59 protein-coding genes and 1 tRNA gene (2 of these 60 running past the window's edge) are annotated in these 54576 nt (G+C 65.8%); 27 read left to right on the forward strand and 33 right to left on the reverse strand.

Annotation, left to right across the window (positions count from 1 at the left end; genetic code table 11):
• Positions 1-2554: the 5' portion of a TonB-dependent receptor plug domain-containing protein gene (locus ACJQWM_RS03310; protein WP_332701945.1), read on the reverse strand. Its footprint begins 59 nt before the window's first position; the window shows 2554 of its 2613 coding nt (coding positions 1-2554); the start codon lies at positions 2552-2554; its stop codon lies off the left edge, out of view.
• Between the two features lie 496 nt (positions 2555-3050).
• Here ACJQWM_RS03310 and ACJQWM_RS03315 point away from each other — a divergent pair, with 496 nt between their 5' ends.
• Positions 3051-4148, forward strand: a complete 1098-nt coding sequence (locus ACJQWM_RS03315) for an oxidoreductase (protein ID WP_332701943.1) — start codon at positions 3051-3053, stop codon at positions 4146-4148.
• Positions 4149-4361: 213 nt separating this feature from the next.
• On the opposite strand, the gene ACJQWM_RS03320 is transcribed toward ACJQWM_RS03315, so the two are convergent.
• The 3 genes from ACJQWM_RS03320 to ACJQWM_RS03330 all read right to left on the reverse strand — a co-directional run bounded on the left by ACJQWM_RS03320 (position 4362) and on the right by ACJQWM_RS03330 (position 9780).
• Positions 4362-4655: a nuclear transport factor 2 family protein gene (locus tag ACJQWM_RS03320; protein WP_332701941.1), complete on the reverse strand. Its 294-nt coding sequence runs from the start codon at positions 4653-4655 to the stop codon at positions 4362-4364.
• Between the two features lie 62 nt (positions 4656-4717).
• On the reverse strand, positions 4718-5353 hold the full coding sequence (locus tag ACJQWM_RS03325) for a glutathione S-transferase family protein (RefSeq protein ID WP_332701939.1): 636 nt from the start codon (positions 5351-5353) through the stop codon (positions 4718-4720).
• Positions 5354-6021: 668 nt separating this feature from the next.
• The gene (locus ACJQWM_RS03330; protein WP_332701937.1) at positions 6022-9780 is read right to left on the reverse strand and encodes an amino acid adenylation domain-containing protein; all 3759 of its coding nucleotides are present in this window, start codon (positions 9778-9780) and stop codon (positions 6022-6024) included.
• 429 nt (positions 9781-10209) lie between these two features.
• On the opposite strand from ACJQWM_RS03330, the gene ACJQWM_RS03335 reads away from it, so the two are divergent.
• The 5 genes from ACJQWM_RS03335 (at position 10210) to trmY (ending at position 13052) form a co-directional block, all read left to right on the forward strand.
• Positions 10210-10341 carry a hypothetical protein gene (locus ACJQWM_RS03335; protein WP_332701935.1) on the forward strand — a complete coding sequence of 44 codons (132 nt, stop codon included), beginning with the start codon at positions 10210-10212 and terminating at the stop codon, positions 10339-10341.
• A gap of 422 nt (positions 10342-10763) precedes the next feature.
• Positions 10764-11456 carry a guanitoxin biosynthesis heme-dependent pre-guanitoxin N-hydroxylase GntA gene (gntA, locus tag ACJQWM_RS03340; RefSeq protein ID WP_332702103.1) on the forward strand — a complete coding sequence of 231 codons (693 nt, stop codon included), beginning with the start codon at positions 10764-10766 and terminating at the stop codon, positions 11454-11456.
• Positions 11453-12067, forward strand: a complete 615-nt coding sequence (locus ACJQWM_RS03345) for a DUF1989 domain-containing protein (RefSeq protein WP_332701933.1) — start codon at positions 11453-11455, stop codon at positions 12065-12067. The genes gntA and ACJQWM_RS03345 overlap by 4 nt, the downstream gene beginning before the upstream one ends.
• A 170-nt stretch (positions 12068-12237) precedes the next feature.
• Positions 12238-12381 (forward strand): hypothetical protein, encoded by a 144-nt coding sequence (locus tag ACJQWM_RS03350; RefSeq protein WP_332701931.1) that lies wholly within the window; start codon positions 12238-12240, stop codon positions 12379-12381.
• A 77-nt stretch (positions 12382-12458) separates the two neighbouring features.
• The gene (gene trmY, locus ACJQWM_RS03355; RefSeq protein ID WP_332701929.1) at positions 12459-13052 is read left to right on the forward strand and encodes a tRNA (pseudouridine(54)-N(1))-methyltransferase TrmY; all 594 of its coding nucleotides are present in this window, start codon (positions 12459-12461) and stop codon (positions 13050-13052) included.
• A gap of 40 nt (positions 13053-13092) precedes the next feature.
• Here trmY and ACJQWM_RS03360 read toward each other — a convergent pair whose 3' ends face one another.
• Together ACJQWM_RS03360 and ACJQWM_RS03365 are read right to left on the reverse strand one after the other, a co-directional pair.
• Positions 13093-13383, reverse strand: a complete 291-nt coding sequence (locus tag ACJQWM_RS03360; protein ID WP_332701927.1) for a HigA family addiction module antitoxin — start codon at positions 13381-13383, stop codon at positions 13093-13095.
• A gap of 16 nt (positions 13384-13399) precedes the next feature.
• The gene (locus ACJQWM_RS03365; RefSeq protein ID WP_332701925.1) at positions 13400-13681 is read right to left on the reverse strand and encodes a type II toxin-antitoxin system RelE/ParE family toxin; all 282 of its coding nucleotides are present in this window, start codon (positions 13679-13681) and stop codon (positions 13400-13402) included.
• A 146-nt stretch (positions 13682-13827) separates the two neighbouring features.
• On the opposite strand from ACJQWM_RS03365, the gene ACJQWM_RS03370 reads away from it, so the two are divergent.
• Together ACJQWM_RS03370 and ACJQWM_RS03375 are read left to right on the forward strand one after the other, a co-directional pair.
• Positions 13828-14064 (forward strand): integrase core domain-containing protein, encoded by a 237-nt coding sequence (locus ACJQWM_RS03370; protein ID WP_411306679.1) that lies wholly within the window; start codon positions 13828-13830, stop codon positions 14062-14064.
• A 218-nt stretch (positions 14065-14282) separates the two neighbouring features.
• Positions 14283-15308 carry a mechanosensitive ion channel family protein gene (locus tag ACJQWM_RS03375; RefSeq protein WP_332701923.1) on the forward strand — a complete coding sequence of 342 codons (1026 nt, stop codon included), beginning with the start codon at positions 14283-14285 and terminating at the stop codon, positions 15306-15308.
• Between the two features lie 32 nt (positions 15309-15340).
• Here the strand turns inward: ACJQWM_RS03375 and ACJQWM_RS03380 are convergent, their stop codons facing one another.
• Positions 15341-16006: an NHL repeat-containing protein gene (locus ACJQWM_RS03380; RefSeq protein WP_332701921.1), complete on the reverse strand. Its 666-nt coding sequence runs from the start codon at positions 16004-16006 to the stop codon at positions 15341-15343.
• Between the two features lie 44 nt (positions 16007-16050).
• On the reverse strand, positions 16051-17283 hold the full coding sequence (locus ACJQWM_RS03385; protein ID WP_332701919.1) for a winged helix-turn-helix domain-containing protein: 1233 nt from the start codon (positions 17281-17283) through the stop codon (positions 16051-16053).
• A gap of 119 nt (positions 17284-17402) precedes the next feature.
• On the opposite strand from ACJQWM_RS03385, the gene ACJQWM_RS03390 reads away from it, so the two are divergent.
• The gene (locus tag ACJQWM_RS03390) at positions 17403-17882 is read left to right on the forward strand and encodes a VOC family protein (RefSeq protein WP_332701917.1); all 480 of its coding nucleotides are present in this window, start codon (positions 17403-17405) and stop codon (positions 17880-17882) included.
• Positions 17883-17886: 4 nt separating this feature from the next.
• A complete protein-coding gene (locus tag ACJQWM_RS03395; RefSeq protein ID WP_411306666.1) occupies positions 17887-18057 on the forward strand; it encodes a hypothetical protein in 171 nt (56 codons plus the stop codon).
• A gap of 34 nt (positions 18058-18091) precedes the next feature.
• Here the strand turns inward: ACJQWM_RS03395 and ACJQWM_RS03400 are convergent, their stop codons facing one another.
• Complete coding sequence (locus ACJQWM_RS03400) at positions 18092-18553, reverse strand: RcnB family protein (protein WP_332701915.1); 462 nt, start codon at positions 18551-18553, stop codon at positions 18092-18094.
• 517 nt (positions 18554-19070) lie between these two features.
• On the opposite strand from ACJQWM_RS03400, the gene ACJQWM_RS03405 reads away from it, so the two are divergent.
• The 3 genes from ACJQWM_RS03405 (at position 19071) to ACJQWM_RS03415 (ending at position 20185) form a co-directional block, all read left to right on the forward strand.
• The gene (locus tag ACJQWM_RS03405; RefSeq protein WP_411306680.1) at positions 19071-19400 is read left to right on the forward strand and encodes a DUF305 domain-containing protein; all 330 of its coding nucleotides are present in this window, start codon (positions 19071-19073) and stop codon (positions 19398-19400) included.
• 39 nt (positions 19401-19439) lie between these two features.
• Complete coding sequence (locus ACJQWM_RS03410) at positions 19440-19643, forward strand: hypothetical protein (RefSeq protein ID WP_411306667.1); 204 nt, start codon at positions 19440-19442, stop codon at positions 19641-19643.
• Between the two features lie 149 nt (positions 19644-19792).
• Complete coding sequence (locus ACJQWM_RS03415) at positions 19793-20185, forward strand: hypothetical protein (RefSeq protein WP_332701911.1); 393 nt, start codon at positions 19793-19795, stop codon at positions 20183-20185.
• Between the two features lie 59 nt (positions 20186-20244).
• On the opposite strand, the gene ACJQWM_RS03420 is transcribed toward ACJQWM_RS03415, so the two are convergent.
• From ACJQWM_RS03420 to ACJQWM_RS03440, 4 genes are all read right to left on the reverse strand, one after another.
• Positions 20245-21678: a UdgX family uracil-DNA binding protein gene (locus ACJQWM_RS03420; RefSeq protein WP_332701909.1), complete on the reverse strand. Its 1434-nt coding sequence runs from the start codon at positions 21676-21678 to the stop codon at positions 20245-20247.
• Positions 21679-21689: 11 nt separating this feature from the next.
• Positions 21690-22937: a putative DNA modification/repair radical SAM protein gene (locus tag ACJQWM_RS03425; RefSeq protein ID WP_332701907.1), complete on the reverse strand. Its 1248-nt coding sequence runs from the start codon at positions 22935-22937 to the stop codon at positions 21690-21692.
• An 85-nt stretch (positions 22938-23022) separates the two neighbouring features.
• Entirely contained in the window at positions 23023-23670 is a 648-nt protein-coding gene (locus ACJQWM_RS03430) for a sensor histidine kinase (RefSeq protein ID WP_332701904.1), read from the reverse strand.
• A gap of 300 nt (positions 23671-23970) precedes the next feature.
• Positions 23971-24795, reverse strand: a complete 825-nt coding sequence (locus ACJQWM_RS03440) for an alpha/beta fold hydrolase (RefSeq protein WP_332701902.1) — start codon at positions 24793-24795, stop codon at positions 23971-23973.
• A gap of 272 nt (positions 24796-25067) precedes the next feature.
• On the opposite strand from ACJQWM_RS03440, the gene ACJQWM_RS03445 reads away from it, so the two are divergent.
• Positions 25068-25298, forward strand: a complete 231-nt coding sequence (locus ACJQWM_RS03445; protein WP_332701899.1) for a hypothetical protein — start codon at positions 25068-25070, stop codon at positions 25296-25298.
• 29 nt (positions 25299-25327) lie between these two features.
• On the opposite strand, the gene ACJQWM_RS03450 is transcribed toward ACJQWM_RS03445, so the two are convergent.
• The 6 genes from ACJQWM_RS03450 to ACJQWM_RS03475 form a co-directional block, all read right to left on the reverse strand.
• Positions 25328-25471, reverse strand: coding sequence for a hypothetical protein (locus tag ACJQWM_RS03450; protein ID WP_345786183.1), 144 nt, complete (start codon positions 25469-25471; stop codon positions 25328-25330).
• Positions 25472-25626: 155 nt separating this feature from the next.
• A complete protein-coding gene (locus ACJQWM_RS03455) occupies positions 25627-25809 on the reverse strand; it encodes a hypothetical protein (protein ID WP_332701897.1) in 183 nt (60 codons plus the stop codon).
• Positions 25806-26315, reverse strand: coding sequence for a hypothetical protein (locus tag ACJQWM_RS03460; protein WP_332701895.1), 510 nt, complete (start codon positions 26313-26315; stop codon positions 25806-25808). The genes ACJQWM_RS03455 and ACJQWM_RS03460 overlap by 4 nt, the downstream gene beginning before the upstream one ends.
• Before the next feature lie 73 nt (positions 26316-26388).
• Positions 26389-26835 (reverse strand): HhH-GDP family DNA glycosylase, encoded by a 447-nt coding sequence (locus ACJQWM_RS03465; protein WP_332701893.1) that lies wholly within the window; start codon positions 26833-26835, stop codon positions 26389-26391.
• Between the two features lie 31 nt (positions 26836-26866).
• Positions 26867-27238, reverse strand: coding sequence for a hypothetical protein (locus ACJQWM_RS03470; RefSeq protein ID WP_332701891.1), 372 nt, complete (start codon positions 27236-27238; stop codon positions 26867-26869).
• Between the two features lie 130 nt (positions 27239-27368).
• Entirely contained in the window at positions 27369-27647 is a 279-nt protein-coding gene (locus ACJQWM_RS03475; protein ID WP_332701889.1) for a hypothetical protein, read from the reverse strand.
• A 162-nt stretch (positions 27648-27809) separates the two neighbouring features.
• Here ACJQWM_RS03475 and ACJQWM_RS03480 point away from each other — a divergent pair, with 162 nt between their 5' ends.
• On the forward strand, positions 27810-28202 hold the full coding sequence (locus ACJQWM_RS03480; protein ID WP_332701887.1) for a transposase: 393 nt from the start codon (positions 27810-27812) through the stop codon (positions 28200-28202).
• A gap of 67 nt (positions 28203-28269) precedes the next feature.
• Here the strand turns inward: ACJQWM_RS03480 and ACJQWM_RS03485 are convergent, their stop codons facing one another.
• From ACJQWM_RS03485 to ACJQWM_RS03505, 5 genes are all read right to left on the reverse strand, one after another.
• Positions 28270-28929 (reverse strand): hypothetical protein, encoded by a 660-nt coding sequence (locus ACJQWM_RS03485; RefSeq protein ID WP_332701885.1) that lies wholly within the window; start codon positions 28927-28929, stop codon positions 28270-28272.
• Positions 28930-28980: 51 nt separating this feature from the next.
• Positions 28981-30480, reverse strand: coding sequence for a hypothetical protein (locus tag ACJQWM_RS03490; protein ID WP_332701883.1), 1500 nt, complete (start codon positions 30478-30480; stop codon positions 28981-28983).
• A 62-nt stretch (positions 30481-30542) separates the two neighbouring features.
• Positions 30543-30797 (reverse strand): hypothetical protein, encoded by a 255-nt coding sequence (locus ACJQWM_RS03495; protein WP_332701881.1) that lies wholly within the window; start codon positions 30795-30797, stop codon positions 30543-30545.
• Between the two features lie 16 nt (positions 30798-30813).
• Positions 30814-31107: a hypothetical protein gene (locus tag ACJQWM_RS03500; protein WP_332701879.1), complete on the reverse strand. Its 294-nt coding sequence runs from the start codon at positions 31105-31107 to the stop codon at positions 30814-30816.
• A gap of 144 nt (positions 31108-31251) precedes the next feature.
• A complete protein-coding gene (locus ACJQWM_RS03505) occupies positions 31252-32487 on the reverse strand; it encodes a cation:proton antiporter (protein ID WP_332701876.1) in 1236 nt (411 codons plus the stop codon).
• 215 nt (positions 32488-32702) lie between these two features.
• Between ACJQWM_RS03505 and ACJQWM_RS03510 the strand changes: the two genes are divergently transcribed.
• Complete coding sequence (locus ACJQWM_RS03510) at positions 32703-33404, forward strand: transposase (RefSeq protein WP_411306668.1); 702 nt, start codon at positions 32703-32705, stop codon at positions 33402-33404.
• 69 nt (positions 33405-33473) lie between these two features.
• Here the strand turns inward: ACJQWM_RS03510 and ACJQWM_RS03515 are convergent, their stop codons facing one another.
• Positions 33474-34658 (reverse strand): serine hydrolase domain-containing protein, encoded by a 1185-nt coding sequence (locus tag ACJQWM_RS03515; protein ID WP_332701872.1) that lies wholly within the window; start codon positions 34656-34658, stop codon positions 33474-33476.
• A gap of 271 nt (positions 34659-34929) precedes the next feature.
• Positions 34930-35430, reverse strand: coding sequence for a sterol desaturase family protein (locus tag ACJQWM_RS03520; protein ID WP_332701870.1), 501 nt, complete (start codon positions 35428-35430; stop codon positions 34930-34932).
• A 110-nt stretch (positions 35431-35540) separates the two neighbouring features.
• Here ACJQWM_RS03520 and ACJQWM_RS03525 point away from each other — a divergent pair, with 110 nt between their 5' ends.
• Positions 35541-35702 (forward strand): hypothetical protein, encoded by a 162-nt coding sequence (locus tag ACJQWM_RS03525; RefSeq protein WP_332701868.1) that lies wholly within the window; start codon positions 35541-35543, stop codon positions 35700-35702.
• Positions 35703-35730: 28 nt separating this feature from the next.
• Here ACJQWM_RS03525 and ACJQWM_RS03530 read toward each other — a convergent pair whose 3' ends face one another.
• Complete coding sequence (locus ACJQWM_RS03530) at positions 35731-37194, reverse strand: hypothetical protein (protein WP_332701866.1); 1464 nt, start codon at positions 37192-37194, stop codon at positions 35731-35733.
• 166 nt (positions 37195-37360) lie between these two features.
• On the opposite strand from ACJQWM_RS03530, the gene ACJQWM_RS03535 reads away from it, so the two are divergent.
• The 3 genes from ACJQWM_RS03535 (at position 37361) to ACJQWM_RS03545 (ending at position 38716) form a co-directional block, all read left to right on the forward strand.
• Positions 37361-37795 carry a transposase gene (locus ACJQWM_RS03535; protein WP_411306669.1) on the forward strand — a complete coding sequence of 145 codons (435 nt, stop codon included), beginning with the start codon at positions 37361-37363 and terminating at the stop codon, positions 37793-37795.
• Positions 37796-38015: 220 nt separating this feature from the next.
• The gene (locus tag ACJQWM_RS03540) at positions 38016-38417 is read left to right on the forward strand and encodes a hypothetical protein (RefSeq protein ID WP_332701863.1); all 402 of its coding nucleotides are present in this window, start codon (positions 38016-38018) and stop codon (positions 38415-38417) included.
• 176 nt (positions 38418-38593) lie between these two features.
• A complete protein-coding gene (locus ACJQWM_RS03545; RefSeq protein WP_332701861.1) occupies positions 38594-38716 on the forward strand; it encodes a hypothetical protein in 123 nt (40 codons plus the stop codon).
• A gap of 429 nt (positions 38717-39145) precedes the next feature.
• On the opposite strand, the gene ACJQWM_RS03550 is transcribed toward ACJQWM_RS03545, so the two are convergent.
• The 6 genes from ACJQWM_RS03550 to ACJQWM_RS03575 form a co-directional block, all read right to left on the reverse strand.
• Complete coding sequence (locus ACJQWM_RS03550) at positions 39146-40183, reverse strand: PIN domain-containing protein (RefSeq protein ID WP_332701859.1); 1038 nt, start codon at positions 40181-40183, stop codon at positions 39146-39148.
• A gap of 125 nt (positions 40184-40308) precedes the next feature.
• Positions 40309-41199: a hypothetical protein gene (locus ACJQWM_RS03555; RefSeq protein ID WP_332701857.1), complete on the reverse strand. Its 891-nt coding sequence runs from the start codon at positions 41197-41199 to the stop codon at positions 40309-40311.
• A gap of 14 nt (positions 41200-41213) precedes the next feature.
• Positions 41214-41340 (reverse strand) — tRNA-OTHER (locus ACJQWM_RS03560).
• A gap of 180 nt (positions 41341-41520) precedes the next feature.
• Positions 41521-42138: a hypothetical protein gene (locus ACJQWM_RS03565; protein ID WP_332701856.1), complete on the reverse strand. Its 618-nt coding sequence runs from the start codon at positions 42136-42138 to the stop codon at positions 41521-41523.
• Between the two features lie 210 nt (positions 42139-42348).
• Positions 42349-42948: a hypothetical protein gene (locus ACJQWM_RS03570; RefSeq protein WP_332701854.1), complete on the reverse strand. Its 600-nt coding sequence runs from the start codon at positions 42946-42948 to the stop codon at positions 42349-42351.
• Between the two features lie 224 nt (positions 42949-43172).
• On the reverse strand, positions 43173-47024 hold the full coding sequence (locus tag ACJQWM_RS03575) for a methylmalonyl-CoA mutase family protein (RefSeq protein WP_332701852.1): 3852 nt from the start codon (positions 47022-47024) through the stop codon (positions 43173-43175).
• 478 nt (positions 47025-47502) lie between these two features.
• Here ACJQWM_RS03575 and ACJQWM_RS03580 point away from each other — a divergent pair, with 478 nt between their 5' ends.
• The 7 genes from ACJQWM_RS03580 to ACJQWM_RS03610 form a co-directional block, all read left to right on the forward strand.
• Positions 47503-48603 (forward strand): Glu/Leu/Phe/Val dehydrogenase dimerization domain-containing protein, encoded by a 1101-nt coding sequence (locus ACJQWM_RS03580; protein ID WP_332701850.1) that lies wholly within the window; start codon positions 47503-47505, stop codon positions 48601-48603.
• A 143-nt stretch (positions 48604-48746) separates the two neighbouring features.
• A complete protein-coding gene (locus ACJQWM_RS03585; RefSeq protein ID WP_332701848.1) occupies positions 48747-49904 on the forward strand; it encodes an isovaleryl-CoA dehydrogenase in 1158 nt (385 codons plus the stop codon).
• Between the two features lie 256 nt (positions 49905-50160).
• Positions 50161-51336 carry a thiolase family protein gene (locus ACJQWM_RS03590; protein WP_332701846.1) on the forward strand — a complete coding sequence of 392 codons (1176 nt, stop codon included), beginning with the start codon at positions 50161-50163 and terminating at the stop codon, positions 51334-51336.
• A 155-nt stretch (positions 51337-51491) separates the two neighbouring features.
• Positions 51492-51848: a hypothetical protein gene (locus ACJQWM_RS03595; RefSeq protein ID WP_332701844.1), complete on the forward strand. Its 357-nt coding sequence runs from the start codon at positions 51492-51494 to the stop codon at positions 51846-51848.
• 237 nt (positions 51849-52085) lie between these two features.
• On the forward strand, positions 52086-52463 hold the full coding sequence (locus tag ACJQWM_RS03600) for a hypothetical protein (protein ID WP_332701842.1): 378 nt from the start codon (positions 52086-52088) through the stop codon (positions 52461-52463).
• 191 nt (positions 52464-52654) lie between these two features.
• A complete protein-coding gene (locus ACJQWM_RS03605) occupies positions 52655-54265 on the forward strand; it encodes a carboxyl transferase domain-containing protein (RefSeq protein WP_332701841.1) in 1611 nt (536 codons plus the stop codon).
• 221 nt (positions 54266-54486) lie between these two features.
• Positions 54487-54576, forward strand: partial view of a bactofilin family protein gene (locus tag ACJQWM_RS03610; protein ID WP_332701839.1) — the beginning only. Its footprint extends 486 nt past the window's final position; only the first 90 of its 576 coding nucleotides appear in the window; the start codon lies at positions 54487-54489; the stop codon falls past the right edge of the window.

Raw genomic sequence — 54576 nt, forward strand, 5'->3', positions numbered from 1 at the left:
GCACGGGATAGCGCGCGCCGGCGATGCCGGCCCAGGGGTTCTCGTCGGGCACCTTGTCGAACAGGTTCTGCGCGCCGACCTTGAAGTAGAGGCCTGAGGCGAACGTCCAGCCCACCTCGGCATCCACCGTCACGGCGCTGTCGCCGTAGATCGGCAGGCCGCCGTCCTCCGCGCGTACCACATCGCTGTCGAGGTGGTCCTCGTAGAACGAACCGAAGTAGTTCACGCGCACGTTGGCACTGAACACCTCGCGCTGGTGGTTGATGCTGAAGTAGCCCTTGGTGCGCGGCAGCGCCTCCTCGAGCTTCTTGATGCGCGCCTCGGTGATGATGCCGGGCGTGAAACTGTCGACCTCGGTCCGGTTCCAGTTGGCCGCGAGCGAGTACGTGGTCTCGCCGCCGAAGTGCTCGCTGCTGAAGCTGGTGACGAGGTCCAGGCCGGTGGTCGTGGTGTCGAAATCATTTACGAAGAAGCCCACGCGGCTGAGCGTGGCCGCCTCCGCCACGCCCGCGGCCACCAGCGCGGCGCGGTCGGCGTCGGTGAGGGTGAAGTCGGTACTGCGCGCGATGCGGTCGGTGACCTCGATGCGGTAGGCGTCCACCGTGGTCTGCCAGTCTCCGCTGCTCCAGACCAGGCCCAGCGAGGCATTCTTCGACTCCTCGGGCGTGAGCGGTTCGGCGCCATAGAACGCGGCAACGGGGTCGGTCGGGGGCAGCGTGGCCGTATCGCGCAGTTCGCCATCGATGAACGCGGAGGTGACTTGGCTCACGTTGGACTGGCCCGGCGTGGGCGCACGGAAACCCGTGCTGAGCGCGCCGCGCATCGCGAACGTGTCGGTGAAGTCGTAGCGGCTCGTCAGCTTCCAGTTGGTGGTGCCGCCGAAATCGCTGTAGTCCTCGTGGCGTACCGCCGCGGCCAGCAGGAAGCGCTCGGTCAGGCGCGCCTCGGCATCGATGTACACGGCCCAGTTATCTCGGCTGAAGGTGCCCGCCGTGCGCGGGTTGAAGCCGGGGAAGCCATTGGAGCCGATGCTGAAGCCCTGCTGCGTGAGCGGGCCGATCGCAAAGGACGCCGGATCGCCCGCGATGATCTCGAACTCTTCCTCGCGCCATTCCGCGCCCATCGCAAGGCTGATCGGCTCGTCCAGGAAGCCGACCTCCAGGTCGTGACCGAGGTCGAAGTTGACGTTGCGCTCGGTCTGCACATTGCCGCCGGGGTTGAAGCGAAGACCCTCCGGCTGAGTGGGGCCTTGCGAGGCGTTGACGGTGTTGAGGATGAAGAAGTCGATCTCGTTGCGGCCATAGGACGCGCTGAAATCCCAGTGCCAGTCCTGGCCCCACATGCCCCGGACGCCGGCGGTGATGGCGCTGTCCTCCATCTCGCCGCCAAAGTTGGGGGTAAACCCGCCCGGGAACCCGGACAGGAACGTGAAGCAATTGGCCGGCAGCGCCTGTACCTGCGGGCCGACCACGGAATACGGGATCAGGTTGCCGCTGGCGTCGCGCAGCGTGATCGTCGGGCAGGTCCCGCCGTCGAGCGAGCCGATCAGCAGCGACTCGCCGCCGTCGTTGGAGAACACGCCACCGCGGTTGGTGGGGTTGCGGTAATAGAAGCCGCCGATCACCTCACGCTCGGCATAGTTGCCGAACAGGTAGAAGTCCACGGCCTCGGTGGACAGGCCCATGTTGGCGACCAGCTTCACGTCCTTGTCGGTTTCCGGCGAGCCCCAGATCTGGGCGGGGTTGGGGACGTCCGGATAGCCGGCGGCCGCCACCGCGGCGGCATCGTCGCGCTGCACGCTGCGCGAGGTGGCGTCGGCGGTGCGCCACTCGGCGGTGAACGTGGCGAATCCATTTTCGGTCAGTGGCATGCCGATCTGCGCGGCGTACTGCTGGGTGAAGCCGTCGCCTTCGTAGTACTGGCCGCCGAAGGCTTCGACCGTTCCGCCCTCGTCCAGGCGCTTGAGCTGGAAGTTAATGACGCCCGCGATCGCGTCGGAGCCGTACTGCGCCGCCGCGCCGTCACGCAGCACTTCCACCTGCTCCAGCGCGAGCGAGGGGAACACGGAGATGTCCGGGCCCTGCGAGCCGTCCGACAGGCCGTGGCCGAGGAAGGTGATGACCGCGGCGCGATGGCGGCGCTTGCCATTGACCAGCACGAGCGTGTTGTCCGGCGGCAGGCCGCGCAGATTGGCCGGGCGCACCAGCGTGGCGGCGTCGTCGATCGGGATGGTGCTGACGTTGAACGACGGAATCAGTGTGCGCAGCTTGTCGAGCACGTCCACCGAGGGCTGGTTGTGGAACTCCTCGCCATCGAGGATGTCGATCGGCACGGCCGAAGTCGCTTCCGAGCGCGGCTTGGTGCGCGAACCGAGCACCGAGACAGTCTCGAGCGTGGTGGTTGCCTCCTCTTCCGCCTGCGGCTGGTCTTGCGCCTGTGCCTGCGCGCTGGCGATGCCTGCGACCGACAGCATCGTGGTGGCCAACGCGAGCCTGACGCCCGCGGACAGCGAGTGACGCGCGAGGCGGCGCTGCGCGTTCGATTTCGTTCTCATCAAAATTCCCTCTCACTGATCGGATGGATGGTGGTGTAGCGACCTTCGGCCGTTCCGTCCCGTGCCCGTCGCGGCTCGGATGGGTCTTAACAGGAAATGAATGTTGGTGGCAAGCAAAACTTTCCGCCAATTTCAGCAAAGCTTGCGACTGGGGCCAGAAAGGGCTTTTCCGAGTCGTCGCGAGGCGCTGACCGATCAGGAACTTGAATTGATCCGATGGCGGCCGCAACGCCAGCATGCGCTGGGCTCCGACGGGTTCCGTGCCCCCATCGAAGCTCGGACGACCGCGGAAGCGGGAGATCGGAGCCGCTAGTGCTCGAGGAAAGTGCACTCTGACCCGTGTTTTGGACCCGTGTTTTGAGCCTGCCTTCACGGGCGCTTCCGTCGGCGGGCGCTGCACTGTGTACCGCGCGCATCCGGATGCTGCCTGGACGACATCCCATCAGTCCGCCGATGCAGGCAGCGTGCGCTTACCCCAACCGGCCCAGGAGGCACCATGAACCAATCGCAGGCGCACGCAATCCTGTTCACTCCAACGCGAATAGGCGGCGTGCCGCTGAAGAACCGGGTTGCGCTGGCCCCGATGACGCGCACCAGCGCCGAGGAGGACGGGCGCCCGACCGACGAGATGGCGCGTTACTACGCCCGCTTCGCCCGTGGCTGTTACAGCTTGGTCATCACCGAGGGCGCGTATCCGGACGAGGCGTCCAGCCAGGGCTACCGCGACCAGCCGGGCATCGCCAACCCGGCGCATGTCGAAGCATGGCGCCGGGTGGTAGACGCCGTGCATCGCGAGGACGGACGCATCTTCATTCAACTGATGCACGCCGGCGCACTGTCGCAGGGCAACCGCTACACCGACGAGACGATCGGGCCGTCGGCGGTGAAGCCAGTGGGCGCGCAGCTGGACCTATATGGCGGGCACGGCGACTTCGCGACGCCCCGGTCGATGACGGCGGACGACATTCGCGCAGTGGTCGACGGTTTCGTACAAGCCGCGCGGCGCGCGCGCGAGGCCGGATTCGACGGCGTGGAGATCCACGGCGCGAACGGTTATCTGCTAGACCAGTTCCTCAGCGACTACACGAACCAGCGCACGGACGAGTACGGCGGAAGCACGGAGAACCGCGTGCGGTTTCTGGTGGAGGTCATCGGCGCTGTCCGGGCCGAGGTGGGCGATGGGTATCCAGTGGGCATCCGCATCTCGCAGGGCAAGGTCAACGACTACGACCACAAATGGGCGGGCGGCGAGCGCGACGCCGAGCTGATCTTCACGCGGATCGCCTCCGCCGGGCCGGCCTTCATCCACATCACCGAATACGACGCGACGCGGCCGGCGTTCGATGCCGGGGAGACGCTCGCTGAGCTCGCCACGCGCCACGCGCGCGTGCCCGTGATTGCGAACGGTCAGCTCGGCGCGCCGGAGCGGGCCGAGTCGCTGATCGCGAATGGGCATGCGGAGGTCATCACGCTGGGCAAGTCCGCGCTCGCAAACCCCGACTGGCCCCGTCGCGTGATGGCGGGAGAACCGATCGAGGAGTTCGACTTCTCAGTCCTGCAGCCGCAGGCGAACATCAAGGAGCACGAGCTCTAGGAAACCTGGGAGACGCGTCCGTGCCATACAACCCAACGGTGCAGAGCGCGGCGGTCACCAGGTGCTTCTCTTTGGGTGTGGCCATTCCTTCCCTAGGCGTTTCCGTTCAGCGACATCAGCGCGCCGGTTGCCGGTTTATGGCCGATCTCCCGAGTCCACTGGCGGCTTCACCGTGTAATGGATCGTCATCGCGCGGATCAGCCCGTCGTGCACTCAATAGGAATCCGCCCCGTCGTCGATGCGCCCGCGGTCCGACGACGCCGTCCACTCGAGGAAGCCGAGTTCGCCGTGGCACAGTCGCGTCCGATACTCGTACCCGCTCTCTCCGAGCTGCTCCTGCAGCAGGCGCGCCGCGTCACGGATGCCGGCATGGCCGCGGAACACGCCGTAGGTCGTCATGAGCACGCAGTCCGGCGCGAAGTTGCGGTCGATGTCAATCTCGATGCCGCCCTGTTGCGCAAGCGATAGATGGTCGTTCACGACCTTGGCAGTCGAGCGTGTGCTCATGCGGCACTCCGACAGGCGGGACGCCGATGCTACGCACGCTCGGCGTTACGGCGTGTGGGGCCTCAACCCGCCTGGCTGCCCAACGCCGCAAACGCGGCGGCGATGGTGGGCGGAGCCGTGGGACGGGCGTACATCGTCGTCAGGTACTCCCTAAGCCTCGGCGCGCCGCCGAGCATCTCCGCTTCGTTCGCCCAGTCGAGCGTGTACGCGGCGTTGAGGTCGGCCACACTGAGCCGATCGCCCGCCATGAACTCGCGCCCTTCCATGTGCCGCTCGAGCACGGCCACCATCTGCCGGCACTCCTGCCGGGCCAGGTCGACATCCTGGGGCAGCCGTTTGTCTTCCGGATAGATGAACGTGTGGCGCGCGATGCGCCACAGGGGCTGCTCGATCTCGGTCACCAGGAAGAAGATCCAGCGGTACATCTGGCCCCTGTCCTCCACCGTCTCCGGGATGAGCCCCGCCTCGGGGTGCTTGTCGGCCAGGTAGAGCTGGATGGCGGCCGATTCGGTCAGGACGACATCGCCATCGACCAGCACCGGGACCTTGGCGGCGGGGTTGAGGTCGCGGAACGGGGGTCGCCCGGCCTCACCCTGCAGAAGGTCCACCGGGTGCGACTCGTACTCCAGGCCCAGCTCGTTGAGCACCCAGATGACGCGCAGGGCGCGGGTCGGGGGTGTTCCGTAGAGTTTGATCATGTCGGGCTCCATCGATCTGTGGGAAGGGCTTTCCAGATAGACGAGCGAGGCACTGCGAAATCGACAGGGCGATGCGGGGGCGCTCGGACGCTTGGCGGACACGCTAGCAGTCACGTTCCAGATCCGCGCGATCACATCCCTATGCCGCAGCGCTGGTAGCGGACGTCGGCCCGTCAGGGGAACGCACAAGTCGACGTAATCGGCGCGGTTCGCGTTCCCACCGTTCGACTTTGCCACCCTAAGGGGACCGACGGGCGTTCGCTGCACCCGTAAAGGGGACGGAGGTAATTATGTGAGCTTAACTGCCTCCGTCCCCTTATCGAGGGTCCCCTTATCGAGGCGACAGCGCGGTGATCGATATTCCTCGGCCACTCGGTCAGCGCATGCACCGACGAGGAAGTCGTTGTCACCACCAGCCTGCAGGCCGACCAACTGACCGCCCACCGCGAGCGCTTCCCGGCGATGCTCGATGGCGATGTGTTCCGGATGTCCTGATCCAGTCGGACACGCCGGGCGGACACGTCAATCGGACACCGGGCGGCGCGCGCTCTGAGGACGAAGGTTCGCATGGCTGTCCGGCCGGTGGGACGTCCGCACGACGCGAGACGTGCGGCGCGCCCAATGTCCCCACAAACCGGGATCGGGGTCGACCTGACGCCCCTTCTCGCCTATCGAAGCTCCGCGCCCAGGGGTTGCCAGTGGGCCATTCGCCCGATGAGCCAGACGAACGGTTCGGTTTGACCGCTCAAGACGCATGTGCCCTTGATGGTGCTGTCCAGCAATCCCTGCACATCGGACGCGCACAGGGCGGAGATCGCCCGGTCATCCGTGAGAAGCAGCGAACAGGACGGCGTATGCGTGGTCGCCTGGGCTCCCAACGTGACGTCTCGCCCATCGATCAGCATCGTGATCCGTTCTTCGTTGTCTGGAAGGCCGATCGACACCGCGAGGTTCGGCGTCGGGCCAGCCACCGTGGCCAGTGCCTCCTTCAGGTAGTCGCCAAAGGCTTTGGCCCACGCCTCCACGCCGGATCGTCCTGGATGTGCGCCACTCGCAAGTTTTCCGGTTCGCGGGCCCGGCACAGCACGGACGTCACTGTGTCCAACCGACAGGTCCGCTTCCGATCCGCTGTCGCCGGACACGCGATTTTTCGAGGCCTGTCGCTCCCCCTCGGCTTCGCGTTCCGCGTCGATCAGGGCCTCGAGAGTTCTGTCCACGTCATCGCGTGTGTGTGACGCCGAGCAGATGAACCGCAGGCGGCCACGTCCGCGCTCCACGATCGGATACGTGACGGCTGTAGTGTGGATGCCACGCGCATGCAAGCCACGCGCAATCGCATAGAGCGTGTCGCTGTCCGAAAAATGCGGGGTGACGATGGGGCCATCGCCCGTGCCCAGATCGTAGCCAGCTTCGGAGAAGCGCTCCCGCATGTAGTGGGTGGTGTCCCAGAGTCGCTCCCGCAGCGCGTCGTCTGCGCGCAGTCGCCGCAAGGCGGCAAGCGCAGCGGCGATATCGGCAGGAGTGGTGGTCGCCTGAAAGACATAGGCCCTGGCGGACGTCTTGAGCAGGGCGATGTGCTCCTCACGGGCGGCAATCACACCCCCAAGGCTGCCGAGCGCCTTGCTGAGTGTCGTCATGATGAAATCGACCTGCTCGGTGATGCCCTGGGCCGCGCAGATGCCGGCGCCCCGGGGGCCGTAGAAGCCGAACGAGTGCGCCTCGTCTACGAGGACGAGCGCACCGTACCGTTTCGCCATGCGCACGATGTCGCGTACCGGAGCGGTCCCCTCTCCCATGCTGTAGACGCCTTCGAGCACCACGAGGGTGGTGCGGTAGGGCGAGGCTTCTGCCTCGAGCACCGATTGCAGGTCGGATGCATCGTTGTGTTTGAACGTCCGAATCTTGGCGCCGCTCAAGCGAGCGCCGTCCACGATGGACGCGTGACAGAGCTGGTCCATCACCACCACGTCCTTGTCGCCCAGCATGCCCGCGATCACCCCGAGATTCGCGGTGAACCCCGTGGAAAACAGGCATCCGACTGGCTTGCCCACCAGCTCGGCAAACTCTTTCTCGAACGCCAGGTGGAGATCGGTCATGCCGGATGCGGTCGGGGAGGTTCCCATTCCGGTGCCGAAGCGTTCCAGGGCGGAGCTGGCTTGCTGTATGACATCCCTGTCGCGGTTCAGGCCGAGGTACAGGTTGGTGCTCCAGATGATGGCCTCGTGCTCTTCACCGGTGTGCACGTCGGCGACGGTGCCTTTGTGCCCGCTGCCGGTGCGGACCAGCTTGCTGTAGGGCTCCCGCCCTGAACGCATGAGCAGGCTTTTGAGCTCCCGGATGAGCGTGCCCTTGTCGGTCGCGGACCACGCGGGCGCCTTGGCGGCCAGAAATGGAGGGTGGCCGGACTGGAGCTGCGCCTGGAAATGACCCAGCGTGTCCGGGGCTGCGCCGTTCGCATGGTCGTTCGACGTGCGATCCGTGGCGCCGCTCCCCAACACGTCGAGCAGATAATCGGCAACGGCGGTGGGCGTCGGGTGCTCGATAAGCGTCGATGAGGGCAGCTTCCGGCACAGGACCGTGGACAGCCGATGGCTCAGCTCGACCGAGTCCAGCGAGTCGAGACCCAGGGCTTCCAACGCCTGGTGCGGCGGTACCTGCTCGGGATCGCGAAGGCGAAGGAAGCGGGCGATTTCGTCTCGGATGACCGACAGCAGGGCCGCATGCCGCTCGCCCTTCGACAGGCCCGCCAAGCGGTGCAACAGCCCCCCGGCAACGCCGGAGACCAGGGTGTCGGAATGCGGGCCAGGTGTGTCGGATGCACCGTAATCGCGACCCAGCTCCGGGCGCGGGAGCCGCTTGCGGTCGAGCTTGCCATTGGGCAATCGGGGCATGTCGGCGAGGTGCATCACGACCTGGGGCACCATGTACTTGGGCAGCCGCTCTGCCACGTAAGCGCGCGACGCCTCGTTCGTCACCGCCTCGTCCCGGCTCACCACATACCCGACGAGCATGGTCTTGCCACCGCCTACGTCGACTACCGCCGCCGCTGCGCCATCCACGCCCTGCATCGACTCCAGCGTCGACTCGATCTCTTCCAGTTCGATCCGGAAGCCCCGGATCTTGACCTGCTGGTCGATCCGCCCCAGGAACTCGATCTCGCCGTCTTCCGTCCACCGGCATCGATCTCCGGTCCGGTACAGCCGTTCGTCCGGGAGCAGCCTGTTCATTGGCCCGTTCATCGGCCCGTTCGGATCCACCTCGACAAACCGCTCCTTCGTGCGCGCGTCATCGTGGAGGTACCCCCGTGCGAGCTGGTCTCCCGCAAGGTGCAGTTCCCCCGGGACGCCCACCGGGACCGGTTGCATGGCGTCGTCCAGGATGTACGACCGGGAGTTCAACATCGGCTTGCCGATCGTGATCGTCTCCACACCTGCCGGGACCTCGGTCCCTGTCGAGTAGACCGTGTTCTCGGTCGGCCCGTACACGTTGAGCACGCGCGGCCGTTGCGCCAGCGCGTGCAGTTGCTCCACCAGCGGGCGTTTCAGCACATCGCCGCCGAGCACGACGCACCGGACGCCCTCCGGCAGCCCGCCGGCCGCGAGCAGCCCCTGCATCGCCGACGGCACCATGATGGTCGTCCTGACCCGGTCTGCCAATGGCAGCTCCGGCAGCGCCAATGCGTTCTCCGACAACACCACCGTGCCGCCAAGCGACAACGTCCCCAGGATTTCCATGACGGAGGTGTCGAAACAGACAGAGGCCGCCGCCAGTACGCCTGCCAGCTCCTCGTCATCCAGCAGACTTCGCATCGATCGGGTCATCGCAACGACGCTTCGATGCTCGACGGCAACTCCCTTGGGATGCCCTGTCGAGCCCGATGTGTAGATGACATAGGCGAGGTCTCTCGCCGAGGGCCCGGCCATCGTGTCCGGCGTCCGTTCGCTCACCGCATCGAGCCGTACCAGCTCGGGTGCCCCGGCGCAGAGCTCCGCCGGCTTCTGGCCGTCCACGATGACAGCCGCCGCCCGGGCGTGCTCCAGCATGTAGCGCACCCGTTCACGTGGGTACTCCGGATCCAGTGGCACGTACGCACAGCCCGCTCGCAATACGCCCAGCAGAGTCGCCACGAGCTCCCATGTGCGGCCCATGCACACTCCGACCAACGACCCCGGTTGCACCCCCCGCGTCACAAGCTCGCCCGCAATCGCGTTCGCCCGTGCCGTCAGGCGCTCGTAGTCGACCTCCGTTTCTCCATCGATGACTGCCGTCTGCTCCGGATGCGCCTGCGCGTGGTTCTCGATGAGCCCCCAGACCGTTTCCGTCTGATCGTACGCCTGCGCTGTCCGGTTCCACTCGATGAGAATACGGTGTGCCTCCTCCTCGTCCAGCAAGGAGACTCTCTCGGTAGGCACAATCGCATCCGCCATAACATCCTCCAGCACACTGTGTTGTCCAAGCCGCTGCATAGCCTGCTCCGAAAAGAGAAGAGATCGGCTTCGCAGCCTATCGGCTTGGCAGCAGCAGCAAAAGGGGACGGAGGTCCGATTTTCGACGCAGAATTGCGCAGAATGGGGTCTGCGCAGAATGGGGTCAGGTTCATTTACCTACCCTCTGAGGGGCAGTCGCCCTATAGCAGTGCCTGCGCCCCCTAGCCAAACAGTCGCGTGACCGAAAGAACGGACATGGTCCGACTGCCCCGCCTCAATATTCCCGGCGCGTCCAGCATGTAGTGCAGCGCGACAACGATCGTCAAGCCTACCGACGACCCGGCGCGCTTCCCCTGGTCCAGCTGCGCCGCGCTCTGCGGCGAGCGCACCGACCCGCTGTTGTGAGCCTGCACCCCCACGCAAAGGGCCTTGGGAATTAACGACCACGAGCGCGCCGACGCCTACCGCGCCCTGCTCACCGAAGCCCTCAACGACGACGACCTGGCCGCCATACGTACCTACCTCCAGCAGCAACGCGCCTACGGCCGCGACGACTTCTAGCCGATGGTGGAGGCCAAGACTCAGCGCGTTGCCGGAGTGCGGCCGGCCCATCGGCCGGCCAGAACGACGCGTGGTAGTGGGTAATAGGGGGTCAAAAACGGGGTCAATAGGGGGTCAGGTTCTGACCCCGTTTTTTATTGACCCGTTTTTAGACCGCGCACTCGCTGTAAGGCAGCGGCGGCCACAGTGTTTGGACCCGTTTTGGCGTCCAAACACGTGACAGCGCTTTGTGAACGCCCGCCCTACGCTTACACCCCCGCGACGCGATTTACACGGGGCTATCGCAATGCCGCAGCTAGGGTGGCGCCTCAAAACACCGGTACTGCCTCATGGAACAAGCCTTCTCCCATTTGCACGACGCAGCGTCGTCCTACGCCGGGCGCGCGGAAAGCTTTGCTGGACGCTGCCCGGACGCAGCACGTCTGCGGGCGCATGGCGGCATGGTGTGGCGCTTCCGCGACTTCGTCGCCAGCGACGCCTTCCCCTGCGTCGGCTCGAAGGCCGCACTCGCCAAAGACGCGATCGACATCCAGGTGTTCCGCCCGCTGGGTGACCGCGCCAACGACGCGCCGCTGCTCGACCGGCTAGGTGCGTTCGCGCGCCGGATCGAGGCGCAGGACGCCGACGACACCACGGTGTACTCGTTCGTGTCGATCTTCGAGGGGCCGCAGGACACCGATGAGCTGCGCTTCGAAGCGATGCTGTGGTCGCAGCTGCAGCGCCTGCACGACCTCGACGCGCGCCGCGGCGTCGCATGGGCGCCAGACGTGTCGAAGCGTCCCGAAAGCCCGGACTTCAGCCTCAGCCTGGCCGGCCATCCGTTTTTCGTGATCGGCCTGCACGCTGGTGCATCGCGCCTGGCGCGTCGCTTTGAGCAGCCGGTGCTGGTGTTCAACTCCCATCGCCAGTTCGAGCAGCTGCGCGCCGACGGTCGCTACGTCAAGATGCAGGCCGCCACCCGCGCCCGCGACTGCGCGCTGCAGGGGTCGATCAATCCCAATCTCGCCGATTTCGGCCAGGCGGCCGAGACGCGCCAGTACAGCGGTCGCCGCGTCGGTGCCGCCTGGGTGTGCCCCTTTCACGCGCGGTCCGTCCACGCGCGGACCGCACGTTGAGCGGGCGCAGCGACACCGTCCGCATCCCCCCGTGTTCCGGCCGTGCGCTGGAGCTCGAGGTCGGCGACGTGCTGGTGGTGATCGACGCGGAAGGCCAGCAGGTCAGCGACATGATCGCGTACGCCCGCGACGACACCAACGAGTACCTGTCGTCCGGGCGCTCGATCGACTACGCCGCGCGGTTGTTCCTGACCACCGGCGACGTGCTGTATTCCAACCGCAGCCGCCCGATGTTCACGCTGCTGGACGACGACTGCGGCCGCCACGACTTCACGCTGACGCCGTGCTCGAAAGAGATGTTCGCGAAGATCTATGGCGAGACGGAGGGCCGGCCAGGCTGCGAAGGCAACCTGGCGGCCGCCTTGGCGCCGTACGGCATCGGCGTTGACCAAGTGCCGATCGCGTTCAACATCTTCATGCACGTCGCCTTCGACGCGCAGTCGGGCGAGGTGTCGGTACTGCCGCCGCTAAGCAAGGCCGGGGACGCGCTTCACCTGCGTGCGGAAATGCCGATGGTCCTCGCGCTGACCGCGTGCTCAGCGGGGCAGTCCAACAACTTCCGCTACAAGCCGATTGACTACCGCATCGAGCGCGCGTCGGACAGCGGCTGAGAGTAGCGAACGAGCAGCGAACGGGGTCAGCGAACGGGGTCAGGTTCACTTCCGACGACGCGCTCCGGTATCTACTGACAGAACCTGCGCCCGTCCACCGAGCCCGCTATCGCCACCTCCTGCGGGAGGCGCAGCGGGCCACCGGCAGCCAGCTGCACGCTTAGGTGCTGATGGACAACCACGTACACCTGCTAGCCACCCCGCCCGAAGCCGGCGCGGTCGCCCGGCTGATGCAGAAGCTCGGCCGGCAGTACGTCGGCCAGTTCAACGCCCGCCACCGCGCGCGATGGGGCATAAGAGCGCGAAAGCCTTGACGGGAAGCCTATTGATCCGGAATCGGGCCAGGTTCACGCCCCCGATCCCGGCCCGCGATTCGTGGACAATGACACCCATGCGAACCTTTGTACTGAGAGCACGCGCGGCACCCACGGACAGCCACAAGTTGTTGGCGTCCGTCGGCAAGGATGCCCATGCGGAGATCCTCGCCCATACGTTGATGAACGCGATCTTCGTGGCCCAGTCGCATCGCTCCGATGTGACGGTCTACCTGGTGCTGGAAAGCACCCCGGACTTTTCGCGCACGATCCGGTTCGACGCCAACGCCATGCACGACATCGGCGGCTTCAACGAGCAGGCGCTGCTGGGCAAGATCGCCAAGGCGCTGGACGCCTCCAGGGGGATGGGCAAGGAGGAGACGCGACCGGTGGAACCCGGCGTCACGGTGCGCACCGTGAGCTTCGAGCGGCTGGCGCAGCAACTGGCCGAGGACCACCAGCTGTTCGTGATGGACCCGAAAGGCACGCCGATCCGCGGGCAGGTGTTCCAGGGCAACCCCTGCTTCCTGCTAACCGACCACATCCCGATGCCGAAGAAGACCTTTCACACGCTCGATCGCCTCGGCGCAACCCGAATCACGCTGGGTAAGACGATGCTGTTCGCCTCGCAGTGCGTCGTGTTGATCCACTACGAGCTGGATCAGCGATAGAAGCCGCCCATGGGACACGCCGGGCCGGTGGCTGTGACGCTCACGCAGCGATCCGTTCGATCCGGGCAAGCGTCTTGCCCAGCGCGCGGTGCGCTTCCTCAAGGTCGTAGTCGGCCTGCAGTCCGAGCCAGAAACGCTCGCTGGTGCCAAGCGCGGCTGCAAGGCGGACCGCGGTATCAGCGGTGACGCTGCGCTTGCCCAGCACGATCTCGTTGATGCGACGCGGTGACACGCCGGCGGCACGCGCCAACGCGTTCTGGCTGATGCCCAGCGGGGCGAGGAATTCTTCCAGCAGCACTTCGCCGGGATGGATGTTGGGCAGGGTCTTCATGGTCGACTCCGTTACGTCAGTGGTAACCGACGATTTCCACGTCATGCGCATCACCGTCCTTCCAGCGGAAGCAGACACGCCATTGGTCGTTGATCCGGATGATGTACTGCCCTCGCCTATTGCCCTTGAGCGCTTCCAGACGGTTGGCCGGCGGGATGCGCAGGTCCTCCAGGGTGGCGGCGCTGTTGAGCATGCGCAGCTTTCGCCGGGCAACCTGCTGGATACCGCCGGGCAGCCGCCTGGAGGGCGAGCCGCCCCAGATCTTTTCCGCTTCCTTGTCGGTAAAGTTCCGGATCACATGGCGACCATAACGCAATCCGTTATATAACGCAGAGCGTTATGGTACCCGCGGCGGCCCAAGCCCGGGTTGATCCTTCACCATGACCGCGGCAGCCAGTACACGGGGAGCGCTACAGAGCAAAAGCAGAGGCAGCGAAAATCCAGCTGAGCATGAGTCGGCCGAGCATGCCGTACGACAACGCCTTGGCCGAAAGCTTCTTCGCGACGCTTAAGCTGGAACTGACCGACGACAGACCGTTCGCAAACCGCAACACCGCACGTATTGCGGTGTTCGAGTATGTCGAGCTGATCTACAACCGCGTCCGCATGCATTCGGCACTGCGCTACCGATCGCCGATGCAGGCGGAGCGGGAATATCAATCGGTCAGGTCTGTATCCTGACTACCTGTCTGTGGAATGCGGGGCGGTCCACTCCGTCCCCATTTGTCCGAAAAATCAGGGGTGACTCACTCCGTCCCCATTTATCCGTCCCCTTTTTTCCATTTATCCGTCCCCTTTTTTCCATTTGTCCGCTCCGAAGCTGCGCGCGTTTCCCCTTCGCATACCGTCCCTGCCTTGCTCACTAAGCTGTTGACCTCACCGCGGGAGACCCGGACGTCATGCTGGTCGACAACATGCAGAATGATCTACACCCGGTGCTGCAGCGCTTGCTGGAGGAAGGCTACCGGCTGGCGGCGGCGCTGCCGGTGTTCGCGCTGGCGCTGCTGGTGGTGTGGCTGGCCTGGCGCGTGGGCGGGTGGCTGTCGCGGCGCAAGACGTTCGCGCGGATTTCCAAGGACAACCCGTTCGTGCGGGAACTGGCGCGTACCACCACACGCTGGGTGGTGCTGCTGATCGGCATCCTGGTGGCGCTGGAGATCATGGACGCCACGGCGCTGGTGGGCGCGGTGCTGGGTACCGCCGGCGTGCTGGGCGTGGCGCTGGGGTTCGCGTTCAAGGACATCCTGGAGAATTACCTGGCCGGCATCCTGATGAGCGTGCGACAGGTGTTCACGCCCCGGGACCACGTGGTGATCGACGGCAACGAAGGCATCGTGGTGTCGATGAGTTCCCGCGCCACGATACTGATGACGCTCGACGGCAATCACCTGCGCCTGCCCAACGCGCTGGTCTTCCGCGGCGTGACGCTGAACTACACGCGCAACCCGAACCGCCGCTTCACATTCGACGTGGGCATCGGCGTGGACGAGGACCTGGTGCTGGCGCAGCAGCTGGGCGTCGACGAATTGAAGCAGGTCGACGGCGTGCTGGAGACGCCGCCGCCGCGGGCCTTCATTAACGCGCTAGGCGAGTCCAGCGTGCAGGTCACCTTCCACGGCTGGGTGGACCAGCGCAGCCATGATTTCCTGCGGGTGAGGAGCGAGGCGATACGCCGCACCAAGCTGGCGATGGAGTCGGCCGACATGGACATGCCCGAGCCGATCTACCGCGTGCAGATCAGCGAGCGCAAGGAAAAGCCGGCGCACGAGGCACGCGCGGCGCGCGAAAAGATGGCCCGCGAAGATGCGTCGTTGCAGCCGACGATCGACACCCGCGCCGACGCCGACCTCAGCGCCCAGATCGATATCGACAAGCGGGTCAACGCCAGCGAGAACCTGCTCCATCCGGAGGCGCCGCGCGAATAGGCGGTCGTGTAGGCGGGCGAAAAATCGGGCGACTACATCGGACGCCGCACCGCGCGGACGGTCCCGCTCGGCCCGCCGCCGCAATAGAACAGGTCGCCGCCGTCGGACTCGAGCCCGCTCACGCCGGCGCCCTCCGGCATCCGCAACTGCTCGATCACGGCGCCGTCGTCCGGATCGACATGGCGGATCTCGCTCTCGTCGCCTTCCCAGGTGCCGTGCCAGAGCTCGCCGTCCACCCAGGTCACGCCGGTGACGAAGCGGTTGGACGGGATCGTGCGCCTGACCGCGCCGGTGGCCGGATCGACCTCGACGATCCGGCGCTGGCGGTACTGCCCCACCCACAGGCTGCCCTCGGCCCAGGCCAGGCCCGAGTCGCCGCCCTCGCCCGGCGCCGGGATCGAGGCCACCACGGCGCCGGTGGCCGGGTCGATCTTGTCGATACGCGCCTCGGCGATCTGGTACAGGTGGGTACCGTCGAAGGCGGTGCCCGCATCGCAAGCGCGATCGACCGCGTGGACCGATTCGCCGCTCGTGGGATCGAAAGCGACCAGCCTGTCACCGGTGGCCGCCCAGACGCGCTTGCCGTCGTGGGTGACACCGTGGATACGCTCGGCGCCATCAAATGGGCCGTACTCGCGGACGATCTCGGCCGCCCGGGTGGTGGAGTTGGTGTCGCGTAGTGCAGTAGTCGCGTTCATTGCAGTCTCCTTGGCACGCCGGGGATCGGCGCCTCAGGAACAATCTAGCCAGCGGGCAGCGCGGCAGGGAGTAACAAGATCGTCGTGAATTCCGCCAGCGAGGGCGCCAGCGGCGGCGCCAGCCAACGGCGGGCCCGCGTGCGCCCGATCGAGCGTACGCGCCCCACTGTTTCGAGGTCGGCAAGCGCACGCTGGACGGTGCGCTGGCTGGCCCCCAGCGCCAACGCCAGCGCCGAGGTCGACCACGCTGCGCCGTCGGCCAGCAGTGCCAGCAGCGCGCCTTGGTCGCCGTCAATCGGCGGCGCCAGCACGACGACCTCGCGCCCGCCGTGCGGCACGATCACGAAGCCGCGCGCGGTTGCCTCGATGCCCACCATCGACGCGACCGCCTTGCGCAGGCGACCGATCTCGACGCGCAGCCGCGCGCGATGGGTCTCGTCGGGATGGCGGGTGCGGAACACGCGGGCGATCAGGTCTTCGCGGTCGACCCCGCCGGGCCATGCCTCGGCGAGCGCGCGTGCCAGCGCGAACAGCACCGGGCGCCGCGCGAGCGACCGCCATTCGTGGCCGGCGCGCAGCCCGTGGCGGCAGGCGTCGACCACCAGCGTCCCGGAGTCCAGCAGCGCGGCGACCTCGTCGAGCCGCAGTACCTGCGCCCCGCCCGCCGACAGACGCCTGGCGGCGGGGCGATCGAGCATCGCGCGCATGTCCGCCACTTCCGCAACGAGTGCGGGAATGCACGCACGGCCGGCCGCGCCGTGCGCGTTATCGAACGCCACCCGCGCCGCCTCGATGGACAACGAGCGCAGCGCGAGCTCCGCCTCGGCCAGAGCGGCCACCGCCGCCAGGGCATGGGACAGTCCGCTGGCATCGAGTCGTGCCAGTGCTGCCCGGGCGTCCTCGAGCCGGCCGAGCAGCAGCAAGCGGCGGACCGCGACCAGTCGCGCCTGCACGGCATTGCGGTGGTCGCCGCGCACCTCGAGCGCCGACGCAGCGGCCGCCAGCGCACGCGGCGACCCGCCGAAATCGCGCAACGCCAGCGCCACTTCGGCCTCGGCGACGACACAGCGCCCCTGCGCCAGTGCCTCGTGCGCCCCGAAGCCGCGACCGGCGCGACGCAGCAACTCGCGGGCCCGCGGAAAATCGCCCAGCTGGGCCATCGCGATGCCGCGCAGCGCCAGCGCCGGCGGGTCGTCGCGCAATGCCACGCGTTGCAATGCGCCGAGCGCATCGCCGGTGCTGAGGGCGCGGGCCGCGGCGGCGATCAGGGAGTCCATGACGAGAGGCTAACGCCTCGTTCCTGCTACCGCTGCGATTGTCGACTCCCCGCCCCGCCGCTCGTCGACGAAGACAAGCGGGCACTCCGGCCCGCGCCGGCAACCCAAGGAGACACCGCATGATCCCCAAGAACACGATATGCCTCTGGTACGACCGCGACGCGCTCGAGGCCGCGACGTTCTACGCCGAAACCTTCCCCGACAGTTCGGTGGACGCCGTCCACCACGCGCCCGGCGATTTTCCCGACGGCCAGCAGGGCGACGTCCTGACCGTCGATTTCACCGTGATGGGCATCGCCTGCATGGGGCTGAATGGCGGCCCGGCGTTCAAGCACAGCGAAGCGTTCTCGTTCCAGGTCGCCACCGACAACCAGGCAGAAACCGACCGCCTGTGGGACGCGATAGTCGGCAACGGCGGCCACGAAAGCGAATGCGGCTGGTGCAAGGACAAGTGGGGCGTGTCGTGGCAGATCACCCCGCGCGCGCTGACCGACGCGTGGACCGACCCCGACCGCGCCGCGGCCAAGCGCGCATTCGACGCCATGATGACGATGCGCAAGATCGACATCGCCACCATCGAAGCGGCACGGCGGGGCTGACCCGATGCCGGTGATCACCGCCTTCGAACGCTCGCCGCACCGCGGCCGCGGCTTGGCCCGCGACATGCGCGGCCGCTGGGCGCTCGAAGAAGCGGAGCAGCCCTACCGCTATCCGAACCTGTGGCGCCTGCGGCGAAGCGGCCCACCGGTAAGCCGGGCGGCGGGTCGGAAGTGATCCGATCTTTCCCGTCGCCGGCGCGGTCGGCCGGTCAGTGGCCCAGGATGCGCGATATCAGACCCGTGGCCACCTGCACGAGGTAGTAGGTGTCATCGCTCTGGTACGGGCGCACCCACCTGTGCCCATCCGGCGGCACGGCCAGATCGTAATCGCGGTAGTCCCGCACGTAGTAGCGATCGGCCAGGTAGTCGCGTGGGATGTACTCGCCACGCGCCCAGCGGCGGTGCTCGCGGGCATCCGCGCGCCGCTCGCGATCGGCCTCGCGGCGGTCCTTCAGGTACTCACGCTCGGCCTCGCGGTGATCCTTCGCGGCCTCCCGCATGTGCTCGCGGCGGTCCTTTTCATACTCGCGGATGGCCTCGCGACGGTCCTTCGCAGCCTCGCGCTGCATCTCCTCGTACGCCTTGCGCGTCTCCTTGCCGCGGTCGTCGGCCAAAGCGCTGCCGGAGAAGGCGATGGCGGCCAACGCACTCGCGATCAAAAGCTTCTTCATGGCGTGCTCCCGGGGAATGGAAGTCCGACCGTAAGCGGCGCTGCCTGAACGGGGAAGCACCGGCGCCTTAACGGGGTCCGCCTTAACGGGGTCAGGTTCACTTCTGACCCGCGAGCCCGGCCATTTCTGACAAAGTTTGCAGACGACCGTAGCCCAACCTGAGCGTTTTCCGGTTCTGCTAAGTTAGCGGGCCGGGGCGCGTGATGCGCCGTTATCTTTATACCGCCACATATCCGGCCACAGGATCCACTTGATGACCCGACTGCAGATTCTGCCCACAGCATCGCCCGAAGCACGAGCTCTGCGCGTGCTTCCATCCTTGCTGCTCACCGCCCTGCTGGCGGCGCCGTTTGCGCCGGCCCTGGCCCAGGTGAGCATCGTCAACCCCGGCGCACCGGGCGAGGATTCGCGCGAGCTTTCAGCCGACGAGGCGGTGCGGATCGCCGCTTCGCGCTATTCGGCAGCCGACGTGCAGTTCATGCAGGACATGATTCCCCACCATCATCAGGCGCTGGAAATGGCGGCGCTGGTCGGCGAGCGCACCAATTCTCCGGCGCTGATCGACGCGGCCGGGCGTATCGAGGCCTCGCAGCGCGACGAGATCGGCTTCATGCAGCAGTGGCTGGCCGCGCGCGGTGAACGCGTGCCGGATCCGCAGGCGCACTCGGCCATGCACACCTCGCACGAGATGGCCGGCATGGCCTCGGCGGCGGAGATGGCGGCGCTGGCCAAGGCCGAAGGGTCGGACTTTGAACGCCAGTTCCTGCAGCTGATGATCAGCCACCACGGGAACTCGCTGGGCTCCAGCGCCAGCACGTCCAGCCCGCGGGTGATTTCCGAACCGTAGATGCGCCCATCGTAGTAATACGCCGACCAGAAGCCGCCGGTGATCAATTCCTCGGTGCTGATCGGGCCGCGATCGAAGAACGCGATCTCGAACGGGTTGGCCGAATCGGTGAAATCGATTACCGACAGCCCGCCTTGGTACCAGGCCTGGATGAACACGTCGCGGCCCGGAATCGGCAGGACCGAACCGTTATGCGCCACGCAGTTCTCGGTCACCGTTTGCGGCGACGGGATCTTGAAGTAGCTGCGGAACACCAGCTTGCCGTCGACGATGTCGTAGATGGCGTCCGCACCGTAGTTGAGCGGATCGGACGCCCGGCAGCGCGGCCGCGAACCGCCGCCCCATTCGTCGGTGAAGATCACCTTGGTGCCGTCGTTGTTGAAGGTCGCCGAATGCCAGTAGGCAAAGCCCGTATCGATGACCGCGTCGCGACCCATGAAATTTCCGCAGCCGCGCTGTCCGTCGACGACGCGGTATTCAACCCGCAGCAGCAGTTCGCGATGACGTGGCCCAACGCGCCGGTCGTTGCGGCGGCTTACGTCGACCAGCTTTCGCGCAGCGGCACGCTCGAAGCCGGCCTGGAGTCCGAGCTGCGCGCGGCCCTGGACGCTGCCCAGACCGCGCTGGATCAGCCGGCCTCGGCCGTGGACAAAAGCGCACTGGTCCGCCGCCTGGAGGCGCTGTCCAAGGTGGTAACCAGCGCCTCCGACGCCGGAGGACGCACCTCCGAGCGCCAGTCGGCGCTGTCGGCAGTGCTGACGGATCTCGCGGCGCGGTTGCGATAACCAGGCCAACTGCGGCGCGGAAGATGCGGCGGCATGCTCAGGGTTCGGTCGGGGTGACGTCACCCCGAACCTTCCAGCGCCCCTGCCCTCCCCTCATTGCCAGCACGCAGATCCTCTACCAGCCCCCGGTAGGCCGCCGCTTGCGCCGCGGCAGGCTGCCGGAGTACCCACGCCGGGTGCACCGTCGCCATCGCCCGCACGCCATTGCCCAGCGTGTGCCATGCGCCCCGCTGCCCGGTCAGGCGGAATCCCGCGCCAAACACAGCCGCGGCCGCGGTGGCGCCCAGGCAGACGATCGCATCGGGACGCACGGTACCGATCTCGCGCTGCAGCCACGCGTGGCACGCGCGGACGTGGCCCGCGTCCGGCCGCTGGTGCAGGCGGACCTTGCCGCGCTGCTGGAACCGGAAATGCTTGACCGCATTGGTCAGGTACACCGCCGCGCGGTCGATGCCCGCGTCCGCGAACGCGCGATCCAGCAAGGCGCCCGCCGGGCCCACGAACGGCCGGCCAGTAAGGTCCTCGGCGTCGCCGGGCTGTTCACCGATGAACATCAGGCGCGCGTCCTCCGGCCCTTCGCCCCACACCGTCTGCGTGGCCGGCTCCCATAACGGGCAGCGGCGGCAGTCCGCCGCCAGTGCCCGCGCTGCCGCCAGGCCGCCGTCTTCTTGGGGTACCGCCTCGATGCGTCGCTGGGGGATCCGGCGACGCGGGGCCTGCGGTTCGCGCTTGGCCATGTCACGCACCCGGCCGCCGGCGTCGCGCAGCAGCGACGGCAGCAGCGTGGCCTCGGGCAACCCCTTCCAGTACTTCTGCGGCATCTCCTGCCGCATCATCGTCGGGTTGAGCCGCGCCGGGTTGAAGATGTTGGCGTAATAGGTCCGCCACAGCTCCTCCTGGGCGTCCTCGGCCGGCGCATCGGTGCGAACCCCGCCCGGGCCGAATGCCAGCGCCTGGCCATCCCATCGCACGCTGCGGTACGGCGTCAGGATGGCCCAGCGCATGCCGGCAAAGCGCCTGGCAAAGAAGGGCGAGACGCGGTCGAGGATCCAGTGGTCCGGCTCGAACCACGCCACGTACGCATCCTCCCCGACGCCGCTCTGCCGGAACCGCACGAAGGCCTTCATCTTGTGGCTGTCGCGCCGGACCGCACCGCCCAGGGCAGTGGCCGTAACCACGTCCGGGTCGGTAGCGCGCTCCAGCAGGCGCCGTTCGCCCTGCGCCACGCGCCACAGCAGTCGATACAACAGGGCGTGTCGTCCCGGATCGCGATGACACACCACCGCCCCGGCAAGCTCGAGCAGTGCCGCGGGAACGGTGACGGCGCTGCCTGCCTCCGATACCTCCGGCAAGGGCGAAGCCAGCGCCAGGCCCAGCTGGGCGTCGCTGTCCCATTGCAGGTGTTCCGGCGCCACGCCGGCGGTGAACGCCGCCCGGGCCCGCTCACGCCAGGCTTGCAGGCTCCATCCCGGGTCGACCACGGCGAGATGCATGCCCACGCCCTTCAGCCGAACAGCCCGGCCTGCCGTGGCGGTGGCGCAAGGCGCGCACGCAGACGAACCGGGTCGTCGAGGTGGCGGCCGGGGTGGTGGTCGAGCAGCTGCACGAATGGAAGCACCTTGGCCATCGGCGCGCGCAGGCGGGCCAGGTCGGCCACCCGCAGGCCGCCACTGCGACGCGACTGCACGATCCGCACGACGTTGCGCGTGCCCAGCCCGGGGACGCGCAGCAGCATTTCGCGCGGGGCCTGGTTGACGTCCACTGGGAACCGCTCCGGGTGGCGCAGGGCCCACGCCAGCTTGGGATCGATGTCCAGGTCCAGCATCCCAGTGCCCGTGCCCGCCGGCGCGATCTCGTCGACATCGAACCCGTAGAAGCGCAGCAGCCAATCGGCCTGGTACAGGCGGTGTTCGCGGGCCAGCGGAGGTGCCACCAGCGGCAGCCGCGGAGAGGCATCCGGGATCGGACTGAACGCCGAGTAGTACACGCGCCGGAGCTGGTAGTTGCCGTAGAGGTTGGCGCTTGACTGCAGCACGCTGCGGTCGTCCGCCGCATCGGCACCGATGATCATCTGCGTGCTCTGCCCGGCCGGCGCGAACCGCGGCGGCTTCGCCGAGCCACGACGCACGGCCTTGCGCGCGGCCTTGCCGTCCTCGATCCGCCAGCGCACTTCGCCCATCGCGCCGCGGATCTTCTGCAGGTTCTTCTCCGGGGCCAACGCGTCCAGCCCGGCCTGGGTTGGCAGCTCGACGTTGATGCTGAGCCGGTCCGCGTACTTGCCCGCGGCGGCCAGCAGCTCCGGTGCGGCATCGGGGATGGTCTTGAGGTGGATGTAACCGCCGAACCGGTGGTCCTCGCGCAGGCTGCGCGCCACCTCCACCAGCTGCTCCATGGTGTAATCGCCGCTGCGGATGATGCCGCTGGAGAGGAACAGTCCCTCAATGTAGTTGCGACGGTAGAAATCCAGCGTGAGCCGGACCACCTCATCGGTGCTGAAGCGCGCGCGCCGCACGTTGCTGGACACGCGGTTGACGCAGTACACGCAGTCGAAGATGCAGAAGTTGGTCAGCAGTATCTTCAGCAGCGACACGCAACGGCCGTCCGGCGTATAGGAATGGCAGATGCCCATGCCGCCGGTGCTACCAATGCCGCCGCTCTTCAGCGAGTCCCGCTTGGCCGCCCCGCTGGATGCACAGGACGCGTCGTACTTGGCGGCGTCGGCCAGCACGGCGAGCTTTTCGGTCACGTTCATCGCACGATGGTCGCGGGCTTCTGTCTCATCTGGTGAGACAGCGGATGAACGCTTCAGGCCCAACCGGCGGGACCAGGTTCACCCATCAGTTCACCGGAAAGCCGGCGACGAATTCGGTGCCCTCGGCGGTGCTGGACGCCAGCCGCGCGGCGCCGCCGTGGGCTCGGGCGACCTCGTCGACGATGTAGAGGCCCAGGCCCACGCTGCGGGTAGCGGCGCCAACGTCCGTGCCGCGTACCATCGGCTGGAACAGCGAGCCCTGCAACGCCTCGGGGATCGGCTCGCCTTCGTTGTGGACCGAGATGGTGCACTCGCCATCGATCGAGGTCGACACCACCACCACCGGCGCGCCGGGCCGGCCGTAGGCCACCGCGTTGGACACCAGGTTGCCGACCAGTTGGCCCAGCCGGACCGGATCGGCCTCGCAATGGCCGTCGCCCTGCCGGAGGTGCTCGATGCGCGCCTCCGGATAGGCCTGCGACAGTTCCGCCACCTGCGCGGCGACCGTGTCGTGCAGGTCGATCGGCTGGCGCGTGATCGCCATGCCCTGCCCCAGGCGCGAGCGAGTCAGGTCCAGCAGGTCGTTGATCAGGGCCAGCGCGCGGTCGGTAGCGCGGTCGATGTTGCCCAGCAGCGGCCGGTACCGCTCCGGCAGGTCGAGCATCCGCAGCACCTCCCCGCCCGTGCGGATGGTGCCCAGCGGCGTGCGCAGGTCGCTGCTGGCCGCGCGCAAGCGGGCCGAGGAGCAGCAGTTCGCGCTCGTAGGCGTGCCGGTCCGTAGCGGACGTCGAGCTTGATCTCGGTCACCGAGCCCTGCATGCGCAGCAGCGGCATCCACTGTGTCTGGTGGAAGATCCGTCCGCCCACCGTCAGCAGGTCCTGGAACCGGCGCCTCCCGACCAGCGCTCCGCCCTCCACGCCGACCCAGCCGCAGAACGTGTCGTTGGCCCGCAGCAGCAGGCCGTCGTCGTCGGTGACCAGCAAGCCGCAGGGCGCGTGCTCGTAGAGCGCCTCGGTGCCGCCGGTGTCGTGGTCAGTTGCGCCCACGCCCGCCGCGCGCCGCCAGCTCGCAGAGGAATTCGTTCATCGCGGCCATGCTTTCGGCCGGCGCGCTCAGGTGCGGGCAATGGCCGACATTGCTGATCACGCGCAAGGTCGCGTCCGGCAGCGTGCGCGCCATGTACTCGCCCACGGCCAGCGGAGCGATGAGGTCGTCGCTGGACTGCAGGACCAGCGCGGGGGCGTGCAGCTTTGGCAGGTCGGCACGGTTGTCGGACAGGAAGGTCACCCGCGCGAAGTGCGTGGCGATCTCCGGGTCGGTGCGGCAGAAGCTGTTGGTGAGCTCCTCGGCCAGCTCGGGCCGGTCAGGCGCGCCCATAATGGTCGGCGCCATGCTGCTGGACCAGCCGAGGTAGTTGCCCTCCATCGTTTCCAGCAGCGAGTTGATATCCTCGCGGCTGAAGCCGCCGACGTAATCCCCGTCATTGATGTAGCAGGGCGACGGCCCCAGCATCACATGCGCCTGGAACAGCTCCGGTGCCTTGATGCCGGCCAGCATCCCGATGATCGCGCTCACCGAGTGGCCGACCACCACGGCGGGCCCCTCGGCGAACTCGCGCACCACCGCGATCAGGTCATCCGCATGGCCCTGCAGCGTGTCGTACCGATTGCTGTCGTAGGCCGACAGGTCCGAGCGGCCGCTGCCAACCAGGTCGTAGCGAATGGTGCGGTAGCGGTCTTCGTAGGACGGCGCCATCAACCGCCACATGTTCTGGTCGCAGCCGAAGCCATGGGCGAACACCATGCTCGCCGGCCCCCGGCCGGCAACGGTGACGTGATGACGCTCACGCAGGTTCATGGGCACGGGTCCCGGTCCCGGTAAAAGGCCGACAAGGATCGCATATCGCCTCGTGTGGGCAACGTGGACGGGAATCCGGCGAGAGCGTGCCCGCCCGCTGGCATACTGTGGTGCACGGTGTCGCACCACGCGCCCGCCAGACACCCGTGCTGCCCAAAAGGGGGAACCGTCGCCATGGTCGCTGACCTGTCGGTTTCATCGCCGCAAACAACGCGCTGATCGTTGACGAGTGCGAAGCGTTCGCGCGGACCCTGGGGCCCGCTGCCGAGGACATGGACCGGGACGCCCTGCGTGACCACATCGACCAGATCCTCGTCACCATCGCGGCGGACATGAAGGTGCCGCAGACAGAGCGGGAACGGTCGGAAAAACCCAAGGGGCACGCGCCGGTGACGGCAGGCGGGCCGGACCCGGCCGCGGAGACGCACGGCACGTTGGCGCGGCCAGTGGCTTCGACATCAACCAGACCGCGGCGGAGTACCGGGCATTGCGTGCGTCGGTGATCCGGTTATGGCTCGAGACCTCGCCGACGCTAGGGCCGCGCCAGGGGGAAGACCTGACGCGCTGTGGTCGCGCCGGCCTGCTCCACCGCTTGTTTCGGCTCGGTCAGTTCGACCTGTTCGACGCCATCGGTGGCGAGGATGGCGATGGTCTTGTTTTGAAGCGCACTGCTCATGGGACCTCTTGCAAAATCGGGACGCGGCAAGGTGCCGCAGCACGCAGGATGCATCCGGCTGCATGGGCGCGACGTGACCATGCAGCCGGGCAGGATCACACTCCGAACAGTGGATCGGCCGTGGGCGACCCCACGACGCTCAGGGTTGAATAACCCTACCGCGGACCCCTGTCGCGCAACGCCAGCCGTTCCGGCGCCAGCGCGCCGCTGATGTAGGCAAGCTCGACCATCTCCTCGAAGAAGTCGATCTTGGCGTCCGCGCTCAGGTTGACCCACGCCATCAACTGGGCGCGCTCGGCGTCCTCGAAGCTGAAGTCCAGCGGGTGGCAGGGACTCATCGGACGCTTCCCTCCCCGGCATCGTGTATCTGCTGAAGCTTGTCGATGTCCTCCAGGTCGCGCGGACGCCCTGCGCGACGCTTCATCTCGATCAGGTGCTGGATGGAAGCGATCCGGACCTTCAAGCTGTCCATGTCCTTGATTACCGATTCCGCCATCAGGTCATCAAACCCGATGGGTTCGTCGATGAACACGTCCAGCGAACGCAACGGGTTGGCCGGGTCCCACAACGGGAATACCAGCATGTTGCGGTTGCGCAGCCAGTCGCTGCGTTTGTCGGCGTCGGCGAAGTCATCAAGCGCCACCGGCAAGCGTGGCTGCAGGCCGATTGACGCAAGCGACCGCATGCCGCGGCGGGCGTTGTCCAGCGAGAAACCGATCGCGAGGTCGAGGTTGGCCGTGGCGCGCAGATAGCCGTGCAGGATGACCGCCAGTCCGCCGACAACGACGTAGTCGACCTGCGCATCGTTGAGGAGGGCGAATATCTCGCGGACGTTGAAGGCCATGGGCGGGAGTGTGCCTTTTTGGCTGCCGCATGTCGCGGCGGGAGCGGCTGGAAGAAGCTGCGCGCGAATCGGGCTATGTCTCTCGCGCGGGGAACAGCGCCGGCTCCGCTTCGCGCATGAAGATGCCCGACGTGACCGGCCCGACGCCCTTGAACGCGAGCAAGCGGCGCTCGAAGTCGTCGCGGGTCTCCGCCGCTTCGGCGATGCCACCGATGCGCCCGCCGTACTCGTCCATCAGGGTTCGACACAGCAGCGACAGCCGGGTCGCGGTGGACTCGTCATACCGGCGGTACCCGCCCTCGCCCAGCATCCGCACCAACTGGGCGTGAGTGAAGCTGCACAGTTTCCGCGGCGTATCGCAGCCATGCACCTCCACGAGCACGCGCCAGGTCGCGGCGGCGACCTCCTGCGAGATGTGGTTGCCGAACAGGAAGCTGGCAAGAAACCACTTGAACAGCGATGACTCGTCCCCCGGGAGGACCTCGAATCCGAGGTCACGTGGCAACAGTTGGCGACGCATACGCGCCCTCCTGGCTAGGCGAGCGGGGGCGCTACTGCACAAGCTCCAGACGATGGGCCGCGTCCTCGCACACCACCAGCCCGCCCTCGCCCGCTGCGGCACCCACCGCCTGCACGCGCATGCCGACGGCCAGCGACTGCACGTCCACCGGCGGCGCATTGCACAGGTTCCAACGGGCCGGGAGTTGCACCTGCACAGCGCCGCGCCCGTCCGCGTCCACCTGCACGGTGGCGTTGCCGTCGTAGCTCCACGGCTGCAGGTCGATGGCGGTGATGGTGCCTTCGATGCGTAGCGGGCCATTCGCCGTCTCGGCAACGTCGGGCGTGGTGGTGGTGCAGGACGCGGTGGCCAGCGCCACGGCGAGCGCAAACGTGAGCGGAAGGACGGGGGCGATGCGGGTCATCGGGGGGTCTCGCTGCGGTTGGGTCAATAGAGAGTAGAGCCTCGCCCGTGAGCGTTGGGACCCCGGCGATGAAATCCCTCACATCTCCGGCGTCGAGTCCTCGATCCGACTATGACCCCTGTTCTACCGTTCAATCGCGCCTGAGAAGGCGCGCTGCGTCAGCCGCGGCCTGCAGGACGCGCACGTACGCCATACGGGCTTTCGGGACCTGAGCTGCAGCGCTCTCCAGCCCATCGACATATGCCGCCATCAACACCGGAGCGTTGTGCTGATTGCCCAGCTCGCCCATCGACCTGGCCACGGCATCGCGCAGATGCCAATCCACGTTGACGCCCTTCTCGGCTTCATTGGCGAGGTCAACGACGCGCAACAGATGCGGCGTCACGAGACCGACGACGGTGGCTCTCATCCCTTCACAACCCTGCTTTCGGAAGGACGCAAGACTAACGCGGCGGACCTTAACGAGGTCAGGTTCACTTCGCACTTCTGACCTGCGAGCCCGGCCATTTCTGACAAAGTTTGCAGACCACCGCCCGTTCCGCGGCGCCGCCTGGTCGCCGAAGCTGCGCGAATGGCTCGCCAACCACGTCTCGACCTACCCGGCATCCCGCAGCACATCGTGCAGCGCGGCAACAACCGTCTCCCCTGCTTCCTCGATGACGCCGATCGCGCCCGCTACCGTCACCTGTTGCGTGAGGCGCTGCTCGCCACAGACTGCCGGCTGCACGCCTACGTACTGATGGACAACCACGTCCACCTGCTGGTCACCCCTCCCGAGGCCGGCGCGACCGGCCGACTGATGCAGAAGTTGGGCCGCCAGCTCGCCGCCATCCGCGCATACCTGCAGCAACAGCGCGCGTACGGACGCGACACCTTCCAGGCGATGGTCAAAGCCAAGACCGCCCGCTTCGCCGGGGTACGACCAGCACATCGGCCACCCCACACGCGCATTGAACTTGAGTAAGTGAACCTGACCCCGTTAAGTTGCCACCCCGTTAAGTTGCCCAGGCGAACACCAGCGGCTTGGCCAATCAGAATCCGGTCGCCGCAATTTCGTCGCAGCTCATCCGCAGGAACTTGGCTGCGTATTCGATGCGGTCGCCCAATTCGGTGTCGCCGGGGACGAACGACAGGATGTTGGTCGCGAACTTCTGTCCGGGGACGGAGATGTCGATCCGTGAGCCGTCATTGCTGCGGGCCACCTTGGCCTGGCGCCAGTCGATGGCGTGCTCGCCGGCGAAGGCCGAGAAGCCTTCGCTGTAGTTCCAGGTCTCCATCCGCATGACCGACACGGACACCCCGAAGCCGGGCTCCTCCCAACTGCTGGGCTTCATCTCGAAAAGGTTGGCCGGCCCCTGCACGCCGGTAATGCGGGTGCTGCAGGCATCCGGCGCGCCCTGAAGGTCGCCCGATGCGAGCCCCGCCACCACCATCTCGCCGAGGCTGCGCTCGATGGGGTTGCTTGATGCCTCTTCCTTCGCCGACAACCAGATCCGCGTCGTCTTGACCTCGTAGGTGCCGGTGACATGGTTGGCGCGGCCCTGCGGGTCGATAAACGTCGCACGGGCCAATCCGCGCTGCGCCATTGCCGCCAGGAACGCCTGCGCGCCCTCGGCCGTCTGCCCCGCTTGCGCGGCCGCGGCCATGGGAAGGGCCATCAGGCACGCCCCCGCCAGCAACGCCCAGCCCATCGATGCAATCGCCTTTGTCATGCCTGTTCCCCCTTGTTCAGATGCACCACGTCAGCCGCCGGGCGGCGATGCCAGTGGTTGATCGGTCCCGGTGCTGCGCACCGACATGAATGTCTCGCCGGTCGATGCGCAGACCGCATAGCTCCAGTCGCTGCCCGGCTGAATGCCCCAACTCGCACCACAATCCCAGCCGCGGACGGTCATGTGGCAGACGCGCGCATCCACCGGCTGCGCACACTGGTTGCTGATGGTCGCCGCAAAGCCCTTGCCGCACGCGCGATTGGGGGACGTGCGCGGCGGCGTCACGCAGGTGTTGGGATCGGTCAACGTGGACGCACGGCCCGCCGACCCCGCCGCGACCGGATCCGGCGCCTCGCGCTCGGCCGCACGGAGGTTGGCTGACCGAAGCTCGGCCATGCGCTGCGCCTGTGCCGCGCGCTGCGCCTCGGCCGCGCGTTGTTCCGCGACACGCGCCTGGCGGGCCAGCTCCTCGCGCTCGCGGACGTCCCGCGCGTAAGCGGCATCCGCTGCACGCGCCTGTGCGTCGAGGCGCGCTTGTTCGGCCTGCTTCTGCGCATACAGTGCGGCGCCTTGCGCGATCCCGCGGTCGATGCCGCTCTGGAGCGTGTCGCGCATCCGAAGGTTGTCCGCATTGACCTGGTTGAAGCCGCGCTCGAAGGCATTGAGGACGTTCCCCCAGTTGGCGGCACTCTCGGCCTGTTCGGCTTCGTATTCGGCCTCTTCCTGCGCCGCGTCTAGCCGGTCCTGTTCCATCTGCCACGCGATTTTCCGACGCTGCGCTTCGGCCGCCTGCTGCTCGCGCCGGAGGTTCTGCATGCGCCGCACCTTGTCCGTGTCCATGCGCGAACGCAGGAGAGCCAAATCCGCCTCGGACAGTTGCCGCGGCCCCTGCTTGGGTGCGCCAGGCGCTGCGGCGACCGGTTCAGGAGCAGGCGCCCGGGACTCGCTGGCGGGTTCCGCGGCTGCCACCGTTGCGACGGCCGGCTGAGGCGCTAGCGGGTCCGCTGCGCCTTGCACGTCGTCCGTTTCCGCCTTGCCGGTGCCAGGTTCATCCGGCGCCTGCGTACCGGTAGCGCTGGCCACAGCCACGGCGTCTTCGACATCGCCTTCCAGGATGAAGTGGTTGTACTCATCGGCGGGCTTCACCGACGCAATGCGGGCACCGTCCAGTTTCACCCGGCGCACCTCCCAAGCACCGTCGTCGGACAGTCCCGCCAGGTACGGCAGTTTCAGCAGCCCCTTGCCGATAAACAGCACCGTGCCGTCGGGCTGCACCGTGCCGTTCCAGACCTTGTTGCCCAATGCCGACGACTGCAACACCAGCGTTCCGCGCTCGGCGCCCAGGGTGATGGCCATCATGTGCGCGATGCGGGAGCCATCGGGCTGCCAATACTCCTCGATCAGCTCGTGTCCGGGCTTCTCCCAACGCCAACGCAACTGGTAGGTGCTCTCACTTGGCCGGGTAGTTTTTCCCGCCACCGTTGCGTAATCGCCCCAGGACTCCCGCGACACAGGGGAGTCGTCCGCCACCGCCCCGAAATTCCACGCCACAAACACGACAAGTACGAGCCACGCTCGCCACGATGCACGCCTCAACATTCCGCTTGCTCCCCCGGCCACAACCGGCCCCCAAGGCTATTTTTAATCGGCACCGCAGGCGGTGCAAGCAAGGGGTGAGGGTCGGCCGGCACCGAAGCCGCGAAGTCCGGAACCTGGCCGACGAGGCCGCCGACCTCGCGCGCGGCGTCCGGGACCTCACGGTCGAGGTTCCGGATCTCGTCAGTGAGGTTGCTGACCACGACCCTGAGGTCCGGGACATCGACGACGAAGTCCGGCACCTCGCGCAAGAGGTCAGCAACCTCGTCAATTGACCTTAACGGGGTACTTCTGACCCGCGAGCGCGGCCATTTCTGCGGTCATGCGGGCGCGCACGGAATTGAGGTCGCCAGCTGCGCAGCGCTGTGCGGCCTGCGCGATGACCCGCTGCTGACTCTGCACCCCACCCAGGGCGCGCTGGGCGCCACCGACAAGGAACGAGGCGGCGCTTACCGTGGCCTCCTCGCCGAAACCATCAGCGACGGGGACCTCGCCGCCATCCGCGCATACCTGCAGCAACAGCGCGCGTACGGACGCGACGCCTTCCAGGCGATGGTCCAAGCCAAGACGGCCCGCTTCGCCGGGGTACGGCCAGCACATCGGCCGCCCCACACGCGCATTGAACTTGAGTAAGTGAACCTGACCCCGTTCTTAGTAAATGAACCTGACCCCGTTCTTAACCCCGTTCTTACCGTTCTTAGCCCCTCATGATGGTTCTCCGGTCGCGCGTTTCACGGCGACGCCGGCAGAGAAGCCATGGACAACCGTCGAAAGCAGGATGGTGAAGGCGACGACGGCCCACAGCTCGGCTTCGTTGACGAGTTCGGCATGCGAGCCCGCGTAGGCAAGATAGTAGATCGACCCGACGCCGCGTACGCCATAGAACGCAACCGCCGCCTGCTCCCGCTTCCGGTCCATGGTCCCGAGAAGCGACAGCCACCCGACGAGTGGCCGGACAAGGAGGATCAGGGCCGCCCCGATTGCCGCTCCGGTCCAGGTGAGTGAGGGGAACAAGGCAGGTAGAGCTGCGCCTAAGCCGATCAGGAGCATAGAAGTCAGCGCATGCTCGATCGCTTCACTGAAGTCGTGGAGCTGAGTGTGGAACTCATGCTCGGACTCCCGCCTGCGAAGCACCAAGCCCGCGACGAACGAGGCGATGAAGCCGTAACCTTCGACCAGTTCAGTCAGGCCATAGACCGCAAGTACGCCCGCGAGCGCAATTACGCCCGAGTTGGTGTTCGCCAGAGGGTTGCGTTTGGGCCAGTCAAACAGCAGCTTGCCCAGCAGCCAGCCGAGTGCGGCACCGGCGGCGACGCCGACGGCGATGCGATAGGCGACATCCAGCCACAGCCACTCGGTTACGGTGGCCGCAGTGAAGCCGCCCGCGCCTACAACCGCGAGCGCCAGATAGACGAACGGAAAAGCGAGCCCGTCGTTGAGCCCGGCTTCGGTAGTGAGCGCAAATCGAACCGGATGCTCGCCGCCCTCGAGCGGCGGCCCGACCTGAACATCACCTGCGAGCACCGGGTCGGTTGGAGCAAGAACGGCACCAAGCAGCAGCGCGCCTCCGATCGTCATGCCACCGAGCGCCCATCCGCCCAAGGCGATCGCGGCAATGGTGAGCGGCATGGCGATTGCCAGCAGCCGAACGGTCGGCATCCAAACCTTGCGCGAGGCAACCCGGTCGATGCGGAGGCCCACACCGAACAGCCCGGCGACCACGCAAAGTTCGCTGATCACCTCCCACGGCTTTGGCAACGAAATCGGATCGATCGCCTCCGGCATACCCGGGATCCAGCCAAAGGCGAGAAACCCCAATCCGATCAACAGGGCGGAAGCCGGTGGCTCGCTCCGGGAGACCAGCCGCGGCACCCAGTAAGCGAGGATGACCACGAGGCCAAAGGCGGTCAGCAGCAAATGGTAGGGAGAGATTTCGTACATAGAGCCGCCAAAAACAATGATGCCAATAACTTATTCCGTTTTCAGTTCAATCGAGGTCAGGTTAGTTCAATCGGGGTCAGGTTCACTTCTGACCCGCCAGTTCAATCGGGGTCAGGTTCACTTCGCACTTCTGACCTGCGAGCCCGGCCATTTCTGACAAAGTTTGCACACCACCGCCCGTTCCGCGGCGCCGCCTGGTCGGCGAAGCTGCGCGAATGGCTCGCCAACCACGTCTCGACCTACCCGGCATCCCGCAGCACATCGTGCAGCGCGGCAACAACCGTCTCCCCTGCTTCCTCGACGACGCCGATCGCGCCCGCTACCGTCACCTGTTGCGTGAGGCGCTGCTCGCCACAGACTGCCGGCTGCACGCCTACGTACTGATGGACAACCACGTCCACCTGCTGGTCACCCCGCCCAAGGCCGGCGCGACCGGGCGACTGATGCAGAAGTTGGGCCGCCAGTACGTCGGCCAGTTCAATGCCCGCCACCGCCGCACCGGGACCCTATGGGAAGGCCGCTACAAATCCTGCCTCGTCGACAGCGCCGACTACCTGCTGCGCTGCGTGCGCTACATCGACCTCAATCCCGTGCGCGCCCGCATGACCGACGATCCCGTCGCCTTCCCCTGGTCCAGCTGCGCAGCGCTGTGCGGCCTGCGCGATGACCCGCTGCTGACTCTGCACCCCACCCAGGGCGCGCTGGGCGCCACCGACAAGGAACGAGGCGACGCTTACCGTAACCTCCTCGCCGAAACCATCAGCGACGGGGACCTCGCCGCCATCCGCGCATACCTGCAGCAACAACGCGCGTACGGACGCGACACCTTCCAGGCGATGGTCCAAGCCAAGACGGACCGCTTCGCCGAGGTACGGCCGGCACATCGGCCGCCCCGTACGCGCATTGAACTTGAGTAAGTGAACCTGACCCCGTTTTTGCTTCAGTGAACCTGACCCCGTTTTTGCTTCCCGTTTTTGCTTCGTGCTTTACAGCGCTCCCCCCTGCGCTGCCTTCATCTTTTCAAACCGGCGCTGATAGAGGTTCTCCATCGGCGAGTCCGGATCAAGGGCGCGGATAGCCGCAGGCATCGCGGCCATGGCGCGTTCCGGCGGCGCATTGAAGAAGATCAGCAGCCCGTCGCGTGACCCGGTGTGGAAATACGCGAGGGCAAGTTCCGCCCAGTCGCTGCCGCCGTGCGACAACAGCTTGCTGTCGCCGTAGTCCAGCACTTCCCAGCCCAGCCCGAAGCCCTGCACCTGGGGACACTGGTCCTCTGGAACATGGCTGCAATCGACGTTGGCCTGCGAGCCCTTTTCGGTGTGCACGTGATTACGTTCGGCAGCGAGATGTTCGCTGTAGCCATCGGCGTTCATTACCGCAAGCATGAACTTCGCGTAGCTTTCGACACTGACCATCATGTCGTCAGCCGCGGAATAGGTCCCCGGCTTGCGGCACCAGCCGTTGGGACGGCAGTAGTGGCCGGCGAACTCGCCTTGCTCGTTGAGCGGTTGTGCAAGGTCGCCGAAAGCTGATTCGTCAATGCTGAATGCAGCGTGCGACATGCCGATGGGTTCAATCACGACGTCGTTGACAACGTCGCCGAAATCGCGGTCCAGCTTTTCTTCTACGTAACGGGCAAGGTATTCGAACCCTTCACCCGAGTAGCCGTAGGTGGTACCGGGGTCGTGCAGGAATTTGAGCTTGCGATCTTCAAGCAGGAAACGCCAGTTCGGAAAGCCTGTCGTGTGCGTCAGCACCATGCGCGGCGTCAGCAGCTCGTGCCGCGGATCGTCCGCCAGATCAGGATCGACCCAGTGTGCCGCCATGGGTTCGTCCAGCGACAGCCTGCCTTCGCCGACCAGCCGCAGGACGGCTTCAGTGGTGATGACTTTTGAAATCGACGCGACATTGAACAGCGTTTCGCGAGACGCGGGAACACCCGTGCTCTGCTCACCGTAGTACCCCGTCCAGACCAGTTCCCCGTTCCTGATCACGCCGACGCCGGCAGTCCGAATGCCGTGCTCGGCGACAAGCCTGGCCAGTTGTTGATCGAGCTGTTCGTCAGCAGCGACGGCGGGAACATCCTCTTGCGAGGCCCGGCTCGCCGTCGACTGGCACCCAATCAGCAATGATCCAAGCAACAGCGTGGTAAACGTCGCGAGCAATTTCATCTGGTTCTCCCGGAGTTCGGATTCGGCATAGTCAAAGACCGCAGTGCTACAAGGCCGATGCGCCAACGCGGCAAAAGGTTTAAACGGCACGCTGGTAGTTGAACAGGAAAACAGTGGGTGTCGGGATTTTCCGCTTGGCGCTTGTTGCCCGCAGTTTTGAGCCGGCCCTGCCCATCCTGTCTACCGCGACGAAACATCCGGTTTATCTAATGGTTTTCTCGTGCACGCGACGCGGCCGTATCCACATCGCCGGGCTCCCGCCACGGCATCCTCAGCATCTCCCAGAGCGTCGGTTGGCGAGGGCCGATGCCGGTCTGTTCCACGTCATCAGCGCTGTAGGTGCGAACAGCCGATCCCAGAGGATTGCGTTGCAGGCGTAGTTGGAGTTGCTGTCCTCGAACACCTGCGAGTGATGGCGCCGGTGCTGGTTGCTGGAGGTAAAGAGCCAGTTCACCACCGGCGTGTCCATGCGCAGGTTGGCGTGGGCGAGCGTCCCATCGACCACCAGCAGCACCACCGCGCCGGCCACCGCCTCGGCCGGCGCGCCGAACAGGCCGGCCAGCAGCACCATCGGCAGCGTCAGGAATAACGTCTCCAGCGGATGCGTAGCGCTGACGCTCAGCGCGTGCAGATTGTGGAAGGCGTGATGCACCCCGTGCCCGCTCAACCGCCAGAACCAGCCGAAGCGGTGGATCGCGCGATGGATCCGCGCATACCTGCAGCAACAGCGCGCGTACGGACGCGCCGCCTTCCAGGCGATGGTCCAAGCCAAGACGCACCGCTTCGCCGGGGTACTGTCGGCACATCGGCCGCCCCACGCGTGCATTGAACTTGAGTAAGTGAACCTGACACCGTTCTTGGTTCTTGTGCCGCCCGCTGGCCATGGAAGCCGTCGATCCAGCCGAAACCGAAGCCATCCGCCTGCACTTGCAGCGACAGCACGCCTACGGCTGCGAGCGCTTCCGCCGCGCCATTGAGGCGCAGCTGGGACGAGCTGCAGGACCCCGCAAGATCGGGCGACCGCGCAAGACGCAGGCGGGTTGAGAAAGCCGACTCTGACCCCTCTTTCCCGCTAAGGCGATCCCAGCTTCTCGTTGCTATCGCTGTAGCGGGCGGAATGGAACACCTGGCCCGTGTTGGCGTGGCACCAGCCCGGCTCCCAATCGCCCGCCGGCGCCACACCGTAATTGGCCTGGCAGTTCCACCCCTTGTCGGTCATGAAGCACACGCGGACGTCGACCGGAGCGGCGCAGTTGTTGGTAACCCGTACCTTGTAGCCGCTCATCGATCCGCAACGGTGCGTGCTGGTCACCGGCGGGGAGACACAGGTCGAGGGGTGGTTGCGGGTGGAGGCTTGGCCGCCGGACGACGCGGCCCCTACCCCCGCGGATGCCCATGTGCCTGTACCCGGGCCGTCCAGCGCGGTGTAGCGGCTGGGGGAAGCCGAGGCTTGCGTCGCAGCGGGCGCACCGTATGCCTGCGCCTGGCCGGCAACAGATGCCGGGCTGGACACCTGCGTACCCCCCGACCCGTGGCGGCCTGCTTGTTGCGCACGTTCCGCCGCCGCCTGGCGCTCGAATCCTTCCACCGTTGCCGTCAGGCGCGCCTGTGCGCGCTGGTACGAGCCCACCGGACCGGAGGCATCGTAGGGGCCGTCCGCGTACCCCGACGACTCGGCCAGGCCCTGCGACAGGCCTTGCAGGATCGCTCCGAAAATCTGCTGACCATTCGATCCCGACGCCCGCTTGCGAGCCCGCTCCGCCTCGGCGTTGGCCCGGTTGACCAGCGTCTGCTGCCACAGCGGGCTGCTCTTCAGCGCCTGGTCCCGCTTCGTGATCTCCGCCATCAAGGCGTCGGTCGCGGCGCTGTTGGCCGCGATCTGCTTCATCAGCGCGTACGTGTCCTCGGCCGCCTTGACGTTGGCAGGCGTCGCCTCCACCCGATGCTGCACCCAGTGCATCTGCAGGCCTTGGCCTTGGTCGACCTCGGCGAGCAGCTCCATCGTCCCGTCGGGCAGCCCGCTGTAGGTCACGCGCGCGCCACCGATGTCCATGACGAAGGACCCGTCCGGTCGCCACGCGAGCAGTCCGCCAGGGGCGTCGGCGGGCATCGACGAATCGAGCAGGCCGCGGCGCTCACTGTCCCAGCGCATGGTCGATGCCTGCTCGAAGCTACCGTCCAGCTGCTTGACCGACACCGCCATGACCTCCCCTGGCACAACCCAGGTGTACTTGATCACCGCGGGTTCGAAGACCTGCATGTCCGCGCTGTCAACCAGGAAATCGACCAGCGGCACGTCGACGACCTCGCCGAACGGGCCCCAGCGAGCGGCGCCCTGCGGCTCCTCCATGGTCTCGCTGGCGACTTCAGGTGCGCCACCCGCCTCCTGGTACTTCGCCACCAGCGCCTGCGCCATGACCGTGCATGCCTCGCTCTTGGCCGCGGCCGGGTCCGAGCACAGCTCGGCGTAGGTCTTCTCCAGCGATTGCGCAGTTGCAACGCCGCCCGCCAGCAGCAAACAGGCGACTACGGCCATATTTCGGATAGGCATTGCTCATCCCCATGAATTCTGGCGCCGGAGGCGCTTCCCACTGCGATATTAACTGCAAAAAAAGGGGTCACAAAAAATGACAACAATGTGGGGTCAGTTTGGACTGCCTTTTACAGACACCTGAGAGTGGGGACAACCCGGGAGGTGCTGGATGGCAAGGCAGCGGTTCACTGCGGAGTTCAAGCGCGAGGCGGTTCGGCTGTTGGAGCGCGGCGACAAGCCGGTTTCGCCGTTGGCCTTGGAGCTGGGCGTGCCGCGCAACAGGCTCGACAAGTGGGGCGATGCGATCGCCGCGGACGGCGACCTGGCGTTTCGCGGTTCGGGACGCCGTTCGCCCCAACAGCAGGAGCTGGCCCAGTTGCGGCGGCAGGTGACTCGGCTGGAGCAGGAAAACACGATCCTAAAAAAGCGAAGGCGCCGAGCACACCCCAAAGCCCGGTCCAGACCATGGACGAGACGACTTGCGGAACACCGAACGGCTTGGTCGACACCATCGACCAGGTGCTGGCCTCGAGAACACCCGCCTGGATCAGCGCCCAGAAACCCCCCTGGTGGAAGACGAGGTAGGCAACCGCGCCAGCGATGAAACCGCACAGCGCCGTCCGACCGGGCGCGTTCGAATTCATGGGCCTGTCCTCAAGGAAGGGGGCAATGATGAGTAAAACCGGGGTCTAAAACCGGGGTCAGAGTCGACTTTCTCCGACATGGACCCAGTCGACTCTGACCCCTGTTTCTCCTACAGTTCCTGGCACTGGCCGAATCGAAGGTGGCACATGGGACGTTCTTGCGCTGGAGTGGTGTTGGCGATGGTGTTCTCGCTGGCTGCAGGCAATGCACTGGCACACAACAACAAACTCGTTGCGAGTGAGCGGTACCGGATGAGCGTCGGCTTGATTGCCGAACCCATCTACACGAACGAGCGGAATGGACTGGATCTCGCCATCCGCCGCGCGGGCCAAAAAGAGACGGTCCCGGATCTGGAAGCCGGGCTCAAGGCCGAGATCATCTCGCCGGACGGAAAGTCCCGCCGCGAAATGGCCGTGCGGCCGCGTTATGGACACCCGGGGCGCTACACGTTCGATGTCATGCTGACGCAGCCAGGCTCCTATTCGATCCGGGTGTGGGGCACGATTGATGGCACGGCCTTCGACGAGACCTTCGAACTCAGCGCGGCAAGGCCACTCACCGAGCTTCGATTCCCCGATTAGTCAGGGTGAGCGTGAAAGTGCACTCTGACCCCTGTTTTAAGGCAAGGCCAATCACCGAGCTTCGATTCCCCGATTAGTCAGGGTGAGCATGAAAGTGCACTCTGACCCCTGTTTTACGCCGCGAAATGGCCGTGCGGCCGCGTTATGGACACCCGGGGCGCTACACGTTCGATGTCATGCTGACGCAGCCAGGCTCCTATTCGATCCGGGTGTGGGGCACGATTGATGGCACTGCGTTCGACGAGACCTTCGAACTCAGCGAGGCAAGGCCACTCACCGAGCTTCGATTCCCCGATTAGTCAGGGTGAGCGTGAAAGTGCACTCTGACCCCTGTTTTACGGGTGTGGGGCACGATTGATGGCACGGCGTTCGACGACACCTTCGAACTCAGCGAGGCAAGGCCACTCACCGAGCTGCGATTCCCCGATTAGTCAGGGTGAGCGTGAAAGTGCACTCTGACCCCTGTTTTACGCCGCGAAGAGCTGGAGCTGATCCGGCTGCGCCTGCAACGCCAGCACGCCTTGGGCACCGACCGCTTCCGGACGATGATCGAAGAGCAGCTTCAACGGCGGGCGGGGCCGGCGAAGATCGGGCGGCCGGGTGAGAAGGCGGCTGCGGCGTCTCAAAGCACCCTCTTGTGAAAGTGCACTCTGACCCCTGTTTTTAATTATTGCGCCGTACGAGGCCTGAGCGTCAGGAAGTGAACCTGACCCCGTTTTGACCCTTTACTACCACCACTCCCTAGGATGAAGGGTTGCAGTTATAAATCCATGACCGCGCACGTCCGCGGCAGACACATTCAGCGACTTATCGTCGGGATCAACTTCTACTTCGAAACTAAAGGGAATCTTGTCTAGGTCGACCTCGGCCTCCCCAGACACGGATCCGAACGGGATCAAAACCTTATCTTCACTGTCGTATATAGCGGACTCCCAATCCGGATGACTGTAGTCCACCGTGGCCTTGCAACTCACTGTTCCGTAGACCAAGTAGGTATCTTCCCATGCGCCATAAACTCGGGAAATGTCCAACTCCACTTCGCCCACCTCCGAAACCTCCATTTCGCCATCCTCGACGTCATCGGCATGGATGATGTACTGTTTTAATGCCTCCCCAATGGGGATCTCAAAGGCGTTGGCGTTCGCCTCGACCAAATCGAATACCGATTCGTCGACCATCGAGATGCCGAGTTCGCTGAGAAGGCCTTCGAATGCGTCGACAAAAGAGACGTTAGGTAGGTGCTTCACCGCGGGGCCAAAATCCTTGTCCTGAGCGTGAATAATCAATTTCTCGTCCGCCTCAAGCGCACCCACGAGTGCGGCGAAAATAAACGCGTCAGGGAACTGATCTTTCTTTGAGGCGGCAGAGAACAAGCCGCGGGCGTGCGTGTAGTCGCCCAGGACTTGCGATGGTCGGACGTCATCTATAGAAAGCACCGATGCTTTAGTAGCTTTGACAAAGTCGTTAACACGCAAAAGCTGCTGATCAAAGATTTTTTTTCTAAGCGCATCGCGCTCGACACTGGGTAACTCGATGTCTAAGTAACGCTGTGCACGATCTCTAAAGTCTGGCCTGCAAATGTCCTGGACCTTCTCAAACTCTACTTTTGCGAACCGCTTCGCTACTTCCGCAACGGTAAGATCTGTGGTGACTAGCCGCACAAGCCCCAACTCGCAAAGTTCGACTATTGTCCGAGCCTCGGCGTTGTCTAGGCTATGGCCGAACTGGATTATTTTGCTTGCGTCAATGAATACTTTTCGCGGCATGTCAAAACATTTCCCTATTGTGAGCAGCTACCAGCGAGGTATCCGCGAAGATCGGATGCCGGAGCAAGCACCACACGCGGTGAGCGCGAAAGCGCACTCTGACCCCCGGTCGCCGGCACCTGGCGTTAGACCGTGTTCTCCTGCAGGAACTGCATCGTCTCTCCGGCGGTTCGCTGCGCAAATATCTCAAACATTCCATGGTGCGACTCGCCCGGCGCGACGCTCGAGAACCCCAGCGACTCGAGGTAACGCGGCACTTTCTTGTTCTTTTCGCCCGCGTCCCACAACTTCGAGCAGCGCTCCTTGGCCTTCTTCCACTGCGCTTGCGTGCCGGTGGTCACACACATCTCCACCAGGATCGATTCGCGCACCAATCGGTCCATATCGACTTGGGCAACCAGCTTCGCATCTATCTCTCGCACCACATGGTGCATGACGTTGATCAGGCCGGCAGCTTCCTTGAGCGTCGGTTCTTTCGAGCCGCCGAAGTTGTCCAGCATGGTCGCGACCGACAAACCCCGATACTCCGCCGCGATGTAGGTCCCAGATTTTTCGATCAGCATTCTGTCATCAGCCGTCAGCTCATTGTCCGCGAGTGAGTGCACGCGCCGGTTGCGCCAGTCGATGGCGAGTCTGCACAACGCTGCCAGTAGCGGCTCCGGCCCCAGATCGTGTCTGCAGACCGCGCGGAATTTCTTGGCCACGCTATGCCCTGCTTTGTCCATCTCACTGCGCAAGGAAGCCGCTTCGAATAGAGAAGGCTTCCGATAGGCGGTACTGAGGTAGGCATCAAGCGCGTCGACGGCCCTGACGAGGGCCATGTCGAGGACGAACGCACGACTGCGGCGCGCCGAGGCGACGACGCTACGTGGGTTCCATGACGCGGAGAGCGAGCTGCCGGGCTTGGCCGTATTGTTCTCGACGGCGTTGAGGCCAATCAACGTCGTGATCAAGAAATGATTCGCTTGGCCTAGCATGCCCTTGAACTGGATGCGTGCCCTTGTCGTCTTGATCATGCCGTCTCTTGAAATGGCGCGTATCGGCTGAGTCGAACAGCCACCACCGCTTTTAGGAAGTCCCGCACGCAGGACCTTTTGAAGGCGGCGCTCTACCTTCGCACTCCGGCCGAAACCAACGTGCTCTTAAGCTACATACGCGTGTTGAAGAAGCTAAATCCTGCAGGCTCAAGACTGCGTGCCGAATGAGCGGTGTCCGTTACGTATTCTACAAAGAGATCAGGTTCGACGGGGCAAATGGATACTGCCCCTCAAAGGGGATGCTTCTTCCGCTTAACATGCGAGACAGTGCAAAAGTTGGACCGTGCTTGGGGCAGAGGCTTACGTCGCCACACTGCCAACCGCGTTAAAGACGAAGCGCTTACACTTTTCCGCAAACTGCCGAACGTCCAGAGACGTCGGTGAAAACATTCCGGGATGCGCAGCGCTATTCCGCTGTCCCAGCAAGCGGTCGAGTTCCTCGAAAGCCTGTAGATCGTATTTCCAGATTTCCATTCCGACCGCGATCACATCAAAGTCGCGCCCGCGCTGAAGCTCTCCGAGGCTAGCCACGTTGAGCCCCTTAGTGATCCGGTTGAAGGGAGGCCCCTTTATAGCGGAGGCTGTCGCAGCGGCGGAATTGAACGCGGTAAACCCGATGCGCTGGATTTCGGCATGGAATCGAGCGATAGCCGCTGCCCAAAGAAGGATCATTGCAGCGCGATGGCAGTGAAGCGAGGAGCACCGCGCCGCCTCCGAAACATATTGCGCTTCCTCAGGCGTAACTGACTCGGAAAAAAGAGCCTCTAGTTGCCTAGCAGCAGTTTGTGCCGGACTACCTTCGTATCTCATTACCGGCACCACGATCTTGTCCATAAATCCATCACGGAAGGGCGCAAGCTTCGTTCGGAAAGCGGTAGCGCGAGAGCGTTGTTTTGTGGCGTTCAACACTTCCGTCATTGCTAGATCGTAAGGATCAAGTGCGGGCAAGAAGCCGTCCGTTCCGTTCTTCAGCCCAGTAGACAGTCGGAGCCACTCCCTTGCGTGTCGCGCTAGCTCCGCCTGCATGTCTGCCCGTACTTCCGTTGACCTCAGCTTGGCCAGGTCAGAGTCGAGCCGTTGGATACGGTCGTGGAATCCTTCCAGTTCGTCAGCACTAGGAGTCATTGGCTACTCCGACCCGCCACCGGCGAGGCTAGCAAAAAGAGCCTCGGCTGCCGTTACTCCCCGGGAAGAAAGTGTTATTCCTTCCGCTTGTGTGCAGGTCTTGAACAGCCCCCCCTTACCTAGAGTTGTGCCTGTATTCGCTCGGTCAAAGCAGTTTTGATCAATGCACGCAGCCCTGAACTCCATCCAGTCTGTGCTCCAGTTGCCGGTAGTCAGATAGTTCTTCAGCGAGAGCGCGAGCGCAACATTCCGGGTCTTCTCAGCCTTGTTTGCTCCTGGTGCCACGTGCGCATGAAACGTAAACGGATCAGTGTTGAAGTCGAAAAGCGCTGCGGCTTTGTCCAATGGAACCTTATTGCGCCCCGCCAGGCTCACCAGCTTCGACCGGATTGCTTCAGGAATAGGCGTCCCATTATTCCCATGCGAACTATCTACAGTCGCTCCGACGGCAGTGATAGGGATCGGAACCGCTGAGGGTAGCGGCGTCATGCCCTGAACATATGCGTTCAAGAGAATTTCAAAACACTTTTCTTGTAGCTTTTCCGGACACGCTGCCACCAAGGTCAGGATTCGTTCGAGCTGTGGCTGTGCATCTTCAAACATGCCGCTTCCCCTTTTATAGACCCAAGGACATTGGGGGCTGTTCATCTTTGGGTCAAGCTTCATCCCCGGAAGAATGGTCGCCGCCGAGTGGCTGCCGGTAACTGGTAGGGCGCCGGCGTGAAGCCCGCCAAAATAGATGCCTGCGATTGCTCGCAGGCCGATATTTTCTCTGCTGACAAGTGCTCGACCCTACATGCTCGCCAACATATATCCAGTTCAACGAGCTACATATTCCGCCGATACTCCCCACCCACCTCATACAACGCATGGCTGATCTGCCCCAGGCTATGGGTCTTCACCGCTTCCATCAGCGCGGCGAACACGTTCTGGCGGTCGCGGGCGGTTTTTTGGAGGTAGGCGAGGCCGCTGCCCTGCTCCACACCAGCGCCGGCGTCTGAGGTGTCGTTTGCCCTCACCCCAGCCCTCTCCCGCGAGCGGGAGAGGGAGCCAGCGGCCAGGTCGTTGCGGAGCTGCTGGTAGTTGGCGACGTTGTCGATCTGCTGGCCCTTCTCTTCCGGCGTGCTGCGGATCAGTTCGATCTCGGTGACGATGTCGCCGGCGTGTTCCTTAGGCAGGTAGGTGTTGACGCCGACCAGCGGCAGGCTGCCATCGTGCTTCTTGTGCTCGTAGTACATCGACTCTTCCTGGATCTTGCCGCGCTGGTACATGGTGTCCATGGCGCCGAGCACGCCGCCGCGCTCGCTGATGGCCTCGAACTCCTTGTAGACAGCCTCCTCGACGACGTCGGTGAGCTTGTCGACGATGAAGCTGCCCTGCCAGGGGTTCTCGCAGAAGTTCAGCCCCAGCTCCTTGTTGATGATCATCTGGATGGCGACGGCGCGGCGCACGGACTCTTCGGTCGGCGTGGTGATGGCCTCGTCGTAGGCGTTGGTGTGCAGGCTGTTGCAGTTGTCGAACAGCGCGTACAGGGCCTGCAGCGTGGTGCGGATGTCGTTGAACTGGATCTCCTGCGCGTGCAGGGAGCGGCCGCTGGTCTGGATGTGGTACTTCATCATCTGGCTGCGGGCGGACGCGCCGTAGCGCTCGCGCATGGCGCGGGCCCAGATGCGGCGGGCGACGCGGCCGATGACGGTGTACTCCGGGTCCATGCCGTTGCTGAAGAAGAACGACAGGTTGGGCGCGAAGTCGTCGATGTCCATGCCGCGCGCGAGGTAGTACTCGACGATCGTAAAACCATTCGACAGGGTGAAGGCGAGCTGGCTGATCGGGTTCGCCCCGGCCTCGGCGATGTGGTAGCCGGAGATCGACACTGAGTAGAAGTTGCGCACGGCGTTGTCGACGAAGTACTGCTGGATGTCGCCCATCATGCGCAGGGCGAACTCGGTGCTGAAGATGCAGGTGTTCTGGGCCTGGTCCTCCTTGAGGATGTCGGCCTGCACGGTGCCGCGCACGGTCTTGAGGGTGTGCGCCTTGATGCGCTCGTAGGTCTCGGCATCGACCACCTGGTCGCCGGTGACGCCGAGCAGGCCTAGGCCGAGGCCGTCGTGGGTGTCGGGCAGCATGCCGGTGTACTCGGGGCGTCTGCTCTTACCGGACGCGTCGCCTTCGAAGAGTTTCTCAATCTTCTCGTGGGCGGCGTCCCAGCGGGCCTGGTCCTCGCGCAGGTAGTTCTCGACCTGCTGGTCGATGGCGGTGTTCATGAACATCGCCAGGATCATCGGCGCCGGGCCGTTGATGGTCATCGATACCGAGGTGGTCGGCGCGCACAGGTCGAAGCCGGAGTACAGCTTCTTCATATCGTCCAGCGTGGGGATGTTGACCCCGGAGTTGCCGATCTTGCCGTAGATGTCCGGGCGCTTGGCCGGGTCCTCGCCGTACAGGGTGACCGAGTCGAACGCGGTGGACAGCCGCGCGGCGGGCTGGCCGACGCTGAGGTAATGGAAGCGCCGGTTGGTGCGCTCCGGCGTGCCCTCGCCGGCGAACATGCGGATCGGGTCCTCGCCGGTGCGGCGGTACGGGTAGACGCCGCCGGTGTAGGGATACGCGCCGGGCAGGTTTTCCTTCTGCAGGAAGGTCAGCAGCTCGCCCCAGGACTTGTAGGTGGGGGCGGCGATCTTGGGGATCTGCTGGTGGCTGAGCGACTCGCGGTAGTTCTCGACCTTGATGGTCTTGCCGCGGACCTGGTACTCGTTGACCTCGTCGGTGATCGAGGCGAGGCGTTGCGGCCAGTCGCGCAGGAGCTTGAGGGCGTCGCTGGTGAGGGATTGGACGGCGTCGTTGTAGCGCTGGCGGAGGGTTAGCAGGGTGCGGTCGACGGCGGGAGCGGAATCCCCTTCCTTTGTAGGAGCTGCTTCAGCCGCGACCTGTGCATCGTCCTCACCGTTCTGGGCGTTCTGCGCGTTCGCGGCTGAAGCCGCTCCTACAGCGGAGGAATCGCGGGAGTCAGAGGACTTCGCTGGGCTCTGGAGGTCGTCGACCTTATACAGCTCGAGCTGCTTGGGCAGCTTGTCGTCTTCCAGGTCATGCAGCGACTGCCAGTAGCTCTGCGCGCGGTCGGCGATCTCGGCCTGCGATTCGATCTTCTGGTTGATGGCACGGCCCTGCTCGGCGATCTCGGCCAGGTAGCGCGCGCGGTTGCCGGGGATCAGTACGGTGGCGCGGGGCTCCTTGAGCGAGGTGTCGAGCTCGGGTTGGAAGTCGCACCTCCCCGCTTTTGTAGGAGCAGCTTCACCCGCGATCGTGGAATCGGTTTCCCGGCGGGTTTCGCCGTTGGCGGATGTCGCGGTCGGGCCTGAAGACCCTCCTACAGGCGAAGCAAGCTTCTCGCGCAGCAGGCGGCACAGGTTGGCGAACATCCAGCTGATGCCGGGGTCGTTGAACTGGCTGGCGATCGTCGGGTAGACCGGCACGTCCTCGTCCTTGAGGTCGAACTTCACCCGGTTGCGCTTCCACTGCTTGCGGATGTCGCGCAGGGCATCCTCCGCGCCGCGCTTGTCGTACTTGTTGAGCACCACAAGCTCGGCGAAGTCGAGCATGTCGATCTTCTCCAGCTGGCTGGGCGCGCCGAAGTCGCTGGTCATGACGTACATCGGGAAGTCGACCAGGTCGACGATCTCCGAGTCGCTTTGACCAATACCCGCGGTCTCCACGATCACCAGGTCAAAGCCCAGCCCCTTGAGGAAGCCGATGGAGTCCTTGAGCACCGCGTTGGTCGCCGCGTGCTGGCGGCGGGTGGCCATCGAGCGCATGTAGACGCGCTCGCTGCGCAGGGAGTTCATGCGGATGCGGTCGCCCAGCAGCGCGCCACCGGTGCGGCGGCGGGTCGGGTCGACCGAGATCACCGCGATGCGCATCTCCGGGAAGCTGGCGAGGAAGCGGTTGAGCAGTTCGTCGGTGACCGAGGACTTGCCGGCGCCGCCGGTGCCGGTGATGCCGATGACGGGCGCTGCGCGCAATCGGGACTCGGGGCCCGGGACCACCGCGAGGCGGGACTCGGGAGAAGCCCAGCGCTTGCGGAGGCGTTGGAGTTCCGCTTCTGAATACTGGCCATCCTCGAGCGCCGAGAGAATCCGCCCGATGGCGATTTCATCATCCAGCGCAGGCATTACCTGCTTTCCCGAGTCCCGACGCTCGGAGCCCGAGTCCCGGCCTTCCGACGCCCTGCGCACCACATCCTCGATCATCGCCACCAGCCCCATGTGCATGCCGTCGTTGGGGTGGTAGATGCGCTCCACGCCGTAGGCCTGCAGCTCCTTGATCTCTTCCGGGGTGATGGTGCCGCCGCCGCCGGCGAAGACTTTGATGTGGCCGGCATCGCGTTCTTTCAGCATGTCGACCATGTACTTGAGGTATTCGACGTGACCGCCCTGGTAGCTCGACAGCGCGATGCCGTCGGCGTCCTCCTGCAATGCCGCGCGCACCACGTCCTCGACGCTGCGGTTGTGGCCCAGGTGGACGACCTCCGCGCCCTGGGCCTGGATCAGCCGGCGCATGATGTTGATCGCGGCGTCGTGGCCGTCGAACAGGCTGGCGGCGGTGACGAAGCGCAGCGGCGTGGCGCGCTCGGATTCGGGCTGTTCCGGGGTGCTGGAAAGGTGGGCGGCGGGGGTGCTCATGGCGCGCTCGACTGCGGAAACGGGGATGGGCCGATTGTAACGCGGCGCCTGGAATGGCCCGGGACAGCCGCGGCTCCGGTGTTTGCGCTTGCGGTCGGTCGCTCCATGGCGGGTGGCGAGCGCGGGTCGCCGAGCGCCGCGGCAATCCGTGCAGGGCAGCAGGCCCGTAGGGTGGGCACCGCTTCTGTGCCCACCATTGTTTCCGCCGCTCGGGACGGTAGGCACAAGAGCGGTGCCCACCCTACGGTCTGGACGGCTTTTCCGGGGCGGAGTGCCGCCGCCGGCGCCATTCCGCGTTTCCCTGGCTGACCCTACCGCTGCATTGACCCGACCCTTGCGGTGGTTTGCTTTAGACTGTCGCCCCTGCAGCGGCCGGCTTCCGCCCCCTGCGCAGGCAAATTCATTTCGATTCAACGACTTATCAACCTCAGTTGGCGTAAGCGCTATGCGCACTCCTGACGCCGACGCGGAGCACCCGATGATTTTTGAAACCCTCGACACCTACGGCCACGAGCAGGTCGTGTTCTGCCACAACAAGGACGCGGGCCTGAAAGCCATCATCGCGATCCACAACACGGTGCTCGGCCCGGCCTTGGGCGGCACCCGCATGTGGCCGTACAAGACCGAGCAGGACGCGCTCGACGACGTGCTGCGCCTGAGCCGCGGCATGACCTACAAGAACGCGGTCGCGGGCCTGAACATCGGTGGCGGCAAGGCGGTGATCATCGGCGACCCGGCCACCGACAAGTCCGAGGCGCTGTTCCGCGCGTTCGGCCACTTCGTCGAGTCGCTCGGCGGGCGCTACATCACCGCCGAGGACGTCGGCATCGATGTCAACGACATGGAGTTCGTCTACCGCGAGACCGAGTACGTCACCGGCGTGCACCAGGTCCACGGCGGTTCGGGCGACCCGTCGCCGTTCACCGCCTACGGCGCGCTGCAGGGCCTGATGGCCTCGCTCAACAAGCGCTTCGGCGACGAGGAAGTCGGCAAGTACGCCTACGCCGTGCAGGGCCTGGGCCACGTCGGCATGGAGTACGTGAAGCTGCTCAAGGAGCGCGGCGCGAAGATCTTCGTGACCGACATCAACAAGGGCCTGGTCGACAAGGCCGTGAACGAATACGGCGCCGAGGCCGTGGGCCTGGACGAGATCTACGACGTGCCGGCCGATGTCTATTCGCCCTGCGCGCTGGGCGGCACCATCAACGAGCAGACCCTGCCGCGGCTGAAGGCCAAGGTGATCTGCGGCGCGGCCAACAACCAGCTGGCCAACAACGCCATCGGCGACGAAGTACAGAAGCGCGGCGTGCTGTATGCGCCGGACTACGCGGTCAACGCCGGCGGCGTGATGAACGTGTCGCTGGAAATCGACGGCTACAACCGCGAGCGCGCGATGCGCATGATGCGCACCATCTACCACAACCTCGGGCGCATCTTCGAGATCGCCGAGCGCGACGGCATCCCGACCTACAAGGCCGCCGACCGCCTGGCCGAGGAGCGCATCGAGGCGATCGGCAAGCTCAAGCTGCCGCTGGGCCGCGCCGCGCCGCGCTTCCAGGGCCGCATCCGCGGGCACTGAGCGTTGGACAGTAAGTGACGACGACGGGGCCGAGTGCCCCGTCGTTGTTTGCGGACATCGATAGCCCTCCCCTTCAAGGGGAAGGAGAAGAGCCACCGGCGGAGCACTCCCGACCCGCCCGATCATTTTCGATAGGAGTCGCCATGCGTCCGTTCCCCCTCGGTGAAGAAATCGACGCCCTGCGCGACGCCGTGCGCCGTTTCGCCGACGCCGAAATCGCGCCGCGCGCCGAACAGATCGACCACGACAACGAGTTCCCGCAGGAGCTGTGGCCGAAGCTGGGCGAGATGGGGCTGCTCGGGCTGACGGTGCCGGGCGAATACGGCGGCAGCGAGCTGGGCTACCTGGCCCATCTGGTGGCGATGGAGGAGATCTCGCGCGCCTCCGGCTCGGTCGGGCTGAGCTATGGCGCGCACTCCAACCTGTGCGTCAACAACCTCTACGCCAACGGCAACGAGGACCAGCGCAACCAGTACCTGCCGAAGCTCTGCAGCGGCGAGTGGAAGGGCGCGCTGGCGATGAGCGAGCCGGGCGCCGGCTCGGACGTGGTCGGCTCGATGAGCTGCCGCGCCGAGCTTCGTGGCGAGGTCTGGGTCGCCAACGGCAACAAGATGTGGATCACCAACGGCCCCGAGGCCGACGTGCTGATCGTCTACATGCGCACCGCCGGCAAGGACGCGGGCAGCCAGTGCATGACCGCCTTCATCGTCGAGAAGGGCATGCCGGGTTTCTCCACCGCGCAGAAGCTCGACAAGCTCGGCATGCGAGGCTCCAACACCTGCGAGCTGGTGTTCGAGGACTGCGAGATCCCGGCCGCGAACGTGCTGGGCGAGGTCCACGGCGGCGTCAAGGTGCTGATGTCGGGCCTCAACACCGAGCGGCTGGTGCTGACGGGCGGGCCGATCGGGCTGATGCAGGCGGCCATGGACATCACCTTGCCCTACGTGCGCGAGCGCAAGCAGTTCGACCAGGCGATCGGGTGCTTCGGGATCATGCAGGCCAAGATCGCCGACATGTACACGTCGCTGCAGTCGAGCCGCGCCTTCGGCTACCAGGTCGCGCGCGATTACGACGCCGGCCACAAGAGCCGCGTCGATGCCGCGTCATGCCTGCTGCAGGCCAGCGAGGCGGCGGTGCAGGTCGGCCTGGAAGCGATCCAGGCGCTGGGCGGCAATGGCTATATCAACGAGTATCCGGCCGGGCGGATCCTGCGCGACGCCAAGCTCTACGCGATCGGTGCCGGCACCAACGAGATCCGCCGGATGCTGATCGGCCGCGAGTTGTTCGACGGCAAGTCCTGACGGGAACGCCGTGCTGCACCGCCGCCTTGGTTTCGGCCCTCCCCCTTTGGAAAAGGGGATCCAGGGGGATTTGCTGTTGCTCCCGCTTGCGGCCAATGGCGGGACGCAGTCCAGGCCATTGCACTAGCCCTGCGGTGGCCACACCTCGTTCCTGCCGCCCTTGAGTCGAAACGGAGCGGTTTGCCGCAGTGCAGCATGCCGCCGCATAATCGAACGGTCCGGCCGTGCGCCGAGCTCTCTCAATCAGGAGTCCCCCATGAGCGATGTTGTCATCGTCGGTGCCAAGCGCACCGCCATCGGTTCCTTCCTCGGCCAGTTCACCGGCGTGCCAACCCCGACACTGGGCACCGCCGCGATCGCCGGCGCGCTCGAGCATGCCGGACTCGCGCCGGACCAGGTCGACGAGGTCGTCATGGGTTGCGTGCTGCCGGCCGGTCTCGGCCAGGCGCCGGCCCGCCAGGCCGCGCTCGGCGCGGGGCTGCCCGACTCCACGCCGTGCACCACCATCAACAAGGTCTGCGGCTCGGGCATGAAGGCGATCATGTTCGGCTTCGATGCGATCAAGGCCGGCTCGGCCAGCATCGTCGTCGCCGGCGGCATGGAGTCCATGACCAACGCCCCGCACCTGCTCAACGGCGCGCGTACCGGCGTGCGCTACGGCAATGCCGAGTTCCTCGACCACATGGCCTTCGACGGGTTGACCAATCCTTACGACGGCAAGGCCATGGGCGTGTTCGGCGACATGGCGTGCAACAAATACGAGTTCGATCGTGCGGCGCTGGATGCGTTCTCCGAGGAGAGCGTGAAGCGTGCGCAGGCAGCGCAGGCCGACGGCACATTCAAGGACGAGATCGTCCCGGTCACGGTCAAGAGCCGCAAGGGCGAGGTCGTGGTCGACACCGACGAGGAGCCCGGCAAGATCGACACCGCGAAGATGCCGGGCCTGCGTGCCGCGTTCGGCAAGGAGGGCGTGCTGACCGCCGCGTCGTCCTCGAAGATCTCCGACGGCGCCGCCGCCACGGTATTGATGAGCATCGAGGAGGCCAACAAGCGCGGGCTCAAGCCGATCGCGCGGATCGTCGCCCACGCCGGCCACGCGCAGGCGCCGGAGTGGTTCACCACCGCGCCGGTGCAAGCGATCTCCAAGGTGCTCGACAAAGCCGGCTGGAAGGTCGCGGACGTCGACCTGTTCGAGATCAACGAGGCCTTTGCGTGCGTCGCGATGGCGCCGATCAAGGACCTGGGCATCCCGCACGAGAAGGTCAACGTGCACGGTGGCGCGGTGGCGCTGGGCCACCCGATCGGCGCCAGCGGTGCGCGCCTGGTGGTGACTTTGCTCAACGCGCTGCACAAGCGCGGTGGGAAGCGCGGTGTAGCCTCGCTGTGCATCGGCGGCGGGGAGGCTACCGCGGTGGCGGTGGAACTGCTCTGAAGCCCGCCACGGCGGGCGATGAACCGGCGCGACGCCGTTAACGACGTCTTAACCAAAATTACACCTGAACCCGCTTGACAGCCGTCGCCGGCTTGTCATGATGCGACCGGCGCGCAGCTGCGCGTTGCCTAACTATAACGACGAGGAATTAAACCATGACCATGAATAAGGCACTGCTTGCCCTGGCTGTCGCGTTTGCCATGACCGCTTGCTCGAACGCCGACCGCGCCGCCGATTCGGCCGCCGAAGCATCCGAGTCCGCTGCCGAGGCCCAGGCCGAGGCTTCGATGGCCGGCACCGGCGACGCTGCCGACGCTGCCCAGGCCGCTGCCGACGCTGCTGCGATGGCTGCCGATTCGGCCGCGATGGCCGCTGGCAACGCCGCAGGCGAAGGCGTCGAGGGCACCGGTGACGCCGCCGACGCTGCCGCCGACGCCGCCGACGCTGCCGAGCAGGCTGCGCAGGCTGCCGAGAACGCGGCTGATGCGGGCGAGAACGATCCGGCCAACTGATCCTGGCGGGAAACCTGACGGTTTCCGGATACCTCGCAGCAATGAAGACCGCCGGCAGATCGCCGGCGGTTTTTTTTTGCGTGCAGTTCGTACCTGCGACTATTTGGCTGCTGGCTCACGCCCGCTGCGCTGCGCCGGTGGACGCCGTCGTCACACCGGGCAAATGCCTGAAGCGGAATATTGCGTCGGCGACAGCGCTCCGGCCTTCAGCACTGCCGACCTACAGGGGATTTTTCCATGAACATCCAGCTCTACGTCCTGCTCGCCGCCAGTACCCTGGCGCTCGCTTCGTGCAACTCGCCTACCGCCGATCAGGAGGCGGAAGAGGCCGCCGCCCAAGCCGAGATCGCCGGCGAACGCGTCGCCTCCGCGGCCAGCTCGGCCAGTGACGCCGCGGTGGCAGGCGCCGAAGCCGCAGCGACCAGTGCGGCCGCTGGCGCCGGTGCGCTCGCCGCCGCCATGGATGAAGCCGCCGACCCGGTCCAGCAGGCCTACGAGGAAGGCAAGGCCAGTGCGGCCCGCGCGATCGGCGAGGCCGCCGATGAGGTGTCGGCCGAAATGCACGAGGAACAGGCCGAAGCCGAGGCCGAAGCGGCGACGCAACGACACGACTGATGGCCACCACGTCCCTGTAGGAGCGGCTTCAGCCGCGAACCCCAACCGATGTGCCGACGCGATCCACACCGCGTCGAAACCGCCTCTGCCTGGAGCCTCCTGCAGCGCACCGCGGCTTACCGGCATGCTTTGGAATTTCTGGTTCGGTCGACAGGTATGGTTTCATTCCCGCTTTAACGATGGCGCCGCGCATGTCCGCACTGACTTCCCAGCTCGACCCCCGTTCGCAGGAGTTCCAGGACAACGTCGCCTATCACCGCGCGCTGGTCGATGAACTCGATGCGCGCCTGGCGCGTGCGGCCGGCGGTGGTGGCGAGAAGGCGCGCGACCGCCACACCGAGCGCGGCAAGCTGCTCGCGCGCGACCGCATCACCGCCCTGCTCGACCCGGGTTCGCCGTTCCTGGAGATCGCGCCGCTGGCCGCGGAGGGCATGTACGACGATGCCGCGCCAGCCGCGGGCATGGTCTGCGGCATCGGGCGGGTAATGGGCCAGGAAGTCGTCGTGGTCGCCAACGACGCGACGGTCAAGGGCGGCACCTATTTCCCGATGACGGTCAAGAAGCACCTGCGCGCGCAGGAAGTCGCACGCGACAACCACCTGCCGTGCGTCTATCTGGTCGACTCGGGCGGCGCATTCCTGCCGCTGCAGGACGAGGTGTTCCCCGACCGGGAGCACTTCGGCCGCATCTTCTACAACCAGGCGCGCATGAGCGCGGAGAACATCCCGCAGATCGCGGTAGTCATGGGCTCGTGCACCGCCGGCGGCGCCTACGTGCCGGCGATGTGCGACGAGAGCATCATCGTCAGGGACCAGGGCACGATCTTCCTCGGCGGCCCGCCGCTGGTGAAGGCCGCCACCGGCGAGGTGGTCGATGCCGAGGCGCTCGGCGGCGCCGACGTGCACACCAGCGTCTCCGGCGTGGCCGATCACTACGCCGAGGACGACCGCCACGCGCTGCAGATCGCGCGCGACATCGTCGGCCACCTCAATCGAAGCAAGACACTGCCGGTCGCGGTTCAGCCGGCACGCGAGCCTCTGTACGCAGCCGAGGAGCTGTACGGCATCGTGCCGAAGGACACGCGCCGGCCATTCGACATCCGCGAAGTGATCGCGCGCATCGTCGACGGCAGCGAGCTGCACGAGTTCAAGGCGCGTTACGCGAAAACCCTGATCACCGGCTTCGCGCACGTGCACGGCTATCCGGTCGGCATCGTCGCCAACAACGGCATCCTGTTCGCCGAGAGCGCACTCAAGGGCGCGCACTTCATCGAGCTGTGCAACCAGCGCGGCATCCCGCTGGTGTTCCTGCAGAACATCACCGGCTTCATGGTCGGCAAGAAGTACGAGAACGCCGGCATCGCCAAGGACGGCGCCAAGATGGTGACCGCCGTGGCGTGCTCGCACGTGCCCAAGTTCACCGTGGTGATCGGCGGCAGCTTCGGCGCCGGCAACTACGCGATGTGCGGCCGCGCCTACGGTGCGCGATTCCTGTGGATGTGGCCGAATGCGCGGATCAGCGTAATGGGCGGCGAACAGGCCGCGAGCGTGCTGGCGACGGTCAGGCGCGACGGCATCGAGGGCCGCGGGGGCGAGTGGACGGCCGAGGAGGAAGAGGCGTTCAAGGCGCCGATCCGTGACCAGTACGAGTCGCAGGGCAATCCCTACTACGCGACCGCACGGCTGTGGGACGACGGCATCATCGACCCGGCCGACACCCGCCGCGTGCTCGGCCTGGGCTTGGCCGCGAGCCTCAATGCGCCGATCGACGAGCGCACGCGTTTCGGCGTGTTCCGGATGTAGCCAGCCCTGTACGAGCGGCTTCAGCCGCGAGCCTTTCGCCCAGGCCGCGCAGGAGCCACCCTCGATGCCACGCTCAGCGCCGATCACCCACGTGATCGCCACATGAACGCCGGCGACAGGCGTCGTTTTTTTGACGCAGCGCATGAACCGGCGACCCGCGGCGCTGCTAGCCTCGGGATCCCCCGCCTGCACATCGGGCCCAACTCGAGGACATACCGCACATGGCGATCTTCAACCAATCCAGCTCTTCCAAGCGCGAGACCGCTCCGCCGCCGTCGCCGCCTTCCGCCGATTCGGCGCTCAAGAAAGAG

Source organism: Novilysobacter longmucuonensis, from assembly GCF_046600735.1.
In the GTDB taxonomy this organism is placed as follows: domain Bacteria; phylum Pseudomonadota; class Gammaproteobacteria; order Xanthomonadales; family Xanthomonadaceae; genus Novilysobacter_A; species Novilysobacter_A longmucuonensis.

What these genes read in the sequence shown, in the direction of transcription:
- ACJQWM_RS03315 (WP_332701943.1), top strand. Translation starts at nt 3,051, where the DNA reads ATGAACCAATCGCAGGCGCACGCAATCCTGTTCACTCCAACGCGAATA.
- ACJQWM_RS03320 (WP_332701941.1), bottom strand. Translation starts at nt 4,655, where the DNA reads ATGAGCACACGCTCGACTGCCAAGGTCGTGAACGACCATCTATCGCTT.
- ACJQWM_RS03325 (WP_332701939.1), bottom strand. Translation starts at nt 5,353, where the DNA reads ATGATCAAACTCTACGGAACACCCCCGACCCGCGCCCTGCGCGTCATC.
- ACJQWM_RS03330 (WP_332701937.1), bottom strand. Translation starts at nt 9,780, where the DNA reads ATGGCGGATGCGATTGTGCCTACCGAGAGAGTCTCCTTGCTGGACGAG.
- ACJQWM_RS03350 (WP_332701931.1), top strand. Translation starts at nt 12,238, where the DNA reads ATGGACAACCACGTACACCTGCTAGCCACCCCGCCCGAAGCCGGCGCG.
- trmY (WP_332701929.1), top strand. Translation starts at nt 12,459, where the DNA reads ATGCGAACCTTTGTACTGAGAGCACGCGCGGCACCCACGGACAGCCAC.
- ACJQWM_RS03360 (WP_332701927.1), bottom strand. Translation starts at nt 13,383, where the DNA reads ATGAAGACCCTGCCCAACATCCATCCCGGCGAAGTGCTGCTGGAAGAA.
- ACJQWM_RS03375 (WP_332701923.1), top strand. Translation starts at nt 14,283, where the DNA reads ATGCTGGTCGACAACATGCAGAATGATCTACACCCGGTGCTGCAGCGC.
- ACJQWM_RS03380 (WP_332701921.1), bottom strand. Translation starts at nt 16,006, where the DNA reads ATGAACGCGACTACTGCACTACGCGACACCAACTCCACCACCCGGGCG.
- ACJQWM_RS03385 (WP_332701919.1), bottom strand. Translation starts at nt 17,283, where the DNA reads ATGGACTCCCTGATCGCCGCCGCGGCCCGCGCCCTCAGCACCGGCGAT.
- ACJQWM_RS03390 (WP_332701917.1), top strand. Translation starts at nt 17,403, where the DNA reads ATGATCCCCAAGAACACGATATGCCTCTGGTACGACCGCGACGCGCTC.
- ACJQWM_RS03395 (WP_411306666.1), top strand. Translation starts at nt 17,887, where the DNA reads ATGCCGGTGATCACCGCCTTCGAACGCTCGCCGCACCGCGGCCGCGGC.
- ACJQWM_RS03400 (WP_332701915.1), bottom strand. Translation starts at nt 18,553, where the DNA reads ATGAAGAAGCTTTTGATCGCGAGTGCGTTGGCCGCCATCGCCTTCTCC.
- ACJQWM_RS03405 (WP_411306680.1), top strand. Translation starts at nt 19,071, where the DNA reads ATGGCGGCGCTGGTCGGCGAGCGCACCAATTCTCCGGCGCTGATCGAC.
- ACJQWM_RS03415 (WP_332701911.1), top strand. Translation starts at nt 19,793, where the DNA reads ATGCCAGTAGGCAAAGCCCGTATCGATGACCGCGTCGCGACCCATGAA.
- ACJQWM_RS03420 (WP_332701909.1), bottom strand. Translation starts at nt 21,678, where the DNA reads ATGCATCTCGCCGTGGTCGACCCGGGATGGAGCCTGCAAGCCTGGCGT.
- ACJQWM_RS03425 (WP_332701907.1), bottom strand. Translation starts at nt 22,937, where the DNA reads ATGAACGTGACCGAAAAGCTCGCCGTGCTGGCCGACGCCGCCAAGTAC.
- ACJQWM_RS03440 (WP_332701902.1), bottom strand. Translation starts at nt 24,795, where the DNA reads ATGAACCTGCGTGAGCGTCATCACGTCACCGTTGCCGGCCGGGGGCCG.
- ACJQWM_RS03445 (WP_332701899.1), top strand. Translation starts at nt 25,068, where the DNA reads ATGGACCGGGACGCCCTGCGTGACCACATCGACCAGATCCTCGTCACC.
- ACJQWM_RS03450 (WP_345786183.1), bottom strand. Translation starts at nt 25,471, where the DNA reads ATGAGCAGTGCGCTTCAAAACAAGACCATCGCCATCCTCGCCACCGAT.
- ACJQWM_RS03455 (WP_332701897.1), bottom strand. Translation starts at nt 25,809, where the DNA reads ATGAGTCCCTGCCACCCGCTGGACTTCAGCTTCGAGGACGCCGAGCGC.
- ACJQWM_RS03460 (WP_332701895.1), bottom strand. Translation starts at nt 26,315, where the DNA reads ATGGCCTTCAACGTCCGCGAGATATTCGCCCTCCTCAACGATGCGCAG.
- ACJQWM_RS03465 (WP_332701893.1), bottom strand. Translation starts at nt 26,835, where the DNA reads ATGCGTCGCCAACTGTTGCCACGTGACCTCGGATTCGAGGTCCTCCCG.
- ACJQWM_RS03470 (WP_332701891.1), bottom strand. Translation starts at nt 27,238, where the DNA reads ATGACCCGCATCGCCCCCGTCCTTCCGCTCACGTTTGCGCTCGCCGTG.
- ACJQWM_RS03475 (WP_332701889.1), bottom strand. Translation starts at nt 27,647, where the DNA reads ATGAGAGCCACCGTCGTCGGTCTCGTGACGCCGCATCTGTTGCGCGTC.
- ACJQWM_RS03480 (WP_332701887.1), top strand. Translation starts at nt 27,810, where the DNA reads ATGGCTCGCCAACCACGTCTCGACCTACCCGGCATCCCGCAGCACATC.
- ACJQWM_RS03485 (WP_332701885.1), bottom strand. Translation starts at nt 28,929, where the DNA reads ATGGGCTGGGCGTTGCTGGCGGGGGCGTGCCTGATGGCCCTTCCCATG.
- ACJQWM_RS03505 (WP_332701876.1), bottom strand. Translation starts at nt 32,487, where the DNA reads ATGTACGAAATCTCTCCCTACCATTTGCTGCTGACCGCCTTTGGCCTC.
- ACJQWM_RS03510 (WP_411306668.1), top strand. Translation starts at nt 32,703, where the DNA reads ATGGCTCGCCAACCACGTCTCGACCTACCCGGCATCCCGCAGCACATC.
- ACJQWM_RS03515 (WP_332701872.1), bottom strand. Translation starts at nt 34,658, where the DNA reads ATGAAATTGCTCGCGACGTTTACCACGCTGTTGCTTGGATCATTGCTG.
- ACJQWM_RS03525 (WP_332701868.1), top strand. Translation starts at nt 35,541, where the DNA reads ATGGAAGCCGTCGATCCAGCCGAAACCGAAGCCATCCGCCTGCACTTG.
- ACJQWM_RS03530 (WP_332701866.1), bottom strand. Translation starts at nt 37,194, where the DNA reads ATGGCCGTAGTCGCCTGTTTGCTGCTGGCGGGCGGCGTTGCAACTGCG.
- ACJQWM_RS03535 (WP_411306669.1), top strand. Translation starts at nt 37,361, where the DNA reads ATGGCAAGGCAGCGGTTCACTGCGGAGTTCAAGCGCGAGGCGGTTCGG.
- ACJQWM_RS03540 (WP_332701863.1), top strand. Translation starts at nt 38,016, where the DNA reads ATGGTGTTCTCGCTGGCTGCAGGCAATGCACTGGCACACAACAACAAA.
- ACJQWM_RS03545 (WP_332701861.1), top strand. Translation starts at nt 38,594, where the DNA reads ATGCTGACGCAGCCAGGCTCCTATTCGATCCGGGTGTGGGGCACGATT.
- ACJQWM_RS03550 (WP_332701859.1), bottom strand. Translation starts at nt 40,183, where the DNA reads ATGCCGCGAAAAGTATTCATTGACGCAAGCAAAATAATCCAGTTCGGC.
- ACJQWM_RS03555 (WP_332701857.1), bottom strand. Translation starts at nt 41,199, where the DNA reads ATGATCAAGACGACAAGGGCACGCATCCAGTTCAAGGGCATGCTAGGC.
- ACJQWM_RS03565 (WP_332701856.1), bottom strand. Translation starts at nt 42,138, where the DNA reads ATGACGGAAGTGTTGAACGCCACAAAACAACGCTCTCGCGCTACCGCT.
- ACJQWM_RS03570 (WP_332701854.1), bottom strand. Translation starts at nt 42,948, where the DNA reads ATGTTTGAAGATGCACAGCCACAGCTCGAACGAATCCTGACCTTGGTG.
- ACJQWM_RS03575 (WP_332701852.1), bottom strand. Translation starts at nt 47,024, where the DNA reads ATGAGCACCCCCGCCGCCCACCTTTCCAGCACCCCGGAACAGCCCGAA.
- ACJQWM_RS03580 (WP_332701850.1), top strand. Translation starts at nt 47,503, where the DNA reads ATGATTTTTGAAACCCTCGACACCTACGGCCACGAGCAGGTCGTGTTC.
- ACJQWM_RS03585 (WP_332701848.1), top strand. Translation starts at nt 48,747, where the DNA reads ATGCGTCCGTTCCCCCTCGGTGAAGAAATCGACGCCCTGCGCGACGCC.
- ACJQWM_RS03590 (WP_332701846.1), top strand. Translation starts at nt 50,161, where the DNA reads ATGAGCGATGTTGTCATCGTCGGTGCCAAGCGCACCGCCATCGGTTCC.
- ACJQWM_RS03595 (WP_332701844.1), top strand. Translation starts at nt 51,492, where the DNA reads ATGACCATGAATAAGGCACTGCTTGCCCTGGCTGTCGCGTTTGCCATG.
- ACJQWM_RS03600 (WP_332701842.1), top strand. Translation starts at nt 52,086, where the DNA reads ATGAACATCCAGCTCTACGTCCTGCTCGCCGCCAGTACCCTGGCGCTC.
- ACJQWM_RS03605 (WP_332701841.1), top strand. Translation starts at nt 52,655, where the DNA reads ATGTCCGCACTGACTTCCCAGCTCGACCCCCGTTCGCAGGAGTTCCAG.